49 protein-coding genes and 3 pseudogenes (1 of these 52 only partly in view) are annotated in these 55,791 nt (G+C 74.8%); 36 read left to right on the plus strand and 16 right to left on the minus strand.

From position 1 onward, the window contains the following. Positions 1–321: 321 nt before the first annotated feature. Positions 322–1,038 carry a response regulator transcription factor gene (locus ABZ449_RS17275; RefSeq protein WP_360346374.1) on the plus strand — a complete coding sequence of 239 codons (717 nt, stop codon included), beginning with the start codon at positions 322–324 and terminating at the stop codon, positions 1,036–1,038. Next, a complete protein-coding gene (locus tag ABZ449_RS17280) occupies positions 1,035–2,516 on the plus strand; it encodes an ATP-binding protein (RefSeq protein WP_360346376.1) in 1,482 nt (493 codons plus the stop codon). Before ABZ449_RS17275 ends, ABZ449_RS17280 begins: the two co-directional genes overlap by 4 nt. Here ABZ449_RS17280 and ABZ449_RS17285 read toward each other — a convergent pair. After that, positions 2,497–3,362: pseudogene (locus ABZ449_RS17285) on the minus strand (DJ-1/PfpI family protein); the annotation flags it as partial. The gene ABZ449_RS17280 and the pseudogene ABZ449_RS17285 sit on opposite strands and share 20 nt — an antisense overlap. Between ABZ449_RS17285 and ABZ449_RS17290 the strand changes: the two are divergent. Together ABZ449_RS17290 and uppS are read left to right on the plus strand one after the other, a co-directional pair. Then, positions 3,354–3,884: pseudogene (locus tag ABZ449_RS17290) on the plus strand (cysteine hydrolase family protein); the annotation flags it as partial. The pseudogenes ABZ449_RS17285 and ABZ449_RS17290 sit on opposite strands and share 9 nt — an antisense overlap. A gap of 148 nt (positions 3,885–4,032) precedes the next feature. Further along, positions 4,033–5,829 carry a polyprenyl diphosphate synthase gene (uppS, locus tag ABZ449_RS17295; RefSeq protein ID WP_360346378.1) on the plus strand — a complete coding sequence of 599 codons (1,797 nt, stop codon included), beginning with the start codon at positions 4,033–4,035 and terminating at the stop codon, positions 5,827–5,829. A 24-nt stretch (positions 5,830–5,853) separates the two neighbouring features. Here the strand turns inward: uppS and ABZ449_RS17300 are convergent, their stop codons facing one another. Then, a complete protein-coding gene (locus ABZ449_RS17300) occupies positions 5,854–6,537 on the minus strand; it encodes a hypothetical protein (protein WP_360346380.1) in 684 nt (227 codons plus the stop codon). Positions 6,538–6,942: 405 nt separating this feature from the next. Between ABZ449_RS17300 and ABZ449_RS17305 the strand changes: the two genes are divergently transcribed. The 4 genes from ABZ449_RS17305 to ABZ449_RS17320 are packed head-to-tail and all read left to right on the plus strand — an operon-like array spanning position 6,943 to position 9,540. After that, positions 6,943–7,722: a DUF2071 domain-containing protein gene (locus ABZ449_RS17305; RefSeq protein ID WP_360346382.1), complete on the plus strand. Its 780-nt coding sequence runs from the start codon at positions 6,943–6,945 to the stop codon at positions 7,720–7,722. Continuing rightward, the gene (locus ABZ449_RS17310; RefSeq protein ID WP_360346384.1) at positions 7,719–8,567 is read left to right on the plus strand and encodes a class I SAM-dependent methyltransferase; all 849 of its coding nucleotides are present in this window, start codon (positions 7,719–7,721) and stop codon (positions 8,565–8,567) included. Before ABZ449_RS17305 ends, ABZ449_RS17310 begins: the two co-directional genes overlap by 4 nt. Beyond that, the gene (locus ABZ449_RS17315) at positions 8,564–8,986 is read left to right on the plus strand and encodes a hypothetical protein (protein WP_360346386.1); all 423 of its coding nucleotides are present in this window, start codon (positions 8,564–8,566) and stop codon (positions 8,984–8,986) included. Before ABZ449_RS17310 ends, ABZ449_RS17315 begins: the two co-directional genes overlap by 4 nt. 47 nt (positions 8,987–9,033) lie before the next feature. Continuing rightward, complete coding sequence (locus tag ABZ449_RS17320; RefSeq protein ID WP_360346388.1) at positions 9,034–9,540, plus strand: hypothetical protein; 507 nt, start codon at positions 9,034–9,036, stop codon at positions 9,538–9,540. Between the two features lie 70 nt (positions 9,541–9,610). Here the strand turns inward: ABZ449_RS17320 and ABZ449_RS17325 are convergent, their stop codons facing one another. Then, the gene (locus tag ABZ449_RS17325) at positions 9,611–10,375 is read right to left on the minus strand and encodes an alpha/beta hydrolase (protein WP_360346390.1); all 765 of its coding nucleotides are present in this window, start codon (positions 10,373–10,375) and stop codon (positions 9,611–9,613) included. Positions 10,376–10,576: 201 nt separating this feature from the next. Here ABZ449_RS17325 and ABZ449_RS17330 point away from each other — a divergent pair, with 201 nt between their 5' ends. Continuing rightward, entirely contained in the window at positions 10,577–11,383 is an 807-nt protein-coding gene (locus tag ABZ449_RS17330) for a hypothetical protein (RefSeq protein WP_360346392.1), read from the plus strand. A 68-nt stretch (positions 11,384–11,451) separates the two neighbouring features. Here the strand turns inward: ABZ449_RS17330 and ABZ449_RS17335 are convergent, their stop codons facing one another. Then, entirely contained in the window at positions 11,452–11,805 is a 354-nt protein-coding gene (locus tag ABZ449_RS17335; protein ID WP_360346394.1) for a DUF6401 family natural product biosynthesis protein, read from the minus strand. 164 nt (positions 11,806–11,969) lie between these two features. Here ABZ449_RS17335 and ABZ449_RS17340 point away from each other — a divergent pair, with 164 nt between their 5' ends. The 3 genes from ABZ449_RS17340 (at position 11,970) to ABZ449_RS17350 (ending at position 14,896) form a co-directional block, all read left to right on the plus strand. Beyond that, positions 11,970–12,896, plus strand: a complete 927-nt coding sequence (locus ABZ449_RS17340) for an LLM class F420-dependent oxidoreductase (protein ID WP_360346396.1) — start codon at positions 11,970–11,972, stop codon at positions 12,894–12,896. Between the two features lie 167 nt (positions 12,897–13,063). Beyond that, complete coding sequence (locus ABZ449_RS17345; protein ID WP_360346398.1) at positions 13,064–13,732, plus strand: AAA family ATPase; 669 nt, start codon at positions 13,064–13,066, stop codon at positions 13,730–13,732. 93 nt (positions 13,733–13,825) lie between these two features. Then, positions 13,826–14,896: a zinc metalloprotease gene (locus ABZ449_RS17350; protein WP_360346400.1), complete on the plus strand. Its 1,071-nt coding sequence runs from the start codon at positions 13,826–13,828 to the stop codon at positions 14,894–14,896. Between the two features lie 46 nt (positions 14,897–14,942). Here ABZ449_RS17350 and ABZ449_RS17355 read toward each other — a convergent pair whose 3' ends face one another. Then, positions 14,943–15,326, minus strand: a complete 384-nt coding sequence (locus ABZ449_RS17355; protein ID WP_360346402.1) for a hypothetical protein — start codon at positions 15,324–15,326, stop codon at positions 14,943–14,945. A gap of 148 nt (positions 15,327–15,474) precedes the next feature. On the opposite strand from ABZ449_RS17355, the gene ABZ449_RS17360 reads away from it, so the two are divergent. Further along, positions 15,475–15,936 carry a universal stress protein gene (locus ABZ449_RS17360; RefSeq protein ID WP_360346404.1) on the plus strand — a complete coding sequence of 154 codons (462 nt, stop codon included), beginning with the start codon at positions 15,475–15,477 and terminating at the stop codon, positions 15,934–15,936. A 52-nt stretch (positions 15,937–15,988) separates the two neighbouring features. Continuing rightward, complete coding sequence (locus tag ABZ449_RS17365) at positions 15,989–16,837, plus strand: DNA-formamidopyrimidine glycosylase family protein (RefSeq protein ID WP_360346406.1); 849 nt, start codon at positions 15,989–15,991, stop codon at positions 16,835–16,837. Here the strand turns inward: ABZ449_RS17365 and ABZ449_RS17370 are convergent. Both ABZ449_RS17370 and ABZ449_RS17375 read right to left on the minus strand, forming a co-directional pair. Then, complete coding sequence (locus ABZ449_RS17370; RefSeq protein ID WP_360346408.1) at positions 16,785–17,420, minus strand: uridine kinase; 636 nt, start codon at positions 17,418–17,420, stop codon at positions 16,785–16,787. The genes ABZ449_RS17365 and ABZ449_RS17370 overlap by 53 nt on opposite strands. A 145-nt stretch (positions 17,421–17,565) precedes the next feature. Beyond that, positions 17,566–18,906, minus strand: a complete 1,341-nt coding sequence (locus tag ABZ449_RS17375) for a PQQ-binding-like beta-propeller repeat protein (RefSeq protein ID WP_360346410.1) — start codon at positions 18,904–18,906, stop codon at positions 17,566–17,568. Positions 18,907–19,055: 149 nt separating this feature from the next. Between ABZ449_RS17375 and ABZ449_RS17380 the strand changes: the two are divergent. The 8 genes and pseudogenes from ABZ449_RS17380 to ABZ449_RS17415 all read left to right on the plus strand — a co-directional run. Then, positions 19,056–19,412 (plus strand): annotated as a pseudogene (locus tag ABZ449_RS17380) (Uma2 family endonuclease); the annotation flags it as partial. Between the two features lie 81 nt (positions 19,413–19,493). Next, complete coding sequence (locus tag ABZ449_RS17385; RefSeq protein WP_360346412.1) at positions 19,494–22,025, plus strand: SpoIIE family protein phosphatase; 2,532 nt, start codon at positions 19,494–19,496, stop codon at positions 22,023–22,025. Between the two features lie 113 nt (positions 22,026–22,138). After that, on the plus strand, positions 22,139–23,809 hold the full coding sequence (locus ABZ449_RS17390) for a histidine kinase (protein WP_360346414.1): 1,671 nt from the start codon (positions 22,139–22,141) through the stop codon (positions 23,807–23,809). A gap of 148 nt (positions 23,810–23,957) precedes the next feature. Beyond that, a complete protein-coding gene (locus ABZ449_RS17395; RefSeq protein ID WP_360346416.1) occupies positions 23,958–24,626 on the plus strand; it encodes a response regulator transcription factor in 669 nt (222 codons plus the stop codon). Between the two features lie 555 nt (positions 24,627–25,181). Further along, positions 25,182–25,958, plus strand: coding sequence for a transglycosylase family protein (locus ABZ449_RS17400; protein WP_360346418.1), 777 nt, complete (start codon positions 25,182–25,184; stop codon positions 25,956–25,958). Between the two features lie 199 nt (positions 25,959–26,157). Next, on the plus strand, positions 26,158–26,382 hold the full coding sequence (locus tag ABZ449_RS17405; RefSeq protein ID WP_360346420.1) for a hypothetical protein: 225 nt from the start codon (positions 26,158–26,160) through the stop codon (positions 26,380–26,382). A gap of 118 nt (positions 26,383–26,500) precedes the next feature. Beyond that, a complete protein-coding gene (locus ABZ449_RS17410) occupies positions 26,501–27,256 on the plus strand; it encodes a 3-oxoacyl-ACP reductase family protein (RefSeq protein WP_360346422.1) in 756 nt (251 codons plus the stop codon). A gap of 124 nt (positions 27,257–27,380) precedes the next feature. Then, the gene (locus tag ABZ449_RS17415; RefSeq protein ID WP_360346424.1) at positions 27,381–27,986 is read left to right on the plus strand and encodes a TIGR03086 family metal-binding protein; all 606 of its coding nucleotides are present in this window, start codon (positions 27,381–27,383) and stop codon (positions 27,984–27,986) included. Positions 27,987–28,115: 129 nt separating this feature from the next. Here ABZ449_RS17415 and ABZ449_RS17420 read toward each other — a convergent pair whose 3' ends face one another. After that, entirely contained in the window at positions 28,116–28,583 is a 468-nt protein-coding gene (locus tag ABZ449_RS17420) for a (2Fe-2S)-binding protein (RefSeq protein ID WP_360346426.1), read from the minus strand. A gap of 91 nt (positions 28,584–28,674) precedes the next feature. After that, positions 28,675–31,119 (minus strand): molybdopterin cofactor-binding domain-containing protein, encoded by a 2,445-nt coding sequence (locus ABZ449_RS17425; protein WP_360346428.1) that lies wholly within the window; start codon positions 31,117–31,119, stop codon positions 28,675–28,677. A gap of 448 nt (positions 31,120–31,567) precedes the next feature. On the opposite strand from ABZ449_RS17425, the gene ABZ449_RS17430 reads away from it, so the two are divergent. After that, on the plus strand, positions 31,568–32,860 hold the full coding sequence (locus ABZ449_RS17430; RefSeq protein ID WP_360346430.1) for an MFS transporter: 1,293 nt from the start codon (positions 31,568–31,570) through the stop codon (positions 32,858–32,860). A gap of 180 nt (positions 32,861–33,040) precedes the next feature. Further along, complete coding sequence (locus tag ABZ449_RS17435) at positions 33,041–33,829, plus strand: Mut7-C RNAse domain-containing protein (protein WP_360346432.1); 789 nt, start codon at positions 33,041–33,043, stop codon at positions 33,827–33,829. 151 nt (positions 33,830–33,980) lie between these two features. Here ABZ449_RS17435 and ABZ449_RS17440 read toward each other — a convergent pair whose 3' ends face one another. Next, positions 33,981–35,057: a restriction endonuclease gene (locus ABZ449_RS17440; RefSeq protein WP_360346434.1), complete on the minus strand. Its 1,077-nt coding sequence runs from the start codon at positions 35,055–35,057 to the stop codon at positions 33,981–33,983. A 122-nt stretch (positions 35,058–35,179) separates the two neighbouring features. Continuing rightward, positions 35,180–35,998: a hypothetical protein gene (locus tag ABZ449_RS17445; protein ID WP_360346435.1), complete on the minus strand. Its 819-nt coding sequence runs from the start codon at positions 35,996–35,998 to the stop codon at positions 35,180–35,182. A gap of 97 nt (positions 35,999–36,095) precedes the next feature. On the opposite strand from ABZ449_RS17445, the gene ABZ449_RS17450 reads away from it, so the two are divergent. Then, positions 36,096–36,596, plus strand: a complete 501-nt coding sequence (locus ABZ449_RS17450; RefSeq protein ID WP_360346437.1) for an inorganic diphosphatase — start codon at positions 36,096–36,098, stop codon at positions 36,594–36,596. Between the two features lie 89 nt (positions 36,597–36,685). Here the strand turns inward: ABZ449_RS17450 and ABZ449_RS17455 are convergent, their stop codons facing one another. Beyond that, a complete protein-coding gene (locus tag ABZ449_RS17455) occupies positions 36,686–37,945 on the minus strand; it encodes a pyroglutamyl peptidase (RefSeq protein WP_360346439.1) in 1,260 nt (419 codons plus the stop codon). Between the two features lie 69 nt (positions 37,946–38,014). Here ABZ449_RS17455 and ABZ449_RS17460 point away from each other — a divergent pair, with 69 nt between their 5' ends. Together ABZ449_RS17460 and ABZ449_RS17465 are read left to right on the plus strand one after the other, a co-directional pair. Further along, complete coding sequence (locus tag ABZ449_RS17460) at positions 38,015–39,208, plus strand: cytochrome P450 (RefSeq protein WP_360346441.1); 1,194 nt, start codon at positions 38,015–38,017, stop codon at positions 39,206–39,208. Positions 39,209–39,386: 178 nt separating this feature from the next. After that, entirely contained in the window at positions 39,387–40,001 is a 615-nt protein-coding gene (locus tag ABZ449_RS17465; protein ID WP_360346443.1) for an SUKH-4 family immunity protein, read from the plus strand. A gap of 139 nt (positions 40,002–40,140) precedes the next feature. Here the strand turns inward: ABZ449_RS17465 and ABZ449_RS17470 are convergent, their stop codons facing one another. Continuing rightward, complete coding sequence (locus ABZ449_RS17470) at positions 40,141–40,836, minus strand: TetR/AcrR family transcriptional regulator (protein ID WP_360346445.1); 696 nt, start codon at positions 40,834–40,836, stop codon at positions 40,141–40,143. Positions 40,837–40,953: 117 nt separating this feature from the next. On the opposite strand from ABZ449_RS17470, the gene ABZ449_RS17475 reads away from it, so the two are divergent. Further along, positions 40,954–41,991 carry an aldo/keto reductase gene (locus ABZ449_RS17475; protein ID WP_360346554.1) on the plus strand — a complete coding sequence of 346 codons (1,038 nt, stop codon included), beginning with the start codon at positions 40,954–40,956 and terminating at the stop codon, positions 41,989–41,991. A gap of 186 nt (positions 41,992–42,177) precedes the next feature. Here ABZ449_RS17475 and ABZ449_RS17480 read toward each other — a convergent pair whose 3' ends face one another. Continuing rightward, positions 42,178–43,152, minus strand: a complete 975-nt coding sequence (locus ABZ449_RS17480; protein ID WP_360346447.1) for an NAD-dependent epimerase/dehydratase family protein — start codon at positions 43,150–43,152, stop codon at positions 42,178–42,180. Positions 43,153–43,652: 500 nt separating this feature from the next. Between ABZ449_RS17480 and ABZ449_RS17485 the strand changes: the two genes are divergently transcribed. The 7 genes from ABZ449_RS17485 to ABZ449_RS17515 all read left to right on the plus strand — a co-directional run bounded on the left by ABZ449_RS17485 (position 43,653) and on the right by ABZ449_RS17515 (position 52,747). Beyond that, entirely contained in the window at positions 43,653–46,322 is a 2,670-nt protein-coding gene (locus ABZ449_RS17485; RefSeq protein WP_360346449.1) for an SdrD B-like domain-containing protein, read from the plus strand. 168 nt (positions 46,323–46,490) lie between these two features. Further along, positions 46,491–47,303, plus strand: a complete 813-nt coding sequence (locus ABZ449_RS17490) for a hypothetical protein (RefSeq protein ID WP_360346451.1) — start codon at positions 46,491–46,493, stop codon at positions 47,301–47,303. Positions 47,304–47,469: 166 nt separating this feature from the next. Beyond that, the gene (locus ABZ449_RS17495) at positions 47,470–48,360 is read left to right on the plus strand and encodes an ABC transporter substrate-binding protein (RefSeq protein ID WP_360346453.1); all 891 of its coding nucleotides are present in this window, start codon (positions 47,470–47,472) and stop codon (positions 48,358–48,360) included. Positions 48,361–48,391: 31 nt separating this feature from the next. Further along, the gene (locus ABZ449_RS17500) at positions 48,392–49,399 is read left to right on the plus strand and encodes an amino acid ABC transporter permease (protein ID WP_360346455.1); all 1,008 of its coding nucleotides are present in this window, start codon (positions 48,392–48,394) and stop codon (positions 49,397–49,399) included. Between the two features lie 32 nt (positions 49,400–49,431). Then, positions 49,432–50,196 carry an amino acid ABC transporter ATP-binding protein gene (locus ABZ449_RS17505; protein ID WP_360346556.1) on the plus strand — a complete coding sequence of 255 codons (765 nt, stop codon included), beginning with the start codon at positions 49,432–49,434 and terminating at the stop codon, positions 50,194–50,196. Positions 50,197–50,204: 8 nt separating this feature from the next. Continuing rightward, a complete protein-coding gene (locus ABZ449_RS17510) occupies positions 50,205–51,863 on the plus strand; it encodes a D-aminoacylase (protein WP_360346457.1) in 1,659 nt (552 codons plus the stop codon). Next, complete coding sequence (locus ABZ449_RS17515; protein WP_360346459.1) at positions 51,860–52,747, plus strand: serine hydrolase; 888 nt, start codon at positions 51,860–51,862, stop codon at positions 52,745–52,747. The genes ABZ449_RS17510 and ABZ449_RS17515 overlap by 4 nt, the downstream gene beginning before the upstream one ends. Before the next feature lie 19 nt (positions 52,748–52,766). Here ABZ449_RS17515 and ABZ449_RS17520 read toward each other — a convergent pair whose 3' ends face one another. After that, the gene (locus ABZ449_RS17520; RefSeq protein ID WP_360346461.1) at positions 52,767–53,693 is read right to left on the minus strand and encodes a LysR substrate-binding domain-containing protein; all 927 of its coding nucleotides are present in this window, start codon (positions 53,691–53,693) and stop codon (positions 52,767–52,769) included. Between the two features lie 9 nt (positions 53,694–53,702). Continuing rightward, positions 53,703–55,052, minus strand: coding sequence for a diaminopimelate decarboxylase (gene lysA / locus ABZ449_RS17525; RefSeq protein WP_360346463.1), 1,350 nt, complete (start codon positions 55,050–55,052; stop codon positions 53,703–53,705). Positions 55,053–55,215: 163 nt separating this feature from the next. Here lysA and ABZ449_RS17530 point away from each other — a divergent pair, with 163 nt between their 5' ends. After that, on the plus strand, positions 55,216–55,791 hold the 5' portion of the coding sequence (locus tag ABZ449_RS17530; RefSeq protein WP_360346465.1) for a GntR family transcriptional regulator. Its footprint extends 81 nt past the window's final position; 576 of the gene's 657 nt are visible here — the first part of the coding sequence; the start codon lies at positions 55,216–55,218; its stop codon lies off the right edge, out of view.

Genomic DNA, 55,791 nt, shown 5'->3' on the forward strand with positions numbered 1-55,791 from the left:
GGGCGAACGGCGGACGCGGCGCCGCCCGGTGGCCGGCGCGGACGGGCGGTCGCCGGGGCCCGGGCCGCGGCGTGGGGGCGGCGGCAGTGGTCATCGAATCCTCCTCGGCACCCGGCGGCGAGGGCCGCCGAGGCCGACCACGATCGCACCGCAAGCTCTGAGCCCGCTCTGAGTCCGGCCTGTCCGGGCGCCCGTCCGATCGGGCATCAGGCCAGGTCAGAGCCGATGCGAAGGTCGGTGAACCGGTGCCGGAAGGTCTCAGCGGTTTCTCATCGGGACCGGCCAGGATGAACCGTGCGCAGTACCGACCGGAGGAACCCCATGGACGAGACCGCAGAGCGCCCGAACTGGCGGGTCCTGGTCGTCGACGACGAACCGGACCTGGTCGAGGTGGTCTGCGGAGCCGTCCGCTACGAGGGCTGGCAGGCCCGCGGGGTGACCACCGGTCTGGCCGCCGTCGAGGCCGCCGCGGCCTGGCGGCCGCACGCCGTGGTGCTCGACGTGATGCTGCCCGACCTGGACGGCCTGGAGGTGCTGCGCCGCGTCCACGCCGAGCAGCCCGAGGTGCGGGTGCTCTTCCTGACCGCCCGGGACGCCGTCGAGGAGCGGATCGCCGGGATCGCGGCGGGCGGCGACGACTACGTGACCAAGCCGTTCAGCCTGGCCGAGGTGGTGGTCCGGCTGCGCGGCCTGCTGCGCCGGGCCGCCCCGCCCGCAGCCGCCCCGCAGCCGCCGCCGCACGCCCTGGTGCTCGGCGACCTCGTGCTGGACGACCGGGCCCGCGAGGTCACCAGGGCCGGGGAGACGGTCGAGCTCAGCCCGACCGAGTACGCGCTGCTCGCCCACCTGATGCGCCACCCCCGGCAGGTGCTCAGCAAGGCACAGATCCTGGAGGCGGTCTGGTCGTACGACTTCGGCGGGCAGGCGCACATCGTCGAGCTGTACATCAGCTACCTGCGCAGGAAACTGGACGCGGGTCGCAGCCCGATGATCCACACGGTGCGCGGCGCGGGATACCTGATCAAGGCCGCGACGTGACCCCGGGCAGCGGGCTCCGCCGGGCGAGGTGGCGCCCCGCCGGGCTGGTGCCCCGCACCCTGCGCGCCCGGCTGACCGCCGGCCTGCTGGTGTTGCTCGTCGCCACCTGCGCAGCCGTCGGCTTCGCCACCACCGCCGCGCTGCGCCACTTCCTGGTCGACCGCCTGGACCAGCAGCTCGCCGAGTCCGGTGGCCGCTACGCCGCGAGCCTGGAGCACACCGGTCGCGGCGCCGGCCCCGACACCCGGGCCCAGACCCCCGGCACCCTCGGCGTACGGCTGCTGGGAGGGCGGGTCACCGCCGCGGGCGTGGTCGACGGGGACGCCGACGACGCGGACGAACCCGGCGGCGACGACGACCGGGTCACCTTCACCGCCGAGCAGCAGCACGCGCTGGCCGCCCTGCCCGTCGACGGCCCGGCCCGCAGCCTCGACCTCGGCAGGACCCTCGGCCACTACCGCGTCCGCGCGGTCACCGGGCGGGACGGCGACGTGCTGGTCAGCGGCCTGCCGCTGCGCCCGGCCGAGGACACCGTCGACCGGCTGGAGACCCTGGAGCTCACCGTCTTCGCGATCGCCGCCACCGCGGCGGGCGCGGCCGGGGCGGCCTGGGTCGGCTTCTCGCTGCGCCCGCTGCGGCGTGTGGTGGGCATCGCCGAGCGGGTCGGCGCGCTGCCGCTGGCCAGCGGCGAGGTCATGCTCGCCGAACGCGTGCCGGACGACGACCCGCGCACCGAGGTCGGCCGGGTCGGCGCCGCGCTCAACCGGATGCTCGGGCACGTCGGCGACGCGCTCGCCCGCCGCCACGCGGTGGAGGAACGGCTGCGCGCGTTCGCCGCCGACGCCAGCCACGAACTGCGCACCCCGGTCGCGGCGGTCCGCGGCCACGCCGAACTGGCGCTGCGCCACCCCGGGCCGGTGCCGGCGGGGGTCCGGCACTCGCTGGAGCGGATCGACGCCGAGACGCTGCGGATGGGGGCGATCGTCGAGGACCTGCTGCTGCTCGCCCGGCTGGACGCCGGTCGCCCGCTGGCCGAGGAGGAGGTGGACCTGACCCGGATCGCCCTCGACGCGGTGGCCGACGCCCGTGCCGCCGGGCCGGAGCACCGCTGGCGGCTCGCGCTGGCGGAGGAGCCGGTGCTGGTGAGCGGGGACGAGCACCGGCTGAGCCAGGTGGTGGCCAACCTTCTGGCCAACGCCCGGACCCACACCCCGCCCGGGACCGAGGCCCTCCTGCGGCTCGAACGGGTGGGTGGCCAGGCCGAGTTGAGCATCACGGACGACGGTCCGGGGATCGCGCCCGAGCTGGTCGACCGGGTCTTCGAGCGCTTCGTCCGGGGCGACCGGGCCCGTTCCCGTGCCACCGGTTCGACCGGGCTCGGCCTGGCCATCGTCCTGGCCGTGGCCCGGGCGCACGGTGGCGCGGTGGCGGTGGAGAGCCGGCCCGGGCGCACGGTGTTCACGGTACGGCTGCCGTGACCGCCGTTTCCGTCCCCGTCGCTGTCGCTGTCGCTGTCGCGGTCGCGGTCGTTGCCGTCGTCCGGAAGTGCTGCCGGTAGTCGGTCGGTGTGGTGCCGAAGCCACAGCCGGTGGCGATGCGGTCGAGCGTCGCGTCGGTGGACTCCAGCCGGTGACGGGCGACTTCGACCCGGGCCGATTCGACGTAGGCGCTCGGGGTGGTGCCCAGCTCGGTCTTGAAGATCCTGGTCAACTGCCGTTCGCCGACGTGGGCGTGGGCCGCGAGGTCCGGGACGGTGAGTGGCTCCGAGAGGTTGCACAGGATGTGGTGGCGCAGCCCCTCGATCCGCCGGGTGGTCGACACGGGCTCCAGCGGGACGCTGAACCGGCTCTGGCCGCTGGGGCGTTTGAGGTACATGACGAGCTGGCGGGCGACCCTCAGGGCCAGCTCCTCGCCGAAGTCCTCGGCGACCAGCGCGAGCGACAGTCCAGGCAGGCGCTGATGCCCGCGCCCGTCCGGACCTCGTCCTGGCGGATGAAGATCGGGTCCGGGTCGACCTCGACCTCCGGGTGCTCCTCGGCGAGTTGGCCGGCCGTGGACCAGTGGGTGGTGGCGCGCCGCCCGTCCAGCAGCCCGGCGGCCGCGAGCAGGTGCGCGCCGACGCAGACGCTGGCCACCCGGCGCGAGCGGACGGCCAGCGTACGGACCCGGTCGACCACCGCAGGGTCGGTCAGCGCGCGGACCCGGCGGCGGTCGTCCACCTTGACCGAGCCGGGCACCAGCAGGGTGTCGATCCGGTTCCGGGCGACCTCGTCGAAGGTGAGGTCGGGCAGGATGCGCACGCCCGCCGCGGTGGTGACTCGACCCTGATCATGATCGACTACCAGAACACCTACGTGCGCGGCGTGATGGAGCTGGCGGGCTGGCAGGAGGCGCTGGACGCCGGCGCCGACCTGCTGGCCCGGGCCCGGGAGGCCGGCGCCACCGTGATCCATGTGATCAACGACGGCGGCGAGGGCACCCCGTACGACATCCGGGCCGAGATCGGGCAGATCCACCCGAGCGTGGCCCCGGCCGAGGGCGAGCGCGTGGTGGTCAAGCGGGCCCCGGACGCCTTCGTCGGTACCGACCTGGGCGAACTGCTCGACACGGCCGGTCACCAGGACGTCGTCGTCGCCGGGTTCATGACGCACATGTGCGTCGCCTTCACCACGGCCGGAGCCTTCCTGCGCGGCAACCGCCCGACCGTCGTGGCCGCCGCCTGTGCCACCCGCCCGCTGGAGTCGGCCGGCACCGGGCTGACGGCCACCCAGGTCCACCGTGGCGCGCTGGCGACGATCGGTGACCTGTACGGGGTGGTGGTGGAGTCCCCGGCCGACCTCGGCTGAGCCGGAGCCGGACGGCACCGGACCTGACCCCGGCGCGGACCGGACCACACCCGGACTCTGACTCCGGCTCGGCCCGGGAGCGCCACCGATCCGCCCCCGCCTCGTTGACCAGACCGCGCACGGTATCGGCGGAGGACGGGGAACGGGCATGGCGGGGAACGGGGCGGCGGTGGGCGGCTCGCCGGAGCCGGCGGAGTCGTACCGGGTCTGCGAGCAGGAGCTGGCCGACCACCAGGCCTCGCTGCGGGCGATCGGCGAGCTGCTGCCGCCCGAGGTGCGGCCGTACTTCCACGCCGTCAACGGCTTCGCCTCCCGGTCCGACCGGATCGCCGACGACGCCGATGCCGACGCCCGCGACACCGACGCCCGTGACGCTGATGCCCGCGACACGGACGCCCGCGCCGACCCCGCCGAGCGGCAGCGCCGGTTCGCCCGGTGGCGGGCCGAGACCCTGGCCGAGCTGGCGGCCGGCCGCAGCGAGCACCCGCTGCGCCGGGCCTTCGTGGACACCGTGCGCCGCTGGGAGCTGGACCCGGCGCTGGTCGAGGAGTTCCTGGACGCCACCCTCGCCGACGGCGCCCGCCCGCCCGCCTTCGCGACCCTCGCGGACCAGCGGCGCCACCTGCGCGGCGTCGCCGGGACGATCACCGAGCTGTGGGCCCCGCTGCTGGGGGCACGGGGCTCCCAGGCGGCGGGCGCGCTGTCCGCGCTGGGGGAGGCCTGCCAGCTGGCCGACATCCTGGAGGACCTCCCGCTCGACCTCGCGGCCGGCCGCTGCTACCTGCCGCGGGAGGACCTGCGCCGGCTCGGTCTGACCGTCGCCGACCTCGGCCGGGGCGACCACCGGGGCGATCTCCGACGCGACCACCAGGCCGCCTCGGCCGTCCCTGGCCTCCCGACCGCCCCGGCCGTCCCTGGCCTCCTGGCCAACCTGGACGCCCTGGTCGAGAGCCAGCAGGCGCAGCTGCGCCGCCTCCTGGAGCGGGCCCTGCCCGCCACCTGGCTCGCCGCCCCCGGCTGCCGCCCGTTCCTGCACACCCTGCTGCTCGGCGCCCAGCTCCAGTACGACGAAGTGACCATGGTGCGCTCACGCGTCCTGACCGAGGGGCTCACCCCGCTGAGCTCCGACGGCGTCACGCCCCACCGTCGCGCCCGGCGCGAGCCCGCCGAGGGTGTGCCCGCCCACGTCGCCGTGATCATGGACGGCAACCGCCGCTGGGCCGAGGCCCGCCGGCTGCCCGCCCAGCAGGGCCACCAGGCCGGGCAACGGGCCGCCCTGCGTCTGGTCAACGCGGCGCTGCGGCTGGGCATCCGCCACCTGAGCCTGTACGCGTTCTCCACCGAGAACTGGGACCGCCCGCCCGATGAGTTGACCGCGCTGTTCGACTCGCTCGCCGACGGCCTCACCCGCAGCGCGGAGAGCCTGCACACCCTCGGCGTGCGGATCCGCTGGTGCGGCCGGCGGGACCGGGTGGACGAGTCCCTGGCCTCCGCGATCGCCCTGGTGGAGAGCATGACGTCCAACAACGGCGTGCTGACCCTGACGGTCTGCGTGGACTACGGCGGGCGGGAGGAACTGGCCGCCGCGGCCCGGAGCCTGGCCGCCGAGGCGGTGGCCGGCCGGATCCCTCCGGAGGCGATCGGTCCGGCCGACCTCGCCCGGCACCTGTACCTCCCGGACCTCCCGGACGTCGACCTGCTGATCCGCACCTCGGGGGAGCAGCGGATCAGCAACTTCCTGCCCTGGCAAATCGCCTACGCCGAGCTGCTGTTCGACCCCACGCCGTGGCCCGACTACGACCTGGCCCGGCTGAGCGGGGCCGTCCGGGCCTACGCGGACCGCGAGCGCCGCTTCGGCGGCGGCGTGCCCGCCCAGTCCCGGCAGTCCCGACAGCCTGAGCAGTCCCGGCAACCCGAGCAGTCCAGACAGCCTCAGCAGTCCTGACAGTCCCAGCAGTCCCGGAAGCCCCTACGACCGCTGTTCCGGCGCGGCCGGAGGCGGAGGGGTGTACACCCCCTGGGCCGTGACGTACGCCAGCACCGTGTCCACCGTCACGGGGTGCGCGCCGAAGTTCGCGGTGTACGCGTCCACCGCCTCCTGGGTGGGGCGCAGTGGCACCCCGCTGAGCCGGACCTTGATCGGCTTCCCGGCCGGCACCGGATCGGCGGTCAGCTTCCCCTCCGTGATGCCGCAGCGGAAGGCCGAACGGTGCCCCATCTCGGCCCCGCTGACCTCGCAGCGGCCGGAGCCCAAGCCGTCGTTGATCGCGCCGGCCAGGTTCACCACCCGGTAGTTGCCCTGGGGGGTGCGGAGGGCGACCCCGCCGTCCAGTGCCCCGTCGCCGTGCGCCTTCGGCGGGTTGGCGAGGGAGGGATCGCCCACGGCCGAGCGGATCGGCAGGTGGACGGCCGGGCCGTGGGCGTCCAGCACCATGCGCGCCGGGGCGACGACGTCCACCATGGCGTGGAAGCGGTCCAGTTGGGCCTGCGCATCCGGGGTCCAGCGCACCTCGACCCAGCCGTCGGAGAGGGTTCCCAGTTTTCCGGCGCGGTCGGTGCCGCCGTCGACGGCACCGGCCGCCGTCCCGGTGAGCCACCCCAGTAGCGGGGCGCCCAGCGCCGCGCCCAGCAGCGAACGCCGCGTCGTGCTCATCGTCCCGAACCGTCCTTCCCGGGCCGTCCAGCACGGCCCTGGGACGGATCATCCGTCCACCGACCGTCTCCGAGGCCGTGGCGGAGGACGAAACCACTCGCACGGGGGGAGCGGGAAGCGGTGACGGGTGGTCCGTCCGGGGACAGGAGCCCCCCGGAACCGCTGCGCGCCGGTCCCCGCCCGGAACCCGGGCACCCTTCCAAAGGCCGGGACGGCACCCCGTCCGGAACCCGGGACGGCACCGCATCCGGAGCCCGACCGCCCCCCAGCCCCAAGTTGAACACGTTCAAAGATGTGCGCCATGATGAGGACGCGCGAGAGCGCCCCACCGCGGCCTGCGGCGAAGGGCGGTTCCGTGCTGCCCCGTCACGCTCCGAAATCCCGCTCCAGAACCCGGAGTCGACCGTGCGACACCTGTTGCAACGCCACCCCTTCGCGATGCGCACCCACTTCGCGCACTCGCTCGTCCTCACCTACGCCCTGCCGCCCCGGCTGCTCGCCCCGCTGGTGCCGCCCGGCCTCGCCCTCGACACCTACACCGACCCGGACGGCACCGAGCACGGCTTCGTCGCCGCCGCGGTCGTGGACACCCGGGCGCTGCGCCCGGCCGCGCTGCCCGCCCGACTCGGCCGGGACTTCATCCTGACCGGCTACCGGGTCTTCACCCGCTTCCCGACCCCCGGCGGACGCACCATGCGCGGCCTGCGCATCCTGCGCTCGGACACCGACAGCCGGATGATGGCGCTCGGCGGCAACGCCTTCTCCCGCTACCACTACCGGCACGCCCGGATCGGCACCCGGGTGGCCGGCGACACGCTGGAGTTCAAGGTGGTCAGCGGCGACGGCCGTGCCGACCTGCACGTGCGCGCCGACCTCGGCAGCGCCCCCGCCGCCCTCCCGCCGGGCAGCCCGTTCGCGGACGCCCGGGCCGCGCGGCGCTTCGCGGGCCCGCTGCCCTACACCTTCGAGTACGAGCCGCAGACCCGCTCGATGATCGTCGTCAAGGCCACCCGGGCCCACTGGGATCCCGCCCCGGTGGCCGTCGAGGTGCCCCGGCTCACCTTCTTCGACCACGGTCCGCTGGCCGGCAGCCGGCCCCTGCTCGCCAACGCCTTCCACGTCGCCGGCCTCGACTACGGCTGGCACGCCGGAGAGCGCCGTACCCTCACCGGAGCCGCCCGATGACCGCCCCCGCCGAGTCCCGCCCGTCCGCCGTCCGCCCCTCAGCCCGCCCGTTCGTCCGCTGCTCCTCCGCCCTCTGCCCGTCCACGGCCCGGACCGACGGCCCCCGCCCGTCCGGCGTGCGCGAGGTCGTCCGCTACAACTGGCCGATGTACGCGGCCGGTGCGCTCACCGTCGCCGTCGGCGGGGCGCTGGCCGGCCGGCTGCCCGGCCCCGCCGCCGTGCTCGCCCGGGCGGCCGCCGCCACCGCCGCCGGGTACCTCGCCGTCAGCACCCTCGCCACCTGGTGCGTCTACGACCGCTCCGAACTCCACCGCTACGACTGGCTGCCCGCCCTGCTGCCCGACGGCCCCGGCGACCACCTGGTGATCAGCACCGGCCTGGACGAGGCCAGCCGCCCGCTCGCCGCCCGTCACCCCGGTGCCCGCGGCCGCCTCGCCGACCTGTACGACCCGGCGCTGACCGGCAGCGGCTCGATCCGCCGCGCCCGCCGCCACGCCCCGCCCGCCCCCGGCGCCATCCCGGCCCGCCCGGGCGCCCTGCCCGCCGCGACCGGCGCCCTGGACACCGTGTTCGCCGTCTTCGCCGCCCACGAGCTGCGCCGGCCCGCCGACCGCGCCGCCCTGTTCGCCGAGGCCGCCCGCAGCCTGCGCCCCGGCGGCACCCTGCTGCTGGTCGAGCACCTGCGGGACGCCGCCAACGCCGCCGTCTACGGTCCCGGCGCCTGGCACTTCCTGCCCCGCGGCACCTGGCTCCGGCACGCCGCCGAGGCGGGTCTGCACCCGGCCGCCGAGCGCCGGATCGCCGGCCTGGTCACCGCCTTCGCCTTCCGGAAGTCCGCGCCATGACCGGACTGATCACCCTGGAAGGCCAGTTGCGCCTGGTCGGCGCCGCCCTGGTGACCCTCGGCCTGGGCCACGCGGTGCTGCCCCGCGTCATCGGCTGGCCCGCCGACCTGTCCGGCACCACCCTGCTGACCCGCCAGGTCTCCTACGCCCACCTCTTCTTCATCGGCCTCGCCTGCGCCCTGCTCGGCCTGCTCCCGCTCTGCCTGGCCCCCGACCTGCTGGCCGGCGGTCGGCTCGGCACCGCCCTGCTGGCGGGCCAGACGCTCTTCTGGGGCCTGCGCTGGCTCCTCGAATTCGCCTACTTCTCGCCCCGGCTGTGGCGGGGCGACCGCCTTCGCACCGTCGGGCACCTCGGCCTCTCCGTGCTGTGGACCTGGGTGACGGCGGTCTTCGCCGGAGCCCTCTGGCACACGGTCTAGGATCAGTCGCGACCCCAGGAGCCCACACACCCCTCAAGGATCATGCGGTGACCGTTGCTTTCCCCCGTGCTCGCGCCGTGCGGTCGGCCCTGTCGGCCGGCGCCGTCCTGCTGGCGGCCACCTCCTGCTCCGGTTCGGCCGACGCCGCGCTGACCAGCGCCGAGGCCAAGAAGCAGACCGACGCGTACTTCTCCGAGACCTTCCTCGCCTTCCCGAAGCCGATCTCGCCGGTGGTCGACCGCGACGGCGAGGAGCAGTGCTTCAAGAAGGGCGCCCCCTCGGAGCCGGACGGCCGGGTCAAGGCCGTCACGTACCGATTCCTGCGGGACATTCCGGCCGATCACCACGGCACGATCTTCGACGCCTTCCGCGGCCACCTCGTCGTGGCCGGATTCCGGGTCACCGACAGCAGGCCCGGGGTGATCGTCCTCACCAACCCGGACAACGGCTTCAAGGCCTCCATCTCGGACGGCGACAACTGGCCCGCCACGCTGGTCGTCGGTTTCGAGTCCCCCTGCGTCTCGCCCGCCGGGGCCAAGCCCGCCAACGGTTGAGCCCGCCAACGGCCGAGCACGCCGGTCCCTCCCCTCGCGCACCCGCCGCCGCTCCGCGGGGCGCGTCCCGTCAGACGTTCGCCGGGAGGGCCGGCGCGCGGCGCGGCTGGGGCGGCAGGGCGAGGGTGAGGGCCTCGCGGGAGGCGGCCGGGAGGGCGAGGGCGGAGGCCGTCTCGGCGGGCAGCGGGTGGAGCCCGAGCAGGGCGGTGGTCAGTCGGGTGGTGGCGCGGTGCCAGTCGGGTATCCGCTGGAGCATGGCGTGGCCGCTGCCGGTGACGGTGTAGCCGCAGACCCGGGCGCCCGCGGCGCGGCTGCGGGCGGCGAAGGCGTGGGTGTCGGCGGGCGGGGTGACGGTGTCGCGGTCGCCGTGCAGCATCAGCACGTCCCGTCCGGCGAGCTGTTCGCACGGGTCCTCGGCCGGGCACCAGGGCGCGAGGGCGACCAGGCCGGTGACGGCCGGGTGCCCGCCGGCCTGCAGCGCGGCGCGCCCGCCCATCGAGTGGCCGACCAGCACCGTCGGCACCGGCCCGAGCAGTGCGGTCAGTTCGTCGAGCGCGGCGGTCGCGTCCCGTGCGGCGTCGGCCCGTTCGCCGTTCCAGCCGCGGTGGCGGTAGCGGACCGTCCCGATGGCGATGCCGGCGTCCGCGGTCGCCCGGGTGAGCCCGCGCAGGAAGCCGTGCATCCGCAGCAGCGGGAGGTTGAGGCGCCCGGGCCGGGCGAAGTTGTGCTCCTCGCCGCCGTGCAGCACGAGGACGGCGGCCCGGGCCGCTTCCGGGCGGACCTGCCAGTGCAGCGCCCGGTGGTCCACCGCGCGCTCCGCCGCCGTACCGCTCACTGTCGCACCGTCCCGTCGTCCGTCCCGCCCGTGGCCCGTCCCCGGACCGCCACTGTACGCGGGCGCAGGGCCGGTCCGTTCACCCGAGGGAACCATCCCGGACACCGGGCGCGCGCGACCGGATCGGGGGCCTGCTATTCACGAAGGGTGGGGGGCCGGTAGCGCCCGCTCGTGGCGCCGTGTCACCGAGTGGAGGACTCCGTGGCTCAGCAGCTCGCTCTGTCCGTCGACTTCGGGTCGGGTTTCACCCAGGCCTGGTCCAAGATCGCCAAGGTCATTCCGCAGTTCATCGCCTTCCTGGTGATCCTCTTCATCGGCTGGATCGTGGCCAAGGCGATCGCCAAGCTCCTCGACCGGGTGATGCGCAGGCTCGGCTCGGAACGCGTCGCCGAGCGGTCGGGCATGGCCGCCCGCCTGGCCGGGTCCAAGTACGACATGACCGGCATCATCTGCAAGGTCGTCTACTACATCGTCCTGCTGATGGCCCTGCAGCTGGCGTTCGGGGTCTTCGGCCCGAACCCGATCAGCGTGATGATCCACAGCATCGTCGCCTGGCTGCCCAGGGCCATCGTCGCCGTCGTGATCCTGGTGGTCGCGATGGCCATCGCCAACGGCGTGCGCGACATCGTGGGCAACTCGCTCTCCGGCGCCTCGTACGGCCGGGCGGTCGCCACCACGGTCTGGGCGTTCATCGTCGGCCTCGGTGTGATCGCCGCGCTGGGCCAGGTCGGGATCGCCACCGCGATCACGACCCCGGTGCTGATCGCCGTGCTCGCCACCATCGCCGGCGTGCTGGTGGTCGGCGTCGGCGGCGGCCTGATCCTGCCGATGCGCCAGCGCTGGGAGCGGTGGCTGGACGGCGCCGAACGGGAGACCGCCCGGCTGCGTGGCAGCTCCTACCAGGCCGGCCGCTCCGACGCGCTGTCCAACCAGCCGGTCCGGCCCGCCACCCAGACCGGTCCGGGCACCCCGCCCGCGCCGGGCATCGAGGGCGACCAGAACCGGTGACGCGCCGGGGCCGCCGGCCCCCGGCCGGAACCGGTGGTCACCCGGGCCCGGTAAGGGCCTGCCAGGGCTCAGACCTCCAGCAGGCCCTGCTCGCGCACCAGCCAGCAGATCGCCGTGAGCCGGATGACGGCGTAGTCGTAGCCGACCGGCTCCCGCCAGCCGATCTCGGTGAGCGCGTCCACGAAGCCCAGCGCGTAGTCCGACAACTCCTCACGGTCCACGGGCCAGGGCGCGAGCTCCGGCCCCTGGGCGTACAGCAGTTCCCGCAGCATCGCCACGTGCTGGTCGACCGCCGCGACGAAACCGGGCTCGAAGGCGAACTCGGCCAGCCGGGGCGTGAAGGCCGTCACGATGCCGGGCAGCGGACAGCCGGCCGGCTCGTCGGGGGAGCGCCGGGAGTAATCGTCGGAGGTCGCGAACATCCGTCCACGTTAGGCGAGTCCCCGCGCCGGAACGGACGCCCGTGACGGTTCCGTGCTGAGACCTTGGCCACCCCGCCCGCGCCGCCCGCCCGTCGCGGCGACGTTCCGTGGCCGGTCCGGTCCGCTCTGCCGATCATGGGGTGCTCCGTACCAGAATGGCCGGCATGGATCTCCGCATCTTCACCGAACCCCAGCAGGGCGCGAGCTACGACACCCTCCTCAAGGTGGCCCGCACCGCCGAGGAGCTCGGGGCCTTCAGCGCCTTCTTCCGCTCCGACCACTACCTGAAGATGGGCGACGTCGACGGCCTGCCCGGGCCGACCGACGCCTGGATCACCCTGGCCGGACTCGCCCGCGACACCAGCACCATCCGCCTGGGCACCCTGATGACCGCCGCCACCTTCCGGCTCCCGGGCGTCACCGCGATCCAGGTCGCCCAGGTGGACGCGATGAGCGGCGGCCGGGTCGAGTTCGGCCTCGGCGCCGGCTGGTACGAGGCCGAGCACACCGCGTACGGGATCCCGTTCCCGAAGGAGAAGTTCGGTCGGCTGGAGGAGCAGCTGGCGATCATCACCGGCCTGTGGCGGACCAAGCTCGGCGACACCTTCGACTTCGCCGGCGAGTACTACACCCTGACCGACTCGCCCGCGCTGCCCAAGCCCGCCCAGGAGCACGTCCCGGTGCTGGTCGGCGGGCACGGCCCCCGGCGGACCCCGGCCCTGGCCGCCCGCTTCGCCGACGAGTTCAACCTGCCGTTCGCCTCGGTGGACGACACCGCCGCCCAGTTCGGCCGGGTCCGCGCCGCCGTCGAGGAGGCCGGGCGCCCGGCCGACGCCCTGGTCTACTCCAACGCCCAGGTCGCCTGCGTGGGCCGGGACGACGCCGAGGTCGCCCGCCGGGCCGCCAGGATCGGCCGCGAGGTCGAGGAGCTCAAGGAGAACGGACTGGCCGGCACCCCCGACGAGGTGGTCGAGAAGATCGGCCGGTACGCGGCCGTCGGCAGCGAGCGGACCTACCTCCAGATCCTCGACCTGGACGACCTCGACCACCTGGAGCTGATCGCCTCCCGGATCGCCCCGCAGCTCGGCTGAGGTCCGCCACCGGGCCACCGGGCCACCGGGCCGCCGGAGGCCCGAAGGCCCGGTGGCCCGGTGGCCCGGGCCCGGCCGGGTCGTCCGTACCCGCCCCGACCTCCGCCCTTTACTCGTTCTTGGGAATGCGCCATGCTCCTTGGACAGGAACGGCGGGGGGAGACCGGGTGAGCGGGACGAGAACGGTGCGGACGGCGGCGGCGCCGAGAGTGCCGCCGCCGCGCACCACCGGGGAGCGGGTCGTCCTGCCCACGCCGCACGAACCGCCCGCCCGGCACGAGCTGCGCGGGCCCGGACCGGCCGTCCTGCGCTACCCCGCCGGGGACCTGCTGGTCGTCACCGGCCTGCCCGGTAGCGGCAAGAGCACCCTGATGCGCCGCTGCGTCCGCGCCCCGCTGATCGACTCCCAGCTGGTCCGCGAGGAGTACGCGGCCCGGCTGCCCGGCCGGCTGCCGTACGCGCTCTACCGCCCGCTGGCCCGGCTCGCCCACTACCGGCGGCTGCGCCGCGCCGTCCTGGACGGCGGGCCGCTCGCGGTGCACGACTGCGGCACCCAGCCCTGGGTGCGGGCCTGGCTGGCCCGCACCGCCGCCGGGCAGGGCCGCCGGGTGCACCTGCTGCTGCTCGACGCGGACCCGGCCGAGGCATTGGACGGGCAGCGGCGGCGGCGGCGCGGCGTCTCGCGCTACGCCTTCGCCCGGCACCTGGCCGCGGTCGCCCGGCTGCGCCACCGGATCCTGGAGGCCGGCCTGCTGCCGGCCGGCTGTGCGTCGGCCGTGGTACTCGACCGGGCCGCCGCGCGCGCCCTGCGGGAGATCGACTTCACGGCGTCGTAGTCTCGGCGAGTCCGCGCCGGGCGCCGGCGGGTCCGGCCGGAGCAGGCCCGGGACGCGGCCGAGACCACGTCAACTCCCCCCTCAGGAGCGCTGATGCGCCGTACTGCCCGGGTGCGCCCGCGTGCCCCCCGCCTGTTCCCCTGCGCCGCCGCACTGGTCGCCGCGGCCGGTCTGAGCCAGTTCGCCGCTCCGGCCGCACACCGTGCCACCGTCGCTCCGGGCACCGTCGCTCCGGGCACTGTCGCTCCGGGGCCTGCCGCTCCGGCGGTCGGGTGCGCGGACGACGACGATGCCGGGACGGCCGATGCGGCCGATGCGGTCGGTATGACCGATGCGGCCGGTGCCGCCGGTGCCGTCGCCCGGCTGCCCGCCGGCAGCCGCCCGGTCGGGGACCCGAACCAGGTCAGTGCCGCCGAGGCCCGGGGGATGCAGGCCGACCTCGACCAGCGGCTCGCCGAACTGGGCACCTTCCGGCGCCGGGTCGCCACCCCGACCACCATCCCGGTGTACTTCCACGTGATCCACGACGGCGACGCCGGACGGCTGGACCAGGCCGCCGTCACCGGCCAGATCGACCACCTCAACGAGAGCTACGGCGGCCGGGGCGAGGGCAACGCCCCGAGTCCGTTCCACTTCGAGCTGGTCGGCGCCGACTGGACCGACAACGCCTCCTGGTACACCGGCATGACCCCGGGGTCCCCGGCCGAGCAGGCCATGAAGACCGCCCTGCGCCAGGGCGACCAGGGCACCCTCAACCTCTACACGGCCCGCCTCGGCGAGTCCCTGCTCGGCTGGTCGACCTTCCCGAACGCGTACCGGGCGAACCCGGTCGACGACGGCGTGGTGGTGCTCGACGCCTCCCTGCCCGGCGGCGCCGCCGTCCACTACGACGAGGGCGACACCGCCACCCACGAGATCGGCCACTGGCTCGGCGTCTTCCACACCTTCCAGGGCGGCTGCCGGGCCCCGGGCGACTACGTGGACGACACCCCGGCGGAGCGCAGCGCCGCCTCCGGCTGCCCCGAGGGCCGCGACACCTGCACCGGCCCCGGGCTCGACCCGATCCACAACTTCATGGACTACAGCTACGACTCCTGCATGACCGGCTTCACCCCGGGGCAGGTCGAGCGGATGGCCAACGCCTGGGCCGTCTACCGGAGTTGAGACTCCCGTGGGAGTGGGGCGGGGAGGAGGCGGCCGGGAGGGAGGCTCAGCAGAACACCACCAGGTAGAGCAGGATCCGGTCGCCGGAGGCCCGGAACTCGTACGCCAGGTACTCCAGGCCGCAGGCGTCCAGCCAGGCGGCCGGCCGCTCCTCGGGCGTGAGCAGGGCGGGCACGAAGACGCCCGGGGAGGCCTCGTGCAGCCGGCCCCGCAGGCCCAGCGTCATCTCGTCCGCGTGGACCGCCAGCCGCTTCGCCAGCCGGCGCTCCACCGGGCCGCGGGCCAGCCGCCAGTAGCGTCCCTCGGCGTCGACGAAGCCGCCCGATTCGAGCGGGTCGTCGAGATTCCAGTACTCGTGCTCCTCCTTCTGCGGCAGGGCGGCCAGGACCTCGGCGAAGCCGCCGGTGCGGCGGCGGGGCTTGCTCGGCATCCGGGCATCCTCCCAGGTCCGGAAGGTCAGCGGCGATCGAATTGAATGCGATGGGCCGGTTTCGGCGTGGCAGATACCGACCGTTTGTCCGATTTGATCTATGTTCGGAGGGTCGGGACCGATCAGGAGCAACCGAAGGAGCAAGGCCATGAGTGCCATTCCCCGGATCGTCGTCGGTGTGGACGGCTCGCCCGCCTCGGAGCAGGCGCTGCGCTGGGCGATCGACTACGCGCGGGCCGTCGGCGGGACGGTCCACGCGATCGCCGCCTGGGAGTACCCGGCCTTCTACGGCTGGGCCGGGCAGGGCGTGCCGACCGTCGAGACCTTCAACCCCGAGGAGCTCGCCGGGAAGACCCTCAGCGAGACCGTCACCAAGGTGGCCGGTGACGACGCCGGCGTGGGGATCACCGAGAGCGTGATGCCCGGCAACGCCGCCCAGGCGCTGCTGGAGGCAGCCAAGGGCGCCGCGCTGCTCGTCGTCGGCAGCCGCGGCCTGGGCGGCTTCTCGGGCGTGCTGCTCGGCTCGGTCAGCCGCCACCTCACCGAGCACGCGCCCTGCCCGGTGGTCGTGGTGCGCGAGGGCCAGGCCACCGGCGGGCAGTCGGCCTAGCGCGCCCGGGGCCGGTGTCCCGCCGGGCCGCCGCGCGGACCAGAATGGAGACATGCCAGAAGGTGACTCCGTCTACCGCGTGGCGGCCCACTTGCACGAGGCCCTCGCCGGACAGCCGCTGACCAGCGCCGACCTGCGGGTCCCCGCCCACGCCACCGCCGACCTCACCGGCCGCCGGGTGCTGGAGGTCGCCCCGCGCGGCAAGCACCTGCTCACCCGCTTCGAAGGCGGCTTCACCCTCCACACCCACCTGCGGATGGACGGCCGCTGGGAGGTCTACCGCCCCGGCGAGCGGTGGACCGGCGGACCCGACCGGCAGATCCGCGCCATCCTCGGCACCGACCGGGGCACCGCCGTCGGCTACCGGCTGCCCGTCGTCGATCTGCTGCGCACCGCCGACGAACAGCGGGTCGTCGGCCACCTCGGCCCCGACCTGCTCGGCCCCGACTGGGACCCGGTCGAGGCCGTCCGCCGGCTCCTCGCCCGCCCGGGCCGCCCGGTCGTCGAGGCCCTGCTCGACCAGCGCAACCTCGCCGGGATCGGCAACGTCTACGCCAACGAGCTGTGCTTCGTCGCGGGCGTCACCCCCTGGACCGAGATCGGCGAACTCCCGCACCCCGACCGGCTGGTGGAGCGCGCCCAGCAGATGCTGGAGGTCAACAAGCTGCGCCCCGGCCACATCACCACCGGCGACACCCGGCCCGGCTACCAGCACTGGGTCTACGGCCGGGCCGGGCGGCCCTGCCCGCGCTGTGTGACCCCCGTGGTCGCCGGGCGCCAGGGCTCGCCGCCGCGCGACCGGGCGGTCTTCTGGTGCCCGTACTGCCAGCGCGGCCCGGCGCCGGACGTCACGACCGCTCGACCAGCGCGGGGTGGCGCGGGTCGTCCACCCGGACGGTGACGTCGGCCGCCTCGGCGGGGACGGTCTCCTCCTCGTAGCGGGCGAAGGCGGGCAGCGTCCACTGCTGGTCCGCCGGGGTGCGGCGGGCCAGCGCGGCCGGGCCGAGGGCCAGGTGGACGGTCAGCTCCAGCGGCAGCCAGCGGCCGAGCAGCAGGGCGCCGTCCAGCAACAGCACGCCGCCGGGCGGGAGTTCGGTGTACGGGGAGCGGGTCGAGCGGTCGGTGACCGGGTCGCGCAGGGAGGGCAGGACGCGGCCGCTGCCGCCCGGCTCCAGCGGGTCGAGCACCTCGCGCGCCAGGGCGCCGTCGTCCAGCCAGAGGTCGTGGAAGGCGTCCGCGTCGTGGTGGCCGTACTCCAGCCGGATCGAGGCCGGGCGCAGGAAGCCGGAGGCCGAGACCCGCAGCGTCGGGTGGCCGCGCAGCCGCAGCGGTTCCACCAGGGCGTCGGCGAGCGCCTCGGGGCGGGCGGCCGCCGCGCCGTCCACGGCCACCCGCAGGCGCCGGTCGCGGGCGCCGGGCAGGGCGGCGACGCGGTCGGCGAGCAGCTCGGCCAGGTTGTCGGGGGAGATCGGGCGTACCTGCATCGGGCCGTCCTGCCGTGTCGTCGTGTCGGGTCCGTCGGGGTGGGGCGTCGGGGCGCTCGGTTCGGTCGGGGCGCCCGGTTCAGGGGAAGGGCGTTCAGGTCCGGGGGGAGGGCGTTCGGTTCAACGACGTTCGGTTCAACGACGTTCAGTTCAGCGGAAGGGAGTGCAGGACGTCGTCGTGGCCCGCGTAGAGGCGGGTTCCGTCGTCCTGGTGGGCGGCGTCGGTGGCGAGCGTCCAGACGTCCTTGCCCGGACCGGAGTCGTGGAAGGTCCACCCCAGCTCGCCGGTCGCCGGGTGGATCGCGCTGACCCCGCCGACCGCCGTGCCCGGGACGAACAGCGTGCCGTTGGCGACCAGCGGACGGCTGCGGCGGTCCAGCGGGAACGGCAGCCGGCAGGACCAGAGCTCGGCGCCGGAGGACACGTCGAGGCAGCTGACGACGCCCTGGTCCCACGGGACGTACACCCGGGTGCCGTGCTCCAGGGGCGGCAGCGCCCGCCAGGACTCACCCCGGTGGGGCGAGTAGGTCCAGCCCGGCTCGCCGGTGGGGCGCAGCATGCGCACGCCGCCGGCGCCGTCGGGGACGTAGACGCCGGACGAGCCGGTGACGCACCAGCGCAGGTCCTCCTCGCCGGGCGCCGTCCACAGCTCGCGGCCGGTGGCGGCGTCCCGGGCCACCAGCTCGGTGCGGCCGTCGACGAGACGGATGCAGGCGAGGCGGCTGTCCCCGCCCCGGGTGGCGGGCGTGACGGGCTGCTCGGTGCGCTCGGTGCGGACGGACCAGCGCAGGGAGCGGTCGGCGACCCGCAGCGCGAAGAGGCGGTTGTCCGGCGGGGTGCGGTCGGCCCGCGGGCGGCCCCAGGAGTAGCCGTAGAGGATGCCGGGGTCACGGTCGTAGCCGGCGAGGTGGATCTGCCCCTGGAGTTCGTCGGGCAGCGGCAGGCTCCAGTCGGCGGCGGGGTCGGTGAAGTGGCGGGCCTCGAGGTGGCCCTGGTAGGTGGCGGTGAAGAGGTGGTCGGGCCCGACCACCACCTTGCCGAGCATGTCGAGGTCACTGGGCCAGTTGCGGGTGGCCGGCGGGTCGAAGACCAGCAGCCGGGCGGCGGTGCCCTTGGCCGGGTCGAGGACCTGCAGCCCGTTCCTGGAGAGGAAGACGGGGCGGCGGGGCGGGTCGGTGAGCCGTTCGGGGGTCATCACCTCCGGGCCGCGGTAGGTCCAGACCGGCGTCGGCCCCGACAGCGCGGTCGGATTCGGCCTGGTCGGCCCCGGTGCGGGGACGCCCCCGCCGGCCCCCGAACGGCCGAACGCCCAGGCGGCCCCGCCCGCCGCGAGCACCCCGGCCCCGATCAGCAGCCGGCGCCGGCCCGGTCGCGGGCGCTCCGTGCCGCCCGCGAGCACGTCCTCCGCGGTCTCGCCGCCGCCCGTCTCCTCGTCCCACTGCCACGACGTTCCGTGCGCGGACCTCTCGGACGACGGCGACTGCATCCGGCTCTCGCTTCCCCACCGGCGGCCCCACGCCGCCACCCGCCCGGAGAATATCGAACAGTCCCCGAACCGTCCGAAACCCCCGCAACGCCCGTATTGGGCTGTGGCACACAGTGGGAGACCCGTCCACAGCCCAGGGGAGGTGCGTCGTGACGGCTGAGATGATCGCACCCGAATGGATGCACCGGCAGATCACCGGTGAGCAGTACGACTCCTGGACCGACGAGCAGTGCGCTGGCATCGAGATCGTCGACGGGATGGTGGTCGTGTCCCCGAGCGCTTCCAAGCGGCACAAGCGGCTCGCCCGGTTCCTGGCGAACGCCCTGGACGAGGCGGGTGGCGTCGAATGGAACGCCGACACCGACTTCGACGTCCGGCTGCAGGACGTGCCGCTGAACAACCGCCGACCGGACGTGGTGGTCTACCGGGCGGACACGATCGACGAGTCGCCGACCAGACCGAACCACGTCCTGCTGCTGGTCGAGGCGGTCTCGCCGGGCTCTGAGCCCCGAGCCGGGCCCCGGGGCGGTGCGGGGCCGGTGCGGGCTCGCCTTGACACGGTTGCGGGCCAGGCGTAGCAAAAGAGCATGCGCCATCCGCACGCGACCGGTGGGGCCCCTGGTGCGCGGCCCGGTCCGGACCGGCTGTCGGAGCCCGGGGGCGGCGCCGAAGCGGACCGAACGGCCCCGCCGTCCCTCCGGGACTCGGCCCGGCAGCCGGAGCAGCGGCGGGACGAGCTCTTCGCCGAGGCGGTGCGCCGGGTGCTGGGGACCACCGGGGCGTACGGCGCGCTGGTGTACCTGCGCTCGCGGGACCGCGGGTCGCTGGTGCTGCGCACGATCGCGGGCGTGCCGCTGGCGGTGATCAGCCCGTTCCGGCGGGTGGCCGCCACGGGCCCGCTGCCGGTCGCGGTCTGCTTCCGGACCGGGCACGTGATCACCCTGACCGACACCGAGGACACCATGCGGCGCTTCCCGCAGCTCGCGGTCGGCCTGCCGTACGACTTCGCCTCCGTCTGCGTGCCGGTGGCGTACGGCGAGGAGCGCTTCGGCGTGCTGAGCGGGCTGTGGCCGGCCTCGGACGAGGGGCTTCCGGAGCCGGCCGCCCGGCAGCTGGCCGCGGTGGCCGCCCGACTGGGCGCGGAACTGGCCGCGTTGGACGAGCCCGGGCAGTCGGTGGAACCGGGGGGCGAGGTGGCCGTGGCGGAGCTCGCGCCGCCGTCGTCGGTACCGGCCACCCGGGTCGGGCTGTTCGACTGGGACGTGGCCACCGGGGCGCTCGCCGCCGACGAGCGGTTCCGGGAGATCTTCGGCTTCGGGCCGGGCGAGTTCGACGGCACGGTGGCCGCGCTGAACCGCAGGGTCGCCCCCGGCGACGTGCCGGCGTTCCGGGCCGCCGCCCGCGTCGCGCTGGAGCGCGGCGAGGTGCTGGCGGCCCGGGTCCGGGTGCTCGGGCCGCAGGGCCTGCCGTACCCGGTGGAGCTGTGGGCCCGGGTGCCCGTGGCGATCTCCGACGGCCGGACCCACCTGGTCGGCGCGGTGCTGGACGTGCGGAACCTGACCGCCGCCGCGGCAGCCGTCGAGCGGCTGCACGAGGGCGTGCTCTCGTTGGACGCCGACGGCCGGATCAGCTACGCCAACCGCGCCGTCGAACCGCTGCTCCGGGCCGGCCGCGAGGACCTGCTCGGCCACCACCCCTGGGACGTGCTGCCCTGGCTCGCCGACCCCTTCTACGAGCACCGCTACCGCGCCGCCCTGCTCTCCAAGCGGCCCACCGCCTTCCTGGCCGCCCGCCCGCCGGAGGGCTGGCTCGCCTTCTCGCTCTACCCGGACGCGCACGGCGTCACCGCCCGGGTGGTCGCGGCCGAGGCGCCGCTGGGCGCCGCCGAACCGCCCGCCGCCCCGCCGCCCGCAGACCGCACCGGGGTGGGCGGCACCCACCACCTGCTCCAGCTGGCCAGCGCGCTCACCGAGGCGGTCACCGTGCGGGACGTCTGCCGGGCGGTGGCCGACGAGATCCTGCCGGCCTTCGGCGGCCAGGAGCTCGCCATCTACGCGGTGCGCGACCAGCACCTGCACCTGGTGTCCCAGGCCGGCTACCCGGACGGCTTCCTGGACGCCTTCGAGGGCACCCCGATCGACGCCCGGGTGCCCGGAGCGGAGACGCTCAGCGCCGGCACCCCGATCTTCTTCGAGTCGGTGCGTGAACTCGCCGCCACCTACCCCGGCCTGACCCTGGACGAGATGGGCGCCTGGGCCTTCCTGCCGCTGATCGCCTCCGGCCGGCCGGTCGGCAGCTGCATCATCGGCTTCGGTCTGCCGCGCCGGTTCACCGTGGAGGAGCGCGGCCTGCTCACCGCGCTCGGCGGCTTCATCGCCCAGGCACTGGAGCGCGCCCGGCTGTACGACGCGGAGTTCGCCCTGGCCCGGGGCCTCCAGCAGGCGCTGCTGCCGCACCGGCTCCCCGAGGTGCCCGGCATCCGGATCACCGCCCGCTACCTGCCCGGCACCCAGGGCATGGAGATCGGCGGCGACTGGTACGACGCGATCGTCACCGGCGGGGACGTCACCCTGGTGATCGGCGATGTGGAGGGCCACAGCGTCGGCGCGGCCGCCGCGATGGGGCAGCTGCGCAGCGCCGTCCGCGCCTTCGCCACCGGCGGCGACCCGCCCGACACGGTGCTGGCCCGCACCAACCGGCTGCTGCTCGACCTCGACCTCGGGCTGCTCGCCAGCTGCTGCCTGGTCCGGCTGACCCCGGCCGTCGGCCTCGCCCGGATCGCCCGGGCCGGGCACCTCCCGCCGGTGCTGCGTCACCCCGGCGGGCGGGCCGAGGCGCTGTACGTCCCGGGCGGGCCGCTGCTCGGGGTGGACGACCGGGCCGACTACCCGGTCAGCGACCTGCGGCTGGGCAGCGGGGCGGTGCTCGCCCTCTACACCGACGGGCTGGTGGAGGACCCCGCCGTGGCGATCGACCAGGGCGTGGACCGGCTGCGCGCCGCGCTGGCCCGGGCCGTGGCGGGGGAGGACCTGGAGCAGGCGGCCGAGCGGCTGCTGCGCGAGGTGGGCTCGGCCCGCCGGGTGGACGACGTGGCGCTGCTGCTGACGGCCGTCGGCTGAACGGCCGTCGGCTGAACGGCCGTCGGGCACCGGTGACCAGGCGACTTTCGTCTCCGCGGGGCGGCGACGAAGGAGGACGGCGGTCACCGCGGCCGGACCGATAGCCTCGATGCGTGGAAGCGATAGCAAGGGCCTGGAACACGGCGGTACGGACGGCGCTGCCGGGGCCCTGGCGGCCCCGGCGGGTGGTGGGCGAGGCGGTGCTCGCCCTGCTGATGGGCGGTTTCGCCGCGCTGCTGGAGCTGCTCTCCAACAGCGGCCTGGCGGTGCCCTTCGGTTCCGCCGTCGCGGTGCTCTGGGTGCTGCGCAGGGGCCTGCCGGGAACCGTGCTGCTCGCCACCGCGGCCCTGGCCGGCTGGGCGGTCGGGCCGATGCCGATGCTGGTGTGCGCGGGCTGGACGGCCGGCGCGCGGATCCGCAGGGTCTGGTCGCTGGTCGGCACCTTCGCCGTCGGCTGGGTGCTGTTCACGGCGACGGGAACGGTGAAGGACTTCGTCGCGCTCTCGCCGAAGCTGGTCCTGTCGATGTCGCTGGGCTTCTTCCTGGTAGGCGCTGTGCTGCCCGCGCTCTACGGCCGTTACCGGGCGCAGCGCCGCGCCCTGCTGGACGCGCTGCGCGAGCGCAACGAGCAGCTGCTGCGCGAGCGGGTCATGGTGGTGCACCAGGCGCGGCTGCGCGAGCGGCACCGGATCGCCCAGGACATGCACGACAGCCTGGGCCACCAGCTGGCGCTGATATCGGTGCACTCGGGGGCGCTGGAGGTGGACCGGACGCTCACCGACCGGCAGCGCGAGGCGGTCGGGGTGCTGCGGCAGGCGGCGGTCTCGGCGATGCGTGAGCTGCGCGAGGTCGTCGGGGTGCTGCACGACGAGTCGACGGCGCTGCCGTCCACCGCCGGGTCGGCCGCCGCCGGGACACCGGCCCGGGGCGGGGTGGACGGGCTCGGCGGGCTGGTGGATTCCTCCCGGGCCGCCGGGGCGCGGATCGACCTCAGCCAGGAGGGCGAGCGGCGTCCGCTGCCGGCCGCCGTCGATCATGCGGCGTACCGGATCGTGCAGGAGGCGCTCACCAACGCGCACAAGCACGCCCCCGGCGCGCCGATCGCCGTCGCGTTGCGGTACGAGCCGGACGCGCTGGTGGTGGAGGTGACCAACACCCGCGCGCCGGAGCTCGTGGGCGCACGCGTCGGCGCGGGCGCGGCGGTCAGCGGCGGTCAGGGGCTGACCGGCCTGCGGGAGCGCGCGCGACTGGTCGGCGGCATGGTGCACGCCGGGCCCACGCCGGAGCAGGGCTTCCGGCTGGCGGCCGTGCTCCCCTATGAAGGGGCGGAGCCGGAGGCGGCGGCCGCGGCGGCCGACGGGGTCGAGGACTGGATGCCGGACGGCCTGCAGCCCGTCGAGGAGCCGGAGCGCAGGCGGCGCAGCCCGGCGGTGGGCTGCGCCCTCGGGGTGGTCGCGGTCGTGGTGATCGTGCTCGGTCTGTTGGTCTGGGGCGTGGTCGCCTTGGTCCGGGGCACCAACGACGCGACCGTGCAGCAGCCGATGTACGACCAGATCCGGACCGGCACCGCCGAGTCCGAGGTGCTGCGGACGTTGCCGCGCGGCAACGACTTCTTCACCGACACCTACAAGGGGACAGGACCCGAGGTTCCGGCGGGCGCGCACTGCCGCTGGTTCGTCCTGAACGGTGCGCCCGGCGCCGGCTGGAACGAGGACCATGTGGCGCGATTCTGCTTCCGGGACGGGGCGTTGGTGGAGAAGCTGGAGTACATCGCCCGGGGCTGAGTGCCCCCGTGCGCGGGGGGTGCTCCGGCCGGGGTGGGCCGGGCCGGTTTCGGAGCACGAAGGTCCGGATCGGGGTGGTTCGGAGCGGTCTCGCCGGGATGTGAGGATGGTGCCGCAGCCGAAGCACCGTTCGAGGGGAATGACCAGCGTGATCCGAGTCCTCGTCGCCGACGACGAGCCGCTGATCCGGGCCGGAATCAGGATGATCCTCGGCTCCGCCGATGACATCGAGGTGGTCGCGGAGGCCGCCGACGGGCGCGAGGCGCTGGAGCTCGCGCGGGCGCACCGGGTGGACGTGGTGCTGCTGGACATTCAGATGCCGGTGATGGACGGGCTGACGGCGCTCGGGGAACTGGCGAAGGTCGCCCCCGGCGCGCGGGCGCTGATCCTCACCACCTTCGGGGAGCGCGAGAACGTCCTGCGCGCCGTGTCCGAGGGCGGTGCCGGGTTCCTGCTCAAGGACACCGCGCCGAACGAGCTGATCCAGGCCGTCCGGGCGGCGGCCGGCGGGAACGCCTTCCTCTCCCCGGCCGCCACCCGGCACATCGTCGACTCGCTGGCCTCCGGGCGCAGCGCCTCGCTGGCCGCCCGCGCGGTGGCGGCGCGGCGCAGGCTGGAGGTGCTCACCCCGCGCGAGCTGGAGGTGTTGGCGCTGCTCGGCGAGGGTCTGTCCAACGCCGACGCGGGGGCGCGGATCCACATGAGCGAGGCGACGGTGAAGACCTACGTGAGCCGGATCCTGGCCAAGCTGGGCTGCGAGAACCGGGTCCAGGCGGCGTTGCTGGCGCGGGATGCGGAGCTCGACGGCCACGACTGAGGGTCACTTTTCGATCGCCGTGCGTAGTGGGTGTGACGGATGCCACTCGTCGGCGTCGCGGAATCGGGAACTCCGGACCGAATGGTGACGGTGCGTCAGCTGACGATTCCTCTACGTGGATGGCGTGTGAGCTTTCTCGGAGGGATAGGTGTGAGCGAGGGCACGGATTCCGACCGTTTGATCTTGGAAATTCGGTCGAAATCGGTCAAATCAGGCACATTTTCTTGATCAATACCGCCGGTAACAGTCAACTGACCTGCGACGTCCAAGAATTGCTTGCTGCGTCCGGGTGATGCCCCCTAGCTTCATTGGCGGCGCAACGAGCGCCACCCGGGTTCACCCCGACGCATCGCCCGCCGACTGACCAACGGCGCGAGGGCGGTGCCCGCCGACCAGCCGGCTCGAACAGGCCGTCGGCGTGCGGAGGTGACCGGGGCGGCACGGCACGTCCGACACGTGTCCGGCCGCCCGTCGAGCGAGGTGAGCGAAAAACTGCCGGCCCATGTCCCGGGCCTGGTTCCGCATGCCCACCCGGGACTTGTCGAGAGGACTTGTATGAATCCCCGTCACGAGACCGCCGCTGCCACCGACACCACCGCCACCGCCACCAGCGCCGCCAGGCGTCACCGCGTTCGGATGGCGGTCGTCGCGGGCGCCGCCGTCGCGGCCCTGCCGGTGGCCGGCCTCGTCACGGCCACCTCGGCCTCCGCCGCCACCGCCTCGACCTGGGACGCCGTCGCCCAGTGCGAGAGCGGCGGGAACTGGAGCATCAGCACCGGTAACGGCTTCCACGGCGGACTGCAGTTCTCCCCGTCCACCTGGGCCGCGTACGGCGGGACCGCGTACGCCTCCCAGGCCAACAAGGCGACCAGGGCGCAGCAGATCGCAGTCGCGGAGAAGGTCCTCGCCTCGCAGGGCCCGGGCGCCTGGCCCGTCTGCTCGCAGAAGGCGGGTCTGAGCAGGGGCGGCGCCCCGGCCGCCGTCGACACCTCGGGCGGCGAGGCGGCCAAGCCGACCGCGAAGGCGGCCAAGCCCGCCAAGCCCGCCGCCGCGCCCGCCGTGCCCGCCGCGCCCGCCGCCAAGCCCGCCTCCGGCAAGGCCGCCGCCACGCAGCAGGCGCCCAAGGCGCAGCCCTCCGCCAAGCCGGCGCAGTCCGCGCCGGTCGCGCCGAAGAACACCGCCGCGGGTGGCTACACCATCAGGAGCGGTGACACCCTGAGCGAGATCGCGGCCAAGTTCGGCACCGACACGGACAGCCTGTACCGGAAGAACGTGCGCACCATCGGTGACGACCCGGACCTGATCTTCCCGGGCCAGACGCTGACGGTCTGACGGCCCGACGGCCCGACGCGAAGCCGTCCGGCGGAGCCTTGCGAACCGGCCGGAGCGGCCGCCCTGGACGGGGGCGGCCGCTCCGGCCGGTTCCGGTGCGTTCACGGGCCGTTGACGGCCCGTTACGGGCCGCCGAGGGCCGTGGAGGCTGTGGCTGACCCCGAACGGCCGGTTCGCCGCGCACTTCGACCCGGAGTCGGTGCGCCGCCCGGACGGTTCCGGTGCGGCCCGTGCGGTGGTGGCGGCCTTGCGGGCGGCCGGCTTCGAGTACCGGGCGCGCCGGCACCTGCTGGTCCTGGACGGCGGACGGAAGGTCGCGCTGCCCTTCGCCTACGCCGGAGCCGACCCGGCGGCCGGGCCCAACTACACGGGTCAGCCGGCGGTCGGGTCGTACTACCGCCGGCGGGAGTGCGCGCCGGGGTGAGGGGCGCTCGGAGATATGGTTGAACGTTGAACGCAACGTCCGAATACCGCCGGAGGTTTGAAACGCCCGGGGCCAGGATCGAGTCATGTCCGAGATGGCAACGAGGAGTTCTGGAGACATGACGATGAACGGTGCGACGGCGCTCGACGGCAAGGTGGCCCTGGTGACCGGCGGCAGCCGGGGGATCGGGGCGGCGGTCGCCCTGCGGCTGGCCGAGGACGGCGCCGACGTGGTGCTGACCTACCAGGGCGGCGCGGAGCGGGCCGAGGAGGTCGTCGCGAAGATCACCGCGATGGGGCGGAGCGGCTGGGCCGTCCGGGCGGACAGCGCCGACCCGCAGGCTGTGCAGGGCGTGGTCGAGGCCGTCGTCGAGCGGTTCGGGAAGCTGGACGTCCTGGTGAACAACGCGGGTGTCGGCGTCCTCGGCCCGATCGGCGACCTCACGCTGGAGGATGTCGACCGGACGCTGGAGGTCAACGTCCGGGCGCCCTTCCTGTACGCCCGGGCGGCCGGCGGGCACCTGGCCGAGGGCGGGCGGATCGTCACCATCGGCAGCTGCGTCGCCCAGCGCGTCGCCTTCCCCGGCGCCACGCTGTACGCGACCAGCAAGGCCGCGCTGATCGGCCTGACCAAGGCGCTGGCCCGGGAGCTCGGGCCGCGCGGGATCACCGCCAACCTGGTCCACCCCGGGCCGATCGACACCGACATGAACCCGGCCGACGGCCCCTCGGCGGAGTTCCAGAGCGGGCTCACCGCGCTCGGCCGCTACGGCACCGGCGCGGAGGTGGCCGCCGCCGTCGCCTACCTGGTGGGCGAGGACGGCCGGTACGTCACCGGTGCCGAGCTGGCGGTGGACGGCGGCTTCGCCGCCTGACGCCCTGTGGGCCTACGGGCCGGTGGGCACGGTGTCGTGACGGGTGGTTGTCGGTGCCCGCGCTTACGATCACCCGGCACGGCACCGTGCCCCCGCCCCGGGATCCCGTACCGAGAGGTGTGCCATGACCGCAGCGGAAGACCCGATCGAGCTGCTCGCCCGGGCCCTCGCGCAGACCGCCGGGCTGATCGACGGCACCGGCGTCGAGCTGGCCGGCCACCCGACGCCCTGCCGCTCCTGGGACGTCGGCGACCTGATCAGCCACCTCCTGCACGACCTGCGGCAGTTCACCGTGCGGGCGAAGGGCGGGCAGCCGGACTGGTCGGAGCCCTTCGAACGGGTCGAGGAGGACTGGCTGCACGCCTTCGAGGCCGGGGCGGAGGGGCTGGTCGACGCCTGGCGGGCGGCCGGTGACCTCGGCGGCACCGTGGAGGTCCCCGGCGTCGGCACCCTGCCGGCCCGCTTCCCGGTGGACCAGCAGGTCGCCGAATTCGCCGTCCACGGCTGGGACTTGGCCCACGCCACCGATCAGTCCACCGAGGGCCTGGACCACGAGGTCGCGCTCGCCGCGCTCGCCTGGGCCGGTGGTGCGCTCAAGCCCGGGTACCGCGGCTCCGAGGAGGAGCACCACGCCTTCGGCCCCGCCGTCGCCGTCCCCGACGACGCCCCGGCGTACGACCGGCTCGCCGCGTTCTTCGGCCGCGACCCGGCCGCGGGCCGGAGCAGCTGACTCCCTACGGGGGGCTCCGGCGGAACTCGGTCTCCGGGGCGCGCGGCGACGGGCCGTCGAGGATCGGGGGAGGTCGCGCAGGTCCGGACCGGCGGGTCCAGGGCGCGGAACGGCGGCGCCGGCCCGCGGTCAGCGCTTGGCGGCCTGCCGGGCGGCGGCCTGCTTGATCGCCTCGCGGATGCGCGGGTAGGTGCCGCAGCGGCAGACGTTCTGGATCCGGTCGATGTCCGCGTCCGTCGGGTTCGGGGTGCGGCGCAGCAGGGCGACGGCCGTCATGATCTGGCCGGGCTGGCAGAAACCGCACTGGGCGACGTCACAGGCGAGCCAGGCCTCCTGGACGGGGTGCAGCACCTCGCCGTCGGCCAGGCCCTCGATGGTGGTGACGGTGTGCCCTTCGCAGTCCTTGACGGACCGGGTGCAGGGCTGGAACTCCTGGCCGTCCAGGTGGCTGGTGCAGGCGCGGCAGACGCCCACCCCGCAGCCGTACTTGGGGCCGGTGACGCCGAGCTTGTCGCGCAGGACCCAGAGTAGCGGCATGTCGTCCGGGGCCTCGACGGTGACGGGCTGCCCGTTGAGGACGAAGGTGTGGGTGGGCATCGGGAGTCGGGATTCCTCAGCTGGTGGTCAGATGGTGCCGGTGGCCTGACGGGGGGCCGGTGCTCGGAGGTCGGTGCTCGGAGGTCGGTGCTCAGAAGTTGATCGGGAAGGAGCGTGGGCTGGTGCCGGTCGCGCGGGCGTAGGCGTTGGCGACGGCGGCCGAGGCGGCCGGGACGCCCAGTTCGCCGGCCCCGCCGGGCGGTCCGCTCGGCGGCATCAGGTGGATCTCGACCACCGGCGGGGTGTGCCGCTGCCGGGCGTAGCGGAAGTCGCCGTAACTTCCCTCCCGGAAGGCGCCGTTGTCCAGGTGGTTGCCGGCCTGGAGGATCACCGAGATGCCGTCCACCAGCGCGCCGGTCAGCTGGGCCTCCAGTCCCCTGGGGTTGATCACCCGGCCGACGTCGGCGACGACGACGGCCTTGGTCACCCGGGGGTCGGCGCGGTCGGTGGCGTCCAGCTCGACCAGGTAGGCGGCGCTGGCGCTGTGCTCGTCGTGGTAGCCGATGCCCTGGGCGTGGCCGGGGGGCATCGGGCGGCCCCAGTTCCCTCGTACGGCGAGCTCCTCCAGCACCGCCCGTCCGGCGGCGCTGCGCATCCGGTCGCGGCGGAAGGCCAGCTCGTCCTGGCCCATCCGGCGGGCGAGTTCGTCCATCATGATCTCGTCGGAGACCCGGACGGTGCCCGAGTAGACCGAGCGCCAGCTTCCGGTGTGAAGGTCCAGCGGCACCTCTGCGAGCAACTGGGTGGGCACTCCGACGTCGTACGGGATCTTCTCGGTGAGCAGGAAGAACAGCTCGGAGGCGGTGAGCCCGGCCATCGGGAGGTTGTAGCCGGCGGCGGTGAGCATGTCGCCGAGGCCGTGCCCGAGGTCGGTCAGGACGCTGGCCACGTGGTGCTCCCAGCTGAACACCTGGCCGAGGCCGTAGGTGGCCCGGATGACGTGGTGGCTGGCCGGGCGCACCCGGCCGTGGCGCATGTCGTCGTTGCGGGTCCACATCAGCTTGACCGGGCGGCCGGCGGCCTTGGAGACCTGGGCGGCCTCCAGGGCGGCGTCGAAGAACAGTCGGCGGCCGAAGGAGCCGCCGCCGCGCACCACGTGGACGGTGACGGCCTTCTCCGGCAGGCCGAGTTCGGCGGCGATGGTGCCCTGGGCGAGGATCGGGCTCTGCGCGGCGAACCACAGTTCGGCCCGGTTCGGCCGGACGTCGGCGACGGCGGTGAGCACCTCCATCGGGGCGTGGTTGACGAAGGCGAAGTCGAACTCCGCCTCGACACGGTGGGAGAGCAGCGGCGGGGGGAGGGACGGCAGGTGGGCGGCGCGCAGCCGGGACCGGACGTCGGCGTCGGACAGGCCCGCGACCGGGCCCGGGTTCCAGGTGACGCGCAGCGCGTCGCGGGCCTTGAGCGCCTGGTCGAAGGTCTCGGCGAGGACGGCGACGCCGGTCGGGATCCGCACCACGCCGAGCACCCCGGGCATGGCGCGGGCGGCGGAGGCGTCCAGGGACTTGAGGGTGCCGTTGACGGTGGTCGGCCGGGCGACCACGGTGGGCACGGCGCCCGGGACCCGGAGGTCCCCGGCGTACTTGGCGCGGCCGGTGACGATGTCGCGGGCGTCGATCCGGCCGGTCGGCCGGCCCACCACGCGCAGCTGGTCGGCGGCCTTGGGGACGGCCGGGACGGCGGGTACGGCGACGGTGGCCGCCTCGGCGGCGAGGTCGCCGTAGGCGAGCCGGCGGCCGTCGGGGGCGAGGACGGCGGAGTCGGCGGTGCGCAGGGTGGCCGCGGGAACGTTCCAGCGCTTGGCGGCGACGGTCACCAGCCGGGCGCGGGCGGCGGCGGCCGCGGCGCGCACCGGGTCGTACAGCGAGCGGATCGAGTTGGAGCCGCCGGTCAGCTGGTTGAAGAGCAGCTCGGGGCGGGCGTCGGAGAGCGGCACGTCGACGTCGGAGAGGCGGGCGTCGAGCTCCTCGGCGACGATCATGGCGATAGCGGTGGTGAGGCCCTGGCCGACCTCCAGTCGGGGCAGGTGCAGCGCGGCGCGGCCGGCGGGGGTGACTTCGAGGACCAGCAGGTGCGCGGTCGGCAGGCCGGCGATGATCATCGCGTCGCCGAGGTCGACGATGTCCGGGATGCCGGGCAGGCCGATCAGCTGCTGGGGGAGGGCGGTCTCCCGGGCCGGGACGGCGGCCGCGGCGGAGGGCGGAACGGGGGTCGGGGCGGGGGCCCGCGCGGCGGCGGGCGCGCCGGTGTCGAGGCCGAGACCGGCGGCGACGGTGAGGGTGGGCGCGGCCAGCAGGTAGGTGAGGAAGCGCCGGCGGCGCGTGGTGCCGTCCGTCGCCCCCGGGGCGTCCGAACCGTCCGGGCCGGCCGGGGTCCCGGTGCCGTCGGGCCGGTCGGCGCAGTGCGAGCAGGTCGGGTCCGAGGGGGCGGTGGAGGTGCTGATGGGGGGCCACCCTTCGAACCGGAGACGGCGACGGGAACGGGGGCGGGCGCTGTGGCCCCGGCCCGGTGCCGGATCGCGAACGCCGTTGAGCATAAAAGGGCGCTACTGACGGGTCAACACCGTCAAAGTTGGCCCCTGGTCTGCCGGATCGCGGTTTCGCGACGGTCGGCGGGGGCGGATTCGGAACGGGTACGGACGGCGCCGTGCGGACGCGGGCGAGACCGGGCGAGATCCTCCCGGAAGCGCTGGGAGCGCTCAACTGGGGCCCCTCGCACGCGGGTTCAGGGGTCGGTCGGCGGTGCGGCGGCGCGGTGAACTGGCCCAGGAAATTCCTTGATCACTGGACCGGTTCACTGGGCCGGTTCTTCCCTAGGGTGGGGGTGCGCCGGAATCGGCGGTCGCGGAGATCGGCTCCGCGCGCCGCCCGTCCGGCGGTCGCGGGCAGGGGTGACGGTCCGTGAAGACGTTTACGCAGGTGGACGCGTGTGGGTGACCGCCCGACGCGTCCGGCGGGTGACGCCCGCGCCGGAGAAGGAGAAGCATGCCGACCGACCGAGCCGCCCGTTGGGGTGCCCTGCCGCCCGCCGGGCCCCAGCGGACCCTCGCGGCCGCCCAGTTGGCCGCCGCCGTGGGCGACGGCGCGTACTACACCTGCTCCGCGCTCTACTTCACCCGGGTCGTCGGGATGTCGCCGACCTCCCTCGGGCTCGGCCTCACCCTCGCCTGGGCGCTCGGCTCCGTCGCCGGCGTCCCGCTCGGCCACCTCGCCGACCGGCGCGGCCCGCGCCGCACCTCGGTGGCGCTCGCACTCGGCACGGCCGCCGTGGTCGCCGCCTTCCTGGTGATCCGCTCCTACCCGCTGTTCCTGCTCGCGGTCTGCCTCTACGCCACCGCGCAGTCCGGCCTGACCGCCGCCCGGCAGGCGCTGGTCGCCGCCCTGGTGCCGCCCGGTCAGCGCACCGCCCTGCTCGCCCACATCCAGTCGACCCTCAACGGCGGACTGGCCGTCGGCGCGGCGATCGGCGGCATCGCGCTCAGTGTCGGCACCCGCGCCGCCTACCAGGCCGCCTTCGCCGTCACCGCGCTCGGCTTCCTGATCGGCGCGCTGGTCCTGCGACGGCTGCCCGAAGCCCCGCCCGCGGCGGCGCCGGCGGACGCCGGGCCGCGCCTCGCCGTGCTGCGCGACCGCCGGTACGCCGCCGTCACCGCGGTCAACGCCGTCCTGCTGCTGCGGATGCCCCTGCTCAGCCTGATCATCCCGCTCTGGATCGCCGCGCGCGCCCCCGGGATCGGCTGGCTCGGCTCGGCGCTGTTCGTGCTCAACACCCTCGCGGTGCTGGCCTTCCAGGTCCGGGCGGCGCGCGGCATCACCGGAATCGACCCGGCCGCCCGGGCGGTCCGCTCCGCCGGGCTGCTGCTGCTCGGCTCCTGCGCCGTCTTCGGGCTGTCCGCGCTGGACGTGCCGGTCTGGGCGGTCGCCGCGCTGCTGGTCGCCGCCTCCGTCCTCCAGGTGGCCGGGGAGATGCGCCAGTCGGCCGGCAGCTGGCAGATCGCCTTCGACCTCGCCCCGCCCGGGCGGATCGGCCAGTACCAGGGCTTCTTCGGCACCGGCGTCGCCGTCGCCCGCACCCTCGGGCCCCTGCTGCTCACCACGCTGCTGCTGGACGGGGGCCTGGCCGGCTGGCTGGTCCTCGGCGGGGTGTTCCTCGCCGCGGGGTACGCGATGGGGCCGGTCGCCCGCTGGGCGGCGCGGGGCGGCGGTCACGCGGCGTCACCGGCGTCACCGGCGTCACAGGCGGCGCCGGTGGCCGCGGGCGCGTCGCCGGGGGCCTGACCCCGAACGTCACGGCGGCGGCCCGGTCCGGCCCGGGACGGCGAGCCGGGGTCCGACGCGGGACGGCGAGCCGGGCGACGTCGGGCCGGCGCCGACCCGGGACGTGGCGGCGGTGGGCCGCGCGGGAGCGGGCCGGAAACCCGGTGGCCCCGGCCCGCCGCCCGCTGGCATGCTGGCCGCGTGGACCGACCCCAGATCTGGCTCGACTTCGCCCCCGAGCTGCACCTCTTCGTCTCCGCGCCCCGGCGGGGAGGCCGTAGCCCACTGCGCACCGACGGCAGCTCCACCCTCGGCCACGTCGTCGAGTCCCTGGGCGTCCCGCTCACCGAGGTCGGCGGCCTGCTGGTGGACGGCCTGGCCGTGCCCGACACCCACGTGCCGGCCGACGGCGAGGAGATCGCCGTCCGGGCCGTGGCCAGGCCGCAGGCCGTGCCCGCCCCGCCGCGCTTCCTGCTGGACGTCCACCTCGGCACCCTCGCCCGGCGGCTGCGCCTGCTCGGCGTCGACGCCGCGTACGAGAACCCCGACATCGGCGACGCCGCCCTGGCCGCCCGCTCGGCCGCCGAACAGCGGATCATGCTCTCCCGCGACCGCGGGCTGCTGCGCCGACGCGAACTGTGGGCCGGCGCCTACGTCTACAGCCACCGCCCCGCCGAGCAACTGCGCGACGTGCTCTCCCGCTTCGCGCCGCCGCTCGCCCCCTGGAGCCGCTGCACCACCTGCAACGGCACCCTGCACCCGGCCACCAAGACCTCGGTGCGCGAGCAGCTGCGGGACGGCACCGAGCGCTCCTACGACGCCTTCGCCCAGTGCGCCGACTGCGGCCAGGCCTACTGGCGCGGCGCCCACCACGCCCGGCTGGAGGCCATCGTCACCGAGGCGGTGCGCGACTTCGGCGACGGCCGGGCCGGCACCCGGGCCCGGGGATCCGGGGAAGGCCAGGGCCGCATCGGGGTCGTCTCAGGGTAGGGCGCCCTGGCGGACGGCCGGGCGCGCGTGGTCCCATCGGCGGTGGGGGACGAGACCACGCTACTCGCTCGTACGAGAGGCCAGGTCGTCGCAATGAGCCACTGAGGCTTGCGCCCAGGGGCACCCGGCGCCGGCCGGGTGCCCCGCCGCGTCAGGCGTCCACGACCTCCAGCCCGTACGCGGTCACGGCCTGGCGCAGCCCGCCCGGGTACCCGGCGAGCGCCGGGGTGAACTCCCAGTCCCCGGAGGCCTCGCGGTCGAACCGGCCGAGCCGCATCGCGGTGTTGGTCTCCGCGCCGTCCGCCAGGTGCACCACGGCCGCGTCCTGCCCGGAGCCGGCCTCCAGGATCAGCGCGGGGCCGGCGAACCCGCCCATGGTGGCCGCGGGGTGGTTCTCGGTGTCGGCGGCGGCGATGACGACCAGCCGGTCGACCTCGGCGGGCAGCGCGTCGAAGTCGACCATCAGGCAGGCGTTCGCGTCACCGTAACCGGTCACCAGTCGCACCGAACCGTCGGGCGTGGAGGCGTTGTTGTAGAACACCAGGTGGTCGTCGGAGAGCGCCACGTTCCCCGTGCAGACCAGCGCGGCGATGTCGTACTCCTCCTCCCCCGTCCAGTGCAGGAGCAGCCGGGAGGGCTCGGCGGCCACCTCGATCGCGGGCAGGCCGTCCAGGGCGCCCGCCTCGGCGGAGGCGTCGTCCTGGGCGGCCGCGAACACCTCGTCGAAGCCGTGGTGCTTGAGCAGCCCGACCAGCTCGGCGCCGTTGATCAGGCTGATCGGCTTGCCCGCGACGAACTGGTGCGAGCTGGGGCCGAACCTGCTGGTGGTGACCAGGACGGCCTTGGTCGCCTCCCGGTCGTGCCGCAGCGTCCCGTACAGGTCCCGCACCGCGGAGGGCGCCACCGTGTCCCGGTACCGCTTCACCTGCACGACGACGTTGCCGCCCCGGAACGGGTCCGGATCGATGCCGCGGACGTCGACTCCGCCGTCCCGCGACCGGGCGGTGAGCTCGACCTTCATGCCCATCGCCTCCATCAGCCTGGCGATGAGGCCCTCGAACTCGACCGGGTCCATCGCCAGCAGGAGCTGGAGTTCGCGGACCCGCCTGGCCATCCGGCCACGGTTGGCGTTGGTGTCGTCGCGGAGGTGACGGAACAGCGCGCGCTGGGCGCGGCGCTCGTCGGTGTCGGGGTTGCTGAGGCGGTGGAGCTTCCGGCTCCGGGACATGGGCGTGCCCCCTCTTGCATGGTGACGGTTGTTGCAGGCGTCACCGTAGGGGAATCGTGGACGAAGAACTGCCAGACCGTCAGTTCTGCGGCACAATCGAGACCTGGTCCGGTAGGGGGCCGCTACGGCGCGTGCAGGTCGAGGGTCCAGGCGTGGGTGGTGTAGGAACCCATCCGGGTCGGGTGGCGCTCGACCAGGGTGACGGTGAGCCGGTCGTCGGCGGTGCGGTGCAGCGAGCCGGTGAAGCGGGGCCGGTCCTGCGGGGCCAGCGGGAGCAGTTCGGTCAGGACGGCGTCGTCCAGGCCCGGGCCGACCGCGCGCAGCACCCCCGCGTCCAGCACCAGCAGGGTGCCGTCCGGCAGGACGAGGGGTGCGGGGGCCTGCGGGTCGGCGAGCAGCGGGCCGCGCTCGATCCGGCCGCCGGACAGCAGGCGGACCACCCGGCTCCCGGTGGGGTGGCGGCGGTCGGTCTCGACCACCCGCAGGCCGCTGCCGACCACGTAATGGCCGTAGCTGCGCCAGGAGTCGAGCAGGGTGCCGTCCCGGTCGTAGGCCCGGGTGTCGAAGGCGTCGTGGCCGTCCGGGCCGAGCACGAAGCGGCCGTCGCCGAGCGCCGCGCCGCGCTCACCGCGCAGTTCGGCGACGGTGGTGCCGTCGGCGAGGTCCAGCAGCAGGGCGGGGCCGTCCTGGCCCCGGGCGGTGTACTCGAAGGAGTCGGTGGTGACCAGCGCCCGGTCGCAGGACAGGTGCGCCGCGTTCGGGCGGCCCGGGCAGGGCCGCCACCAGCGGACCTCGCCGTTGGCGTCGACGCAGCCGAGCCCGCCCTCCCGGGCGTGCAGCTCCACCCCGTCCCGGCGGGCCAGCGGCCCCTCCGGGCGGCCCTGCGGCCGTCCGCCCCCGCTGCGGCGGTGATCCAGGACGGTGACCAGCCAGCTCCCCATGCGGGGGAGGCTAGCGGAGCCGGCTGAACGGCGGGGGTGCTTTCGATGGCCGTCCGGACGGCGGACAATTCCGCCAGGAGTCGAGGAGGAGGCCGCGGTGGAGTTCGAAGTCATGATCGAGATTCCTCAGGGGTCGCGGAACAAGTACGTGATGGACTTCGAGGCGGGTCGGATCCGCCTGGACCGCACCCTCTTCACGGCCACCCGCTACCCGGCCGACTACGGCTACGTCGAGGGCACCCGGGGCGGCGACGGCGAACCGCTGGACGCCCTGGTGCTCGGCGGCGAGCCGGCCGTGCCCGGCTGCGTGCGGACCTGCCGGGCGGTGGCCATCTGGGTGATGCGCGACGAGCGGGGCCCGGACCAGAAGGTGCTCTGCGTCCCGGCCCGCGACCCGCGCTACGCGGACCTGCGGGACATCGACGACCTGCGGTCGTTCGACCTGCTGGAGATCACCCACTTCTTCCTGGTGTACAAGGACCTGGAGCGCGGCAAGTCGGTCGAGGGCTCGCACTGGGCGGGGCGCGACGCCGCCTACGCCGAGATCACCGAGTCGCGGGCCCGCGCGGTGGGCACCCGCTTCGCCGACCCGGCCTGAACGGGCCTCCGGGGGGGGCGGGCGGTGGGGCACCGGCCCGCCCGGGCCGATGCGCCCGCCCGGACGGACCGGCTGACGCGGACGGTCCGTCAGAGCCTGGCGGTGCTCAGGATCGCCCGCACCTCGTCGCCGATCGCCGCCTCGTTCCGCTCGAACTCCGGTGCGGTGAGCAGGTTCGGGTCGGCCGGCAGGCCGGTCAGGACCGGGGTGTGCAGATGGCCGCCGGGGAGGTCCGGGGCGAGCAGCGTCCGGAGCCGGTTGGAGCGGTAGGCGACTTCGTTGGAGAGGTACCCGCCGCCGCCACCGGAGACCGCGCGCGAACCGGGGGTGGGGCCGTCCGGCCGGAAGACGGGGGCGGTGGCGCCCGCCGGGATCTCGGTGACGAAGGCGTTGACCAACACCGGGAAGGGCTGCTGGACGGCCGTCATGGCGCCGGTCGGCAGGGTGGTGCGGACGAACTGCGGCCCGGGGCCCAGCCCCGGGGCGTCCACCGGGTGCTGGGTGGTGCCGCCGGAGAGCGCGGCCACGTTGTCGGTCGCCGGATCGGCGGAACGGGCGCGCCCGGCCCACTCCTCCAGGGTGAACCTGCCCGGGTAGCCCTGGCTGATGCTGGTGATCAGATCGGCGGACTGCCGGCCCGGCCGCAGGTGCGGAGTGAAGGCGCGCTCCACGATGCCCCCGTCGAAGTCCCCGTACCGCACCGGCAGCACGACCGCCCGGACCTCCGCGGTGCTGCCGTCGGCCAGCGTGATCCGCTGCCCGTGCAGCTGGAGGACGGCCGAGCCGGACGGGTTGGCGCGGCGCGGCTCGGTGTCCAGGCCGAACGGGTCGAAGCCGCTGACGAAGATCCGCCGGATGCCGGGGGCGGCGTCGAAACCGTCGTCCAGGCCGCGCGAGGCGTCCTCGAAGCGGGCCCGCAGCGCGGCGTGGTCCACGTCGAACCGGGGCTCCCAGCGAGCGAGCCGGACGGTCATGGCGAGCCTGGTCCAGTACAGCGGGCGGTCGTCCCGGGCGGGCAGTTCGCCGCTCGGTCGCCGGCCCTGGGCGCGGTCCAGGCCGGCCTGCCAGAGCGTCCGGCCCCAGGTGCTCACCACCCGCTCGGCCTGACGGGCGTCGCGGGCGTCGCACAGGGCGGAGGGGAAGCCGCCGAGCAGCTCGCCCAGGCCGGAGCGCTCGGTGAAGCCGGCCGTGCGGGCGTCCTGGAGGCGGGCCTGCTCGGCGTCCAGCGGCACCGTGGCGGAGGTGCGGCAGCCGGCGGGGGCGGCCTGGGCGGCGGCCGGGGTCAGCAGGGCGGCGAGCGTTCCGGTGAGTGCGGCGGCCAGTCCGGCGGCGCGACGTAGACATGTCATGTTCGCTGACAATAGGTCCGGACCTGACGGGCCGCCAGAGTGCCGCCCCGGTGGCTCTAGGCTGGGCCGGTGACCGCGCCCGACCTCACCCCGACCTCCCTGATCGCCGACCCGTACGGCGGCTACGCCCGGCTGCGCGCCGACGCCCCCGTCCACCGGGTCGTCGGCCCGGACGGCCTGCCGTTCTGGCTGGTGACCCGCTACCCGGACGTCCGCCAGGCGCTCGCCGACCCCCGGCTCGCCCTCGACAAGGCGCACGCCACGCCCGGCAACTACCGGGGCTTCGCGCTGCCGCCCGCGCTGGACGCCAACCTGCTCAACATGGACCCGCCGGACCACACCCGGATCCGGCGGCTGGTCTCGCAGGCCTTCACCCCGCGCCGGGTCGCCGCACTGCGCGAGCCGATCGAGCGGGTCGCGGAGCAGCTCCTCGACGCCATCGAACCGCTCGGGCGCGCCGACCTGCTCGCCGCCTACGCCGCGCCGCTGCCGATCACCGTCATCTGCGACCTGCTCGGCGTCCCCGAGGGCGACCGGCACGACTTCCGCGCCTGGACCGACTGCCTGATCACCCCCGACCCCGACCGCCCGGAGGCGGCCAGGGCCGCCGTCAAGGCGATGCTCGGCTTCTTCACCGGCCTGATCGAGCGCAAGCGCACCGAGCCCGGCGACGACCTGCTCTCCGACCTGATCGCCGCCCGGGACGACCAGGAGGGCGGCGGCGGCCTCGGCGAGGACGAGCTGACCTCGCTCGCCTTCCTCATCCTGTTCGCCGGCTACGAGAACACCGTCCACCTGATCGCCAACGCGGTCCTCGCCCTGCTCACCCACCCCGACCAGCTGGCCGCCCTGCGCGCCGAACCGGAGCTGATCACCGGCGCCGTCGAGGAGTTCGCCCGCTTCGACGGGCCCGCCCCGCTGGCCATCCGGCGCTTCCCGCGCGAGAACGTCACCATCGGAGGCGTCACCGTCCCGGCGGGGGAGACCGTGCTGCTCGCGCTCGGCTCCGCCAACCGGGACCCCGAGCAGTTCGCCGACCCCGACCGGCTCGACCTGCGCCGCCGGGAGAACGGCCACCTCGCGCTCGGGTACGGCATCCACTACTGCCTGGGCGCTCCGCTCGCCCGGATGGAGACCGCGCTCGCGCTCACCGCGCTGCTGCGCCGCTTCCCGGCCCTCGCCCTGGACGTGCCGGTCGAGCGGCTGCGCCACCGGCCGACGCTGCGGGCCCGCGGGCTGCTGGAGCTGCCCGTCCGGTACTGAGCGGGGGCCGCCGGGAGGCCGGCCGGTGGTCCGCCGACCGCTGTCCGGCCGCCCGGCTCCGAGCCGTCAGGCCGCAGCTCTCCACGGGCCGTCGGGGGTCGCCCCCGGCGGCCCTCGCTGTCGGTGCGGTGCGCTTGAATGGCGTCCGAGCACCGTTCCGACCGGGGGAGACGCACCGATGACCACGTCCGACGCCGAGCTGCTGGCCGCCGCCGGGAAGCCCACCGCGGCCTGGCTGGAGTCCTGCTTCGGCCCGGGCACGCTGTGGCGGCCCGAGCCCGGGGCGCTGCCCGAGCGGCTGACCTCGCCGCAGGCCCGGCGGTTCCTGAGCGAGGTCGGCGTACCGGCCGTCGGGCTCGACTTCCTCGGCTTCGACGCCACCGACCTGCCCGAGCGCGGGATGTGGGAGGCGGACCTGGACGAGCTGTTCGGTGAGCGCACTCCGGACGACGACACCCCGCCGAGCAACTGGGGGTACTGCGTCGGCACGTTCGACGAGTGGCACCTGATGGTGTCCGGGGACACCGGCACGGTGCGGATCTACAACGCGGACGGCTGGGACCACGGGCGCGGCTGCGGTGGCTGGGCGGCCGACTCGCTGCCCGCGGTGATCGGCGCGCTGGCGCTGCTGGCCCGCCTGGAGGAACGGATCCGCGAGCGGGACGCCGGGGCCGCGCTGGACGAGTTCGCCGCGCTGGTGGCCGGGTTGGGGCAGGGGCCGGACGAGTCGGACCTCTGGGTGCGCCTGCTGGAGAACCTGCGCGAGGAGTACGAGGACCCGGACGAGGACTGATCCTCCCAGGGGCTCTCCGGGGCCCGCCTGGCCCTCCGAGGCCTCCGGAGCCCTTTGCGAGCCCGACGGCCGCACACCGCGCCTGCGCTGTGCGGCCGTCGGCGTTCCCGGGTGTTCCTGGCCGTCCCCAGGTCGTGTCCTAGGCGTCCCGGCGCCGGTAGGCCCCGGCCCGGGCCGCCTCCGTGGCGGCCTGCGCGGCGCGGTCGGCGGCCGCCTCGTCCAGCGGCTCCGCGGTGGTGAGCATCCGGTAGTAGAGCGGCGCCGAGACCGCCCGGACGACCTCGAACTCGTCGGTGTCCGAGGGGATTTCGCCGCGCTCGACGGCCGCGGTGACGCACGGCGCCCACTCCTCGACCCGGCGCCGGTAGAAGTGCCGCAGGGCCTCGGCCGCGTCCGGGTCGCAGTTCGCCGCCACGATGACGGCGCGGAACAGTGCGCCCTGCCGGGGGTCGGCCAGGGTGCGCTGGACGAGCCGGGCGTTGGCCCGGAGGTCCCCGGCGAGGGAGCCGCTGTCGGTGCGTGGCAGCGACTGCTCGGCCATGTCCGCGAGCAGGTCCGCGACCAGGGCGGTGGTGCCGCCCCAGCGGCGGTAGACGGTGGTGCGGCCGACCTCGGCCCGCTGGGCGATGTCGCCGAGGTCCAGGCCGTTGAAGCCGCGCTCGACCAGGGCGTCCTCGGCGGCACGCAGGACGGCGGCGCGGACCCGGGCGGTCCGGCCGCCGGGGCGAACCGTCCCCGGGGTGGAGGGCCCGGTCGTGGCGGGCTCGGGCGTGGGCGGCTCAGGTGTGGCGGGCTCGGACGGGGGCGGCTCGGGGCGGGGGAGCTCGGCGGCCATTAACGGGATTCCTGTTCCATTAGGGGGCTGGAGTCTGCTAGGTTCTAGGCATCCTAACGGAACGGGAGTCCCATTAGGGGCTTCGAGGGGAGAACCGCCATGACCATCGCCACCGACATGGAGTACCGCCGGCTCGGCGCGTCCGGACTCAAGGTGCCCGCGCTCAGCCTCGGCACCGGAACCTTCGGGGGCCGCGGCCCGCTGTTCGGCGCCTGGGGCACCACCGGCGTCCAGGAGGCCCGTCGGCTGCTCGACATCGCCATCGACGCCGGCGTCACCCTCTTCGACACCGCCGACGTCTACTCCGACGGCGCCTCCGAGGAGGTGCTCGGCCAGGCGATCCGCGGCCGCCGCGACCAGGTGCTGATCTCCACCAAGGCCGGACTGCCCACCGGCGACGGCCCGCAGGACGCCGGTACCTCCCGCGCCCGGCTCGTGCGGAGCGTGGACGACGCGCTGCGCCGCCTCGGCACCGACCACCTGGACCTCTTCCAGCTGCACGCCTACGACGCCGGCACCCCGATCGAGGAGGTGCTCGCCACCCTGGAGGACCTGGTCCGGGCCGGCAAGATCCGCTACACCGGCGTCTCCAACTTCTCCGGCTGGCAGCTGATGAAGTCCCTCGCCCTCGCCGACCGGCACGGCCGCCCCCGGTACGCCGCCCATCAGGTCTACTACTCGCTCGTCGGCCGCGACTACGAGTGGGAGCTGATGCCGCTGGCCCGGGAGGAGGGCGTGGGCGCGCTGGTCTGGAGCCCGCTCGGCTGGGGCCGGCTCACGGGGAGGATCCGCCGCGGGCGGCCGCTCCCGGCCGGCAGCCGGCTGCACGACACCGCCGACTACGGCCCGCCGGTGGAGGACGAGCTGCTGTACCGGGTGGTCGACGCGCTCGACGAGGTCGCCGCCGAGACCGGCCGCACCGTCCCCCAGGTGGCGATCAACTGGCTGCTGCGCCGCCCGACCGTCTCCTCGGTCATCATCGGTGCCCGCAACGAGGAGCAGCTGCGGCAGAACCTCGGCGCGGTCGGCTGGTCGCTGACGGAGGAGCAGGTGGCCCGGCTGGACGTGGCGAGCGCGCGCACCGCGCCGTACCCGTACTTCCCGTACCGCCGGCAGGAGGCCTTCGCGCGGCTCAATCCGCCGATCGCGGGCTGAGCGGCTGAGCGGCTGAGCGGCTGACCGGTTGCTGAGCGGCTGAGTGATGGCCGGTGCCGCATGGACCCCGGCCCGGGAGATGTCCGGGCCGGGGCCGGACCGGCTGCTGCGGGGAGGCGGTGGGCCCCGCGCCGGTGGCCGTGGTGGCGGCGGCCGCAGCGACGGCCGTTGCGGTCGCGGAGGGCCTCAGGCCTGCCGCCGGTGCCAGTCCGCGAGGAGTTCGGCCTCCCGGTCCGAGGTCAGGGCGTCCGGCAGGGGCTCGAACGGCCGGATGTCGCGGGCGGAGTCGGCCACCGGGCGGAGGGTCAGGCCGGTGGCGAGGGCGGCGGCCGGATCGGCGGTGCTGGTGGCGCGGATCTCCGGGGCGGCGGGCCACAGCGGGAGGGCGCGCTCCGGGACACCGGCGGCGCGCAGGAAGTCCTCGTCCACCCAGGTGAGGGTGGTGCCGGGCGGGGCGACCGCCGAGGCGATGGCGTCCAGCAGATCGGCCATGCCGAACGGCGGGGGCGTGGCGGCGTGGTAGGCGCCGGAAGCGCCCCGTTCCAGCAGGGCGACCATCCAGGCGGCGAGGTCGCGGACGTCGATCACCTGGACCGGCGCTTCCGGTCGGCCCGGGGCGAGCACCTCGCCGCCCCGGGCGAGGCGCTGGACCCAGTGGTCGAAGCGGTGGGTGTAGTCGCGAGGGCCGATCACGTACGTCGGGCGGACCAGCAGCGCCTCGGGGCCGAAGGCCTGCCGGGCGGCGCGTTCGCACTGGACCTTCAGGGTGCCGTAGGTCTCGGGAGTGAGCTCCTCGGCCTCCGGGCCGTCGGCGGGGAGCAGTGGGGAGTCCTCGGCGTAGCCCGGGGCGGCCGGGACGTCGTACACCGAGAGCGAGGAGACCAGCAGGTAGCGCCCGGCCCGGCCCGGGCCGAGGGCCTGCGCCAACGACCGTACCTGGCGCGGGAAGTAGGCGCAGAGGTCGACGGTGGTGTCCCAGTCGCGGCCGCGCAGTGCGGACAGGTCGCCGTCGCGGTCGGCGATCAGGTGGGTGGCGTCCGGGAGCAGTCCGGCGCCGGATCGGCCCCGGTGCAGCACCGTGACCTCGTGCCCGGCGGCCAGTGCCGCCTCGGCGAAGTGGAGACCGATGAAGCGGGTGCCGCCGATGACCAGAACGCGCATCCGGACATCGTGCCAGTCCGCCCCGGGCCAGGGCCAATCGGTGCGTGAATGTTGCTCAAGTTGTGCGTGGGGTGGGTGAGTCGGGGGCGGTATGCGGAGTTCCGGCGGCAAGCATGTTCGACGGTCAAGGGCGTGGGGGTGGCGAGAGTCGGCGATGACGGCCCGTGGACGGGCGGTCGTCGCTGGTCAGCCGTGCGCGAGCGGGAACGGACGGGAGCGGGCCGCGCAATCGTGACGGCCTCGTAACGGCTGATGCCGGGTCAAAGTTCCTTGTTCTTTGGCGAACTTGTGTGAAGTCCCTTTAAGCTCCCGTTAACAACGGCGGCTTTCCGCCACTCTCGAACTCGTTCCCGAGACGGGGCGGCAGGCCCAAACTCACGATGAGAGCAGGGATGACGACGACAAGTGAACGAACCGCCGGAGCCGCGCGCGGCCCGGGCGGGGGGCGGACGGGTCCACCCGGCCGCCGTGCCGCGGGCCTGCGCACCGCGGGCGGCGCGGTGACGCTGGCCGTAGTGGCCGGTTCCTGGTCCCTCGCGGCGGCCCCGCCGGCCTTCCCGCAGAGCGGCGACGGCACGGTGAAGGTCCATGTGATCCGGGCCGTGGACACCGACGGCGTCTGGACGCCCGGGCTGGAATCGGGCATGGCGGGCGTCAAGGTGACGCTCACCGACACCGCCGGGGCCGCCATCGAGGGGACCACGGCGGCCGACGGCACGGTGACGCTGGAGCCGGCCGGAAGCAAGCTGACCGGCGGCAAGTACCGGGTCCAGGTGGTGAATCCGAAGCCGGGCGTGCTCTACCCGGCCTTCGCCTCCCGCGAGGGGCTGGACGGCGGGGCGAACAAGCTGAGCTCCAACGAGGAGTTCGTGGACGTCTCCGGCGGCAAGACGGCGGACATCACCACGGGGCTCTGGAGCCCGGGCGACTACTGCCAGAAGAACGCGCCGCTGGTGTCGGCCTGCCAGAACCCGCCCGCGGACGGCGACAACCAGCACACGCTGGTGTCCTTCCCGTACAACTCCCGTGGTACGGCCGGCACGGGCTTCACCGTGACCGACCTGGCCACGGCGGGGCAGACCGGCAACCTCTACGGGATCGCCTGGAACAGGGCCGACCGGCGGCTGTTCTCCGCCGCCCAGGCCAAGCGGACCACCAAGTACGGCTCCGGTGGCCCCGGGGGGATCTACGTCACCGACGTGGACCAGAAGAAGACCTCGCTGTTCACCACCGTCCCGAACGCGGGCACCACCCCGCACACCGGGGGCAACGACGACGCCTTCCTGGCCGCGGTGGGCAAGGAGAGCCTCGGCGGCATCAAGATCACTGACGACGGCAAGGACCTCTTCGTCGTCAACCTGAACGACCGCCAGCTCTACCGCTACGACGCCACCGTGGCCACGACGTCCGCGCCCAAGGCCGTCTACGCCATCCCGAACCCGGGCTGCCCGGCGCCGGGGGACTGGCGTCCGTACGGCCTCGGCATCCAGGACGGCGTCGGCTTCCTCGGCGGCGTCTGCTCGGGCGAGTCCACCGGCAAGGCCTCGGACCTGCGGGCCGTGGTGCTGCCGTTCGACCTGGCCACCGGAGCGTTCAAGCCGGCCGTGCTGAACCAGCCGCTCGACTACCCGCGTGGCGTCACGGTCGGCAGCCAGTGCCCGGGCACCGCCTGGTTCCCCTGGCAGGACACCTTCCCGACCACTCAGAACGGCCAGGCCTGCGGGGACAACTACCTGGCCAACCCCGAGCCGGCGGTGGCCGAGATCGCCTTCGAGACCGACGGCTCGATGCTGCTCGCCTTCCGGGACCGCTTCGGCGACCAGTCGGCGGCCGCCCCGACGGGCAGCGCGATGACCAAGGTCCTGCCCGGCGGTGACCTCCTCAAGGCCTGCCCGGAGAACGGCACGTACGTGCTGGACGTCAACCTGGGCTGCGCGTCCAAGGCCCGGGGCCAGCGGTTCTTCGACAACGCCCGGATCGGCCACAACAACCCCGCCAACGCCGGGATGGCGTTCTCGAAGGTCGAGGACTCCATCGTGGTCTCGGGCTACGACAGCGACAGCAGGGCCTACGGCTACGGCAGCGCGTTCCAGAAGCGCGACGGCAAGGCCGACGGCGGTCTGCGGCTCAACGCGGGCGGCGGGATCCCGCCGTTCGGCAAGGGTGCCGCGATGGGCGACCTGGAGGTCCTCTGCGACCAGGCTCCGCTCCAGATCGGCAACCGGGTCTGGTACGACCCCGAGCGCAGCGGCCTCCAACTGCCGGGCCAGAAGCCGGTACCGGGCGCCACGGTCCACCTGTACGACGAGGCGGGGAAGCTCGTCGGTACGACCAAGACGACCAAGCGCGGCGAGTACTACTTCGACGACGGCAACGTCGAGGGCGGCCTCAAGCCGAGGACCAAGTACACGATCAAGCTGGACAACCCGGCGGACTACGCCAAGGACGGCCCCCTCTTCCAGTGGGTGCCGACCAACCACGACGTCGGTGACAACCACTTCATCGACTCCAAGGGCATCGTTCCGAAGGACGGCAAGTTCCCGGAGCGGGCGCTGACCACCGGCGGCCCCGGTGAGAACGACCACACCTACGACTTCGGCTTCCGCCTGCAGGAGGGTGCGCTGCGCCTGGTCAAGCACGACCAGGACGGCAAGCCGCTGGCGGGCGCCAAGTTCCAGCTGTGGCACGACACCAACGGGACCGACGGGCTCCAGCCGACCGGCGACAAGTCCGACACCAAGGTCGGTGAGCCCTGCACGACCGGCGCCGACGGCATCTGCCAGGGCACCGGCGTGCCGGGGACGTACTACTGGCAGGAGCTGAGCCCGCCCGCGGGCTACGAGGCTCCGGAGGCCACCGTCTTCGGTCCGCTCAAGCTGACCTCGGCGAACCTCGACGCCGGGGTGGAGGTGACGGCCGTCAACAAGCTGATCCCCACCCCGACGCCGACACCGACGCCCACCCCGACCGAGACGCCGACCCCGGCGCCGACGTCGGCGGCTCCGGTGCCCCCGGCCCCGGCCCCGCAGCCTCCCGCACCCGGGCACCTGCCCAACACCGGTGCGGGCGAGGGGATGCCGATCGTGCTGACCAGCGCCGCGGCGCTGATCGCCCTCGGCACCGCCACGATGCTGGTGGCCCGTAGGCGCAAGGCCGCCCAGCGCGGCTAGTCCGCGGCCGGTTCGCGGGTGGTTCGGAGGGGCGCTCGAAGCGGGGCGCACCTCCTGGGGCCCGGTGCGGGGAGACCCGCACCGGGCCCGATCGGGCGGGTTCGTGGGACCGTTGGTCCCCCGGACCCGCCCGACTGTCGTGTCCGACCGAGGAAAGGGAGCGGCTGCATGCCCCGCACGACGAAGGCCGACGGCCGCGGGCCCCGGCGGTCCGGCTGGCTCAAGGCGGTGATCGCGATCGCGGTGTGCGGCGCCGCGGTGGGCGGCGTGGCCGTCTACCGGACGGTCTCCGACGAGGCCGTCGAACGCCCGGTGACCACCGACGAGGCGGGCCGGCTCGCCCTGTCGCGGCTGAACCTCTACCAGGCGAGCCCGGTGGCGGTGACGCTCACGGCCCAGGAGGGCGGCGGCGTCACCATCCGGGTCGACGGGGTCGTGGACTACCGCACCCACCGGGGGGTGGGCCGCTACCGGACCACCGGCGCGAACGGACCGCTGGACCACGGCCTGATCGTCTGGGACACCGGCGGCCTCGGACTGGCCCCCGACCAGGCCGGCGCGGGAGGCACCGCCACCGCGACCCCCACCGACGCCCCGGCCTGGGAACAGGCCGAGCGCATCCCGCGCCAGGGCTGGTCACCGCGGACCTACACGGCGGACCCGCTCGACGCCGGACTGAACCTGCTGGTCCAACTCGGCGCGGACCGCCCCGACAACCCGCTGCTGCTGGCCCAGTCCGGGGCCCGCTGGCTGGGCCGGGACCGGATCGACGGCAAGGGCTACGACCGCTTCGCCGGTCCGCGCGCCCAGGGCGCCGCACCCGACGGGGCGCGCTCGCCGCTGACCTACTGGGTGGACGGCGACGGCGGGCTGCGCCGGGTGACGATGCGGATGCCGGGACTGGGCACCCCGACCACCGTCGACCTCACCGGACGGCAGGCGGACGCCAAGCTGCCCGAGGCCCCGTGGCTCACCGGCTGACCGGTTGACCTGTCGACCGACCGGCCGGGCACGGGCACGAGTCCGCAGGACAGGGCGGGCAGCCGTACGAAAATCGTTGGTGAGGCAGCAATGGCTTCATCATCTTCCGTTCACCCGGACCCGGCTGCCAGCATCGGCGCACCGTCACCGCCCGAGGGAGTAGCCGATGAACCGCCCCCGTTCCCTGCGCTGTCTGGCCGCACTGTCCCTGGTCGTCCTGGCCGCCACCGCCTGCGGGCGCTCCGACCAGGGCGGCTCCCCGGCCGCCGGCGGGGCGCACGCCGGACAGAACTCCGGGAAGAGCGCCGCCGAGCTGCTCCCGGCGAAGAACAAGCAGAGCGGCGTGCTCAGAGTGGCCACCTCCGTCGGGTACCCGCCGATGGAGATGTACAAGGACGGCACCACCGAGCTGACCGGGGTCGACCCGGACCTCGCCGCCGCCGTCGCCGGGAGGCTCGGCCTGAAGCTGGAGCTCGCCAACTCCTCCTTCGACGGCCTGATCCCCGGCCTCCAGGCCGGCCGCTACGACCTGGTGATGTCCTCCATGACGGACAGTGCGCAGCGCCGCCAGGCCGTCGACTTCGTCGACTACTTCCGCACCGGCGGCGTGATCATGACGAAGAAGGGCAACCCCGAGGGCATCAAGTCCATCGAGGACCTCTGCGGCCGGAAGGTGGTCCTCGCCAAGGGCAGCTCCAACCTGGAGATCGGCGAGCAGCAGAACGCCAAGTGCGCCACCAGGATGGCGATCTCGCAGAGCGAGGACGCCCCGACCGGGCTGCTCCAGCTGGACAGTGAGCGGGCCGTGGCGACGATCGTGGACTACCCGGTGGCGCAGATGTTCGTGCGGAACAGCGGCTCCTACGAGGTGCTGCCGGAGCAGTACGGCACGGCGCCGTGGGGCATCGCGGTGGCGAAGAAGGACTCGGGGCTGCGCGACGCGGTGCAGCGGGCGCTCCAGGAGCTGATCGAGAGCGGCGAGTACCGCAAGGTGCTGGACGCCTACCAGGTCGGCGGCAGCGCGGTGGAGCGCGCCACCGTCAACGCGGCGCAGTGAGAACGGCGGCACCGACGAGATGAGCACCGACATGAGAGACCCCGCCGTGCCCTCCGCGGCAGCCCGAACGGCCGCCGCGGCCACCGCCACCGCCACCGCCACCGCCGCCGGCTCCGTCGACGACGACCTGGCCTTCGAGGTGACCGCCCGGCCCCGCCCGGCGCGCTGGTTCGCAGTGCTGGCGGCCGCCTTCGTCGCCGTCTGGCTCGCCTGGACCGTCATCGTCAACCCCAACCTGCACTGGGACATCGTCGCCAGGTACCAGTTCGACGGCGTGATCCTGGAAGGGCTCTGGGTGACGGTCCAACTCACCCTGATCTCCCAGGTGGTGGGCATCGTCATCGGCGTGGTGGTCGCGGTGATGCAACTGTCCGACAGCCCGGTGCTGCGGACCACCGCCGGCGCCTACACCTGGTTCTTCCGCGGCACCCCGCTGCTGGTCCAGCTGATCTTCTGGTTCAACCTGGCGCTGCTCTTCCCGGAGATCAGCATCGGCGTCCCGTTCGACGGGCCCAAGCTGGTCGGCTGGCAGTCCAACAGCCTGATCACCGGCTTCGTGGCGGCCCTGCTCGGCCTGTCGATCAACGAGGGCGCCTACATGTCCGAGATCGTCCGGGCCGGCATCCAGAGCGTCGACCCCGGGCAGCGCGAGGCGGGCGCCTCGCTGGGCATGTCCAACCGGCAGATCCTCACCCGGGTGGTGCTGCCCCAGGCGATGCGGGTGATCATCCCGCCGTTCGGCAACCAGTTCATCTCGATGCTGAAGACCACCTCGCTGGTCTCCGTCATCGCCGGCGCCGATCTGATGACCGTCTCGCAGCACCTCTACCTCGCCAACTTCGAGGTGATCGCGCTGCTGATCGTCGCGTCCCTCTGGTACCTGGTGCTGACCACCATCGCGAGCGTCGCCCAGCACGCGGTGGAGCGGAAGTTCGACCCGGCCGGCGCCCCGCCGGCGCTGCACCGCCGGGTGTTGGCCAACCTCCGCCCGGGGCGCGGCGGGGCATCGAAGCGCGTACGGAAGGGGGAGGTCAAGTGACCGGTACGGACCTGAGGAAGCCGGCCACCGAGGTGGTCCTGTCGGCCCGGAAGGTGCGCAAGCGCTTCGGGGAGCTGGAGGTGCTGCGCGGCATCGACCTGGAGGTCCGGGCGGGGGAGGTGTTGTGCGTGATCGGCCCCTCCGGCTCCGGCAAGTCCACCCTGCTGCGCTGCTTCAACCACCTGGAGAAGATCGACGCCGGGCGGATCGAGGTGGACGGCGAACCGGTGGGCTACGAGCCGCACGGCGCTCGCGGCAACAGGCTGCGCGAGCGCCGGCCGCGCGACATCCGCCACCAGCGCGAGCGGATCGGCATGGTCTTCCAGCGCTTCCACCTCTTCCCGCACCGCACCGCGCTGCGGAACGTGATGGAGGGCCCGATCGCGGTCAAGGGCCGCCCGCGCGAGGAGGCCGAGCGCCGGGCCCGCGAACTGCTCGCCCGGGTCGGCCTGGCCGACCGCGCCGACCACTACCCGGCCCAGCTCTCCGGCGGCCAGCAGCAGCGGGTGGCGATCGCCCGGGCACTGGCCATGGAGCCGACCCTGATGCTCTTCGACGAACCCACCTCGGCGCTCGACCCGGAGCTGGTCGGCGAGGTGCTCGGCGTGATGCGCGACCTCGCCCGCAGCGGCATGACGATGATCGTCGTCACCCACGAGATGGGCTTCGCCCGCGAGGTCGCCGACCGGGTCGTCTTCATGGACCAGGGCGCCGTCGTGGAGGCCGGCAGCCCGGCCGAACTGTTCACCGCCCCGCGGCACGACCGCACCCGGGCCTTCCTCTCGACGGTGCTCTGATGGGAGCGATGGGACCGATGGGACTGATGGGAGCGGACGTGACCGCGACCCCGGTCGACCTGCTGCTGCGCGGCGCGACCCTGGTGGACGGCACCGGGGCGCCCGCCCGGCCGGCCGACCTCGCCGTCGCGGACGGCCGGGTCACCGTACTGCCGCCCGGCACCTCCGTGGCCGCGACCGAGACCCTGGACGTCACCGGACGGGTCGTCACCCCCGGCTTCATCGACGTCCACACCCACTCGGACGCGCTCGCCGCCCCCTTCGGCGGCGGCACCCACACCGACGGCGACGCCCTGGACGAGCTGCGGCTGGCCCCGTTGCTCCAGGGCGTCACCACCGAGATCAGCGGCAACTGCGGGATCAGCCTGTTCCCCGCCCTGCCCGAGCGGCTGCCCGAACTGGCCGGGCACCTGCGGGTCTCCTTCGGCCTCGGCCCGGTGCTGCCCGCCGAGGACTTCGACGCCTTCGCCGCGGGCCAGCGGCCCGAGCTGCGCCGCAACCACATCGCCTCGCTGGTCGGCCACGGCACGCTGCGCGCCGGAGTGATGGGCTTCGAGGACCGCCCGCCCACCGACGAGGAGCTGGCCGCCATGTGCGGGTTGCTCGACCGGGCGCTGGCCCAGGGCGCGGCCGGACTCTCCACCGGGTTGATCTACCCGCCCGGTGTCTACGCGGACACCGAGGAGATCGTGGCCCTGGCGAAGGTCGCGGCACGGCACGGCAAGCCGTACGTGACACACCTGCGCGACGAGATGTCCCAGGTGGAGAAGGCGCTGGAGGAGGCGCTGGAGATCGCGGTGCGCTCCGGCGCCGCGCTCCAGGTCTCCCACCACAAGACCGCCGGGCGGCACGCCTGGGGCGCCACCCTGCGGACGCTGCCGCGCCTGGAGCGGGCCCGCGCCGAGGGCGTGGACGTGCTCTGCGACGTCTACCCGTACACCGCCGGCAGCACCGTGCTGCACGCGATGCTGCCGCCGTGGACCAGCGAGGGCGGGCCGGCCGCGCTGCTGGAGCGGCTGCGCAGCAAGGAGGTGCGGGACCGGATCCGGGCGGACATCGCGAACGGCGTCGAGGGCTGGGAGAACACCGTCGGCAACGGCGGCTGGGACCTCATCTCGGTGGCCGCCGCCCCCGCCCGCCCCACGGCCGAGGGCCGCCGGATCGCCGACCTGGCCGCCGAACGCGGCGCCGACCCGGTGGAGTACGTCTGCGACCTGCTGCTGGAGGCACAGGGCGAGGTGACCATCATCAGCCACTCGATGCGCGAGGACGACGTCCGCCGGGTGCTGGCCAGCCCGCTGTCGATGATCGGCTCGGACGGCGTGCCCAAACCCGGCCGCCCGCACCCCCGTTGGGCGGGCAGCTTCGCCCGGGTGCTCGGCCGCTACGGGCGCGAGCAGGGGCTGCTGCCGCTGGAGCTGGCGGTGCACAAGATGACCGGCCTGCCCGCCGAGCGGTTCCGGCTGGCCGGGCGCGGCGTGGTCCGGGACGGCGCCGTCGCGGATCTGGTGGTGCTCGACCCGGCGGCCGTCCTGGACGGAGCGACCTTCGAGCGGCCGCTGCTGCCGCCGGCGGGGGTGGAGACCGTGGTGGTGGCCGGGCGGGTCGCGGTGCGCGGCGGACGGCCGACCGCGAGCCGGGCCGGAGAGGTGGTGCGGGTCCGATGAGCCTCGCCCAGGTGGCCGCCGCCGCCCGCAGCTCGGCGGCGCTCCCGCTGACCCTCGCGGTGGCCGCCGTCGACGTGGACGCCCCCGCGGCCCCCGAGGTCTCCGAGGCGTCCGGCGTGGACGGCGGCGGCGCGGTCGGGGTGGACGACACCGTCGTGCTGCCCGTCGCCAGCGCCTCCAAGCTGCTGCTGCTCGCCGAGGTCGCCCGGCGGCTGGACACCGGGGAACTGACAGCCGGGCAGCCGGTGGAGATCCTCCCCGAGGACGTTACCGGCGGCACCGGCCTGCTCGGCCGGCTGAGCCGCCCCGGCTGGTCGGTGGAGGACCTGGCCTGGCTGACCGCCGCGGTCAGCGACAACACCGCCACCAACGCCCTGCTGCGGCTGGTCGGCCTGCCGGCCACCGCACGGCTGGCTCGCGAACTCGGACTGGAACGGCTCACCCTGCACGACCGGGTGCGCGACGAGCGCGGCCCGGACGTCCCGCCGGTCTTCGCCACCGGCACCGCCCGCGACCTGGCCCGCCTGGCGGCCCTCGCCGTCCGGGGCACCATGGCCGGCCCGGCGGCCTCGGCCCGGCTGCTCGGCTGGATGCGCGCCAACACCGACCACGGTCTGGTGCCCGCGCTGATCGACCACGACCCGTACGCCCCCGGGTTCCCCGCGCCGCTGCCCGGCCGCCTGCTGGTCGCCAACAAGACCGGCACGGACACCGGGGTACGGGCCGACGCGGGCGTCATCGTGGGCGCCCGCCGGGTGGCCTACGCGGTCGTCGCGCACTGGGACGTGGCGCTCGGGCCCAGCACCGAACGGGCCGCCGTGCACGCCATCCGCGACGTCGGCCGCGCCCTCGGGGCCTGGGCCCAGCGGCCGGGCCAGCACTGACCGGCCGTCGCCGGGGAGGTCAGAGCGCCCACTGCATGTCGAGCAGGGCCTTGATCTCCCCGGCGGCGCGGCCGAGTTCGGCGAGGAAGGCGCGCAGCACCGGATTGCGGTTGGTGGCCCGGGTGGCCACCCCGATCCGCCGGTGCAGCTGCGGGTGGTCCAGCCGGCACACGTGGACCCCGGCGCTGTCGGCCAGGCCGAGCGCCGGGATCAGCGCGACGCCCATGCCGGCCCGCGCGAGGTTGATGGTCACCTGGTAGTGGTCGCTGCGGCAGCGCACCCGGGGGCGGAACCCCTCGGCCGCGCAGGCGCGTTCGAGCACCGGCTCGCCGGTGCTGCCGCCGTGGGTGCCGATCCAGCTCTCGCCCTCCAGCTCGGCCAGCCGCACCAGCGAGCGCCGCCCGAGCCGGTGCCGCAGCGGCACCACCACCAGCTGCGGCTCGTCGAAGTACATCCGCACGTCCACAGTCGCCCGGCGGCACCACGGGTCCAGCGGGTGCTCGAAGACGACGGCCGCGTCCAGCCGGCCGGCCTCCAGGTCCGGGACCAGCTCGTGCGGCTGGCCCATGATGAGCTCCAGCTCCACCTGCGGGTGCGCGGCGGCGAACGCGGCCAGCGCCCGGGGCAGCAGGTCCAGCCCGGCGGAGGCGAAGAAGCCGATCCGCAGCACACCGGCCGCGGCCTGGGCGTGTGCCCGCAGGTCGTCCTGGGCGACGGCCATCAGATCGGCGATCGCCTGGGCGTGCTCGGCCAGCCGGACACCCGCGGGGGTCAGGCGCAGGGACTGCGGAGCCCGTTCCACCAGGGCGACGCCCAGCTCCTGCTCCAGGCGGGCGAGCTGGTGCGAGATGGCGGACGGGCTCAGGTGCAGGGCCTGCGCCGCGGCCACGATGGTGCCCCGGCGGGCGATCTCCAGGAGGACGTGCAGTCGGGCGCTGTTCAGCATCGGCCCAGGTTAGGCAATGTGTGACGGGAGCGCAGCCACCGGTTCCCGGGTGCTGTCGCCGGTGGCGGCCGCGTCCAGCCGGAGCAGGTCGTGCTCGGTCTCCCGGCGCACCACCAGGCGGGCCTCGCCGTCCCGGACGAAGACCACGGCGGGCCGCGGCAGCTTGTTGTAGTTGGAGGCCATGGCATAGCCGTAGGCGCCGGTCACCGGGGTGGCCAGCAGGTCGCCGACGCGCAGGTCGGCGGGGAGCGCGGCGTCGTCGACGATCACGTCACCGCTCTCGCAGTGCTTGCCGACCAGCCGGGCGCGCCGCGGGCGGGGTGCCTCGGGGCAGCGCGGCAGGAAGGCCTCGTACCGGGCGCCGTACAGCGCGGGGCGCAGGTTGTCGCTCATCCCGCCGTCCACGCTGACGTAGGTGCGCACGCCCTCGATCCGCTTGACGGTGCCGACCCGGTACAGGGTCAGCCCGGCCCGGGCGGCGATCGAGCGGCCGGGTTCGACGTCCACCTCGCCGCTCCAGCCGGCGGCGCGCACCGCCGAGCGGACCCGCTCGGCCCAGACCGCGAAGGAGGGGGCGCTCTGCCCGCTCAGGTACGCCACGCCCAGGCCGCCGCCGACGGTCAGCCGGCGCAGGCCGTGCTCCACCGCGAACCGGGCCACCGCGGCGGCGCCGTCGGCCAGTTCGGCCGGGTCCAGCACCTGGGATCCGACGTGGGCGTGGACGCCCTCCAGCCGTACGGCGGCGCAGGCCCCGGCCCGGCGCACCGCGGCCGCGGCGGCGCCGTCGGCCAGGCCGAAGCCGAACTTGGAGTCGAGGCCGCCGGTCCGGATGGCCTGGTGGGCTCCGGCCGCGACCCCGGGTGCCACCCGCAGCCGGACCCGGGCCGGCGGCAGGCCCTCCTCGTGGTGCAGCCGCTCGATCCGGTCCAGTTCGTCGAAGCTGTCCACCACGATGTGCCGCAGGCCGACGGTCAGCGCGGTGCGCAGCTCGGCCTCGTCCTTGTTGTTGCCGTGCAGCACGATCCGGTCCGGGGCGACCCCGGCGTAGAGGGCGGTGCGCAGCTCGCCGCCGGAGGCGACGTCCAGCAGCAGGCCCTCCTCGGCGGCGAGGCGGGCCATCGCGGTGCACAGGAAGGCCTTGGAGGCGTAGGCGACGTTGTCCCGGCCGAAGGCGGCCACCGCCTCGCGGCAGCGCCGGCGCAGGTGCTCCTCGTCGTAGACGAACAGCGGCGTGCCGTACCGGCGGGCCGCTTCGTCCAGGAGCACCCCGCCGACGGACAGGCCTTCGGGGCGGAACTCGGCGGTGAGCGGCAGCAGGCCCGGATCGACGGGCGGCAGGGCTGGCGACGCAGGGGACAAGGCTTCCTCCCGGAAAGCTGGCTGGCCCCGCCCATCCTCGGCCCTGCGGAGGGGGTGGGAAAGCGCATTCTTCCGGCCCTGAGCAGTACCGAATCCGATGCTTCGCCCTGGGCCCCGGGGCTGTTGCATCTAAGCTTGCATCTATGGTGTTACGGTGTGCTCCATGGCCGACACCCCGACCCCCGCCCGCGTTCCGGCCGCGGACCGCGCGTACGAACTGACCAAGGACCTCATCCTCGGCGGTGGCCTCCCCGGCGGGACGCTGATCAGCGAGGGCGAGATCGCCGAGCGCGCCTCGCTCAGCCGCACCCCGGTCCGGGAGGCCTTCCTGCGGTTGCAGGCCGAGGGTCTGCTCCAGCTCTTCCCCAAGCGCGGCGCCGTCGTGGTGCCGGTCGGCCCCGGCGAGGCCGAGGACGTGCTGGAACTGCGCGAGGCGCTGGAGAGCACCGCCGTGCGCCGGATCATCCGCCGCCCCGACGGCCTCGACGCGCTGGTGCGGCAGCTGTCCGAACTGATCGACCAACAGCGCGAACCCGCCCGCCGGGCCGACCTCGGTGCCTTCGCCGACGCCGACGAGGCCTTCCACCGGGGCATCGTGACGGCCTCCGGCAACGAGCTCGCCGAACGGTTCTACGGGACGCTGCGCGACCGCCAGCGCCGGATGGCCGTCCAGCTGCTCCAGGTGCGGCCGGAGCGGCTGGCCCCGCTGGTCGAGGAGCACACCGCGCTCGTCGAGCGG

Source organism: Kitasatospora sp. NPDC005856, assembly GCF_040629945.1.
Classification (GTDB): Bacteria; Actinomycetota; Actinomycetes; order Streptomycetales; family Streptomycetaceae; genus Kitasatospora.

Excerpts from the sequence above, each read along its gene's own strand:
- ABZ449_RS17275 (WP_360346374.1), top strand. The coding sequence starts at position 322 with ATGGACGAGACCGCAGAGCGCCCGAACTGGCGGGTCCTGGTCGTCGAC.
- uppS (WP_360346378.1), top strand. The coding sequence starts at position 4,033 with ATGGCGGGGAACGGGGCGGCGGTGGGCGGCTCGCCGGAGCCGGCGGAG.
- ABZ449_RS17300 (WP_360346380.1), bottom strand. The coding sequence starts at position 6,537 with ATGAGCACGACGCGGCGTTCGCTGCTGGGCGCGGCGCTGGGCGCCCCG.
- ABZ449_RS17310 (WP_360346384.1), top strand. The coding sequence starts at position 7,719 with ATGACCGCCCCCGCCGAGTCCCGCCCGTCCGCCGTCCGCCCCTCAGCC.
- ABZ449_RS17315 (WP_360346386.1), top strand. The coding sequence starts at position 8,564 with ATGACCGGACTGATCACCCTGGAAGGCCAGTTGCGCCTGGTCGGCGCC.
- ABZ449_RS17335 (WP_360346394.1), bottom strand. The coding sequence starts at position 11,805 with ATGTTCGCGACCTCCGACGATTACTCCCGGCGCTCCCCCGACGAGCCG.
- ABZ449_RS17340 (WP_360346396.1), top strand. The coding sequence starts at position 11,970 with ATGGATCTCCGCATCTTCACCGAACCCCAGCAGGGCGCGAGCTACGAC.
- ABZ449_RS17350 (WP_360346400.1), top strand. The coding sequence starts at position 13,826 with ATGCGCCGTACTGCCCGGGTGCGCCCGCGTGCCCCCCGCCTGTTCCCC.
- ABZ449_RS17355 (WP_360346402.1), bottom strand. The coding sequence starts at position 15,326 with ATGCCGAGCAAGCCCCGCCGCCGCACCGGCGGCTTCGCCGAGGTCCTG.
- ABZ449_RS17360 (WP_360346404.1), top strand. The coding sequence starts at position 15,475 with ATGAGTGCCATTCCCCGGATCGTCGTCGGTGTGGACGGCTCGCCCGCC.
- ABZ449_RS17365 (WP_360346406.1), top strand. The coding sequence starts at position 15,989 with ATGCCAGAAGGTGACTCCGTCTACCGCGTGGCGGCCCACTTGCACGAG.
- ABZ449_RS17370 (WP_360346408.1), bottom strand. The coding sequence starts at position 17,420 with ATGCAGGTACGCCCGATCTCCCCCGACAACCTGGCCGAGCTGCTCGCC.
- ABZ449_RS17375 (WP_360346410.1), bottom strand. The coding sequence starts at position 18,906 with ATGCAGTCGCCGTCGTCCGAGAGGTCCGCGCACGGAACGTCGTGGCAG.
- ABZ449_RS17385 (WP_360346412.1), top strand. The coding sequence starts at position 19,494 with ATGCGCCATCCGCACGCGACCGGTGGGGCCCCTGGTGCGCGGCCCGGT.
- ABZ449_RS17400 (WP_360346418.1), top strand. The coding sequence starts at position 25,182 with ATGAATCCCCGTCACGAGACCGCCGCTGCCACCGACACCACCGCCACC.
- ABZ449_RS17410 (WP_360346422.1), top strand. The coding sequence starts at position 26,501 with ATGACGATGAACGGTGCGACGGCGCTCGACGGCAAGGTGGCCCTGGTG.
- ABZ449_RS17415 (WP_360346424.1), top strand. The coding sequence starts at position 27,381 with ATGACCGCAGCGGAAGACCCGATCGAGCTGCTCGCCCGGGCCCTCGCG.
- ABZ449_RS17420 (WP_360346426.1), bottom strand. The coding sequence starts at position 28,583 with ATGCCCACCCACACCTTCGTCCTCAACGGGCAGCCCGTCACCGTCGAG.
- ABZ449_RS17425 (WP_360346428.1), bottom strand. The coding sequence starts at position 31,119 with ATGCTCAACGGCGTTCGCGATCCGGCACCGGGCCGGGGCCACAGCGCC.
- ABZ449_RS17430 (WP_360346430.1), top strand. The coding sequence starts at position 31,568 with ATGCCGACCGACCGAGCCGCCCGTTGGGGTGCCCTGCCGCCCGCCGGG.
- ABZ449_RS17440 (WP_360346434.1), bottom strand. The coding sequence starts at position 35,057 with ATGTCCCGGAGCCGGAAGCTCCACCGCCTCAGCAACCCCGACACCGAC.
- ABZ449_RS17445 (WP_360346435.1), bottom strand. The coding sequence starts at position 35,998 with ATGGGGAGCTGGCTGGTCACCGTCCTGGATCACCGCCGCAGCGGGGGC.
- ABZ449_RS17455 (WP_360346439.1), bottom strand. The coding sequence starts at position 37,945 with ATGACATGTCTACGTCGCGCCGCCGGACTGGCCGCCGCACTCACCGGA.
- ABZ449_RS17465 (WP_360346443.1), top strand. The coding sequence starts at position 39,387 with ATGACCACGTCCGACGCCGAGCTGCTGGCCGCCGCCGGGAAGCCCACC.
- ABZ449_RS17470 (WP_360346445.1), bottom strand. The coding sequence starts at position 40,836 with ATGGCCGCCGAGCTCCCCCGCCCCGAGCCGCCCCCGTCCGAGCCCGCC.
- ABZ449_RS17475 (WP_360346554.1), top strand. The coding sequence starts at position 40,954 with ATGGAGTACCGCCGGCTCGGCGCGTCCGGACTCAAGGTGCCCGCGCTC.
- ABZ449_RS17480 (WP_360346447.1), bottom strand. The coding sequence starts at position 43,152 with ATGCGCGTTCTGGTCATCGGCGGCACCCGCTTCATCGGTCTCCACTTC.
- ABZ449_RS17490 (WP_360346451.1), top strand. The coding sequence starts at position 46,491 with ATGCCCCGCACGACGAAGGCCGACGGCCGCGGGCCCCGGCGGTCCGGC.
- ABZ449_RS17495 (WP_360346453.1), top strand. The coding sequence starts at position 47,470 with ATGAACCGCCCCCGTTCCCTGCGCTGTCTGGCCGCACTGTCCCTGGTC.
- ABZ449_RS17500 (WP_360346455.1), top strand. The coding sequence starts at position 48,392 with ATGAGAGACCCCGCCGTGCCCTCCGCGGCAGCCCGAACGGCCGCCGCG.
- ABZ449_RS17510 (WP_360346457.1), top strand. The coding sequence starts at position 50,205 with ATGGGACCGATGGGACTGATGGGAGCGGACGTGACCGCGACCCCGGTC.
- ABZ449_RS17515 (WP_360346459.1), top strand. The coding sequence starts at position 51,860 with ATGAGCCTCGCCCAGGTGGCCGCCGCCGCCCGCAGCTCGGCGGCGCTC.
- ABZ449_RS17520 (WP_360346461.1), bottom strand. The coding sequence starts at position 53,693 with ATGCTGAACAGCGCCCGACTGCACGTCCTCCTGGAGATCGCCCGCCGG.